At 58.0% G+C, this 57671-nt stretch carries 54 protein-coding genes (1 of these 54 running past the window's edge); 24 read left to right on the top strand and 30 right to left on the bottom strand.

Annotated elements, in window-relative coordinates:
• The 15 genes from mcrA to CUJ86_RS00190 all read right to left on the bottom strand — a co-directional run.
• Positions 1–1270 carry the 5' portion of a coenzyme-B sulfoethylthiotransferase subunit alpha gene (mcrA, locus tag CUJ86_RS00260; RefSeq protein ID WP_130645565.1) on the bottom strand. 437 nt of this gene lie to the left of the window's left edge, so only the first 1270 of its 1707 coding nucleotides appear in the window; its start codon is at positions 1268–1270; its stop codon lies beyond the left edge, outside the window.
• A 5-nt stretch (positions 1271–1275) separates the two neighbouring features.
• On the bottom strand, positions 1276–2040 hold the full coding sequence (gene mcrG / locus CUJ86_RS00255) for a coenzyme-B sulfoethylthiotransferase subunit gamma (protein WP_130645564.1): 765 nt from the start codon (positions 2038–2040) through the stop codon (positions 1276–1278).
• A 22-nt stretch (positions 2041–2062) separates the two neighbouring features.
• The gene (gene mcrC, locus CUJ86_RS00250; RefSeq protein WP_130645563.1) at positions 2063–2683 is read right to left on the bottom strand and encodes a methyl-coenzyme M reductase I operon protein C; all 621 of its coding nucleotides are present in this window, start codon (positions 2681–2683) and stop codon (positions 2063–2065) included.
• Position 2684: 1 nt separating this feature from the next.
• Complete coding sequence (gene mcrD / locus CUJ86_RS00245; protein WP_130645562.1) at positions 2685–3155, bottom strand: methyl-coenzyme M reductase operon protein D; 471 nt, start codon at positions 3153–3155, stop codon at positions 2685–2687.
• A gap of 12 nt (positions 3156–3167) precedes the next feature.
• Complete coding sequence (gene mcrB, locus CUJ86_RS00240) at positions 3168–4475, bottom strand: coenzyme-B sulfoethylthiotransferase subunit beta (protein ID WP_130645561.1); 1308 nt, start codon at positions 4473–4475, stop codon at positions 3168–3170.
• Between the two features lie 506 nt (positions 4476–4981).
• The gene (locus tag CUJ86_RS00235) at positions 4982–5782 is read right to left on the bottom strand and encodes a formylmethanofuran dehydrogenase subunit C (RefSeq protein ID WP_130645560.1); all 801 of its coding nucleotides are present in this window, start codon (positions 5780–5782) and stop codon (positions 4982–4984) included.
• 11 nt (positions 5783–5793) lie between these two features.
• Entirely contained in the window at positions 5794–7503 is a 1710-nt protein-coding gene (locus tag CUJ86_RS00230) for a formylmethanofuran dehydrogenase subunit A (RefSeq protein ID WP_130645559.1), read from the bottom strand.
• Between the two features lies 1 nt (position 7504).
• Positions 7505–8821: a formylmethanofuran dehydrogenase subunit B gene (locus CUJ86_RS00225; protein ID WP_130645558.1), complete on the bottom strand. Its 1317-nt coding sequence runs from the start codon at positions 8819–8821 to the stop codon at positions 7505–7507.
• Positions 8821–9222: a molybdopterin dinucleotide binding domain-containing protein gene (locus CUJ86_RS00220; RefSeq protein ID WP_130645557.1), complete on the bottom strand. Its 402-nt coding sequence runs from the start codon at positions 9220–9222 to the stop codon at positions 8821–8823. Before CUJ86_RS00220 ends, CUJ86_RS00225 begins: the two co-directional genes overlap by 1 nt.
• Before the next feature lie 18 nt (positions 9223–9240).
• The gene (locus CUJ86_RS00215; RefSeq protein WP_130645556.1) at positions 9241–9666 is read right to left on the bottom strand and encodes a hydrogenase iron-sulfur subunit; all 426 of its coding nucleotides are present in this window, start codon (positions 9664–9666) and stop codon (positions 9241–9243) included.
• A complete protein-coding gene (locus CUJ86_RS00210) occupies positions 9667–11682 on the bottom strand; it encodes a CoB--CoM heterodisulfide reductase iron-sulfur subunit A family protein (protein ID WP_130645555.1) in 2016 nt (671 codons plus the stop codon). It lies immediately after the preceding gene.
• Positions 11683–11695: 13 nt separating this feature from the next.
• Complete coding sequence (gene hdrB, locus CUJ86_RS00205) at positions 11696–12598, bottom strand: CoB--CoM heterodisulfide reductase subunit B (RefSeq protein WP_130645554.1); 903 nt, start codon at positions 12596–12598, stop codon at positions 11696–11698.
• Between the two features lie 2 nt (positions 12599–12600).
• A complete protein-coding gene (gene hdrC / locus CUJ86_RS00200; RefSeq protein WP_130645553.1) occupies positions 12601–13176 on the bottom strand; it encodes a CoB--CoM heterodisulfide reductase subunit C in 576 nt (191 codons plus the stop codon).
• Between the two features lie 8 nt (positions 13177–13184).
• Positions 13185–14351: a 4Fe-4S binding protein gene (locus tag CUJ86_RS00195; protein WP_130645552.1), complete on the bottom strand. Its 1167-nt coding sequence runs from the start codon at positions 14349–14351 to the stop codon at positions 13185–13187.
• A gap of 18 nt (positions 14352–14369) precedes the next feature.
• Complete coding sequence (locus CUJ86_RS00190; protein ID WP_130645551.1) at positions 14370–14642, bottom strand: 4Fe-4S binding protein; 273 nt, start codon at positions 14640–14642, stop codon at positions 14370–14372.
• Between the two features lie 417 nt (positions 14643–15059).
• Here CUJ86_RS00190 and fhcD point away from each other — a divergent pair, with 417 nt between their 5' ends.
• The gene (gene fhcD / locus CUJ86_RS00185) at positions 15060–15944 is read left to right on the top strand and encodes a formylmethanofuran--tetrahydromethanopterin N-formyltransferase (protein ID WP_130645550.1); all 885 of its coding nucleotides are present in this window, start codon (positions 15060–15062) and stop codon (positions 15942–15944) included.
• Between the two features lie 62 nt (positions 15945–16006).
• On the opposite strand, the gene CUJ86_RS11710 is transcribed toward fhcD, so the two are convergent.
• Complete coding sequence (locus tag CUJ86_RS11710) at positions 16007–16153, bottom strand: hypothetical protein (protein WP_165394705.1); 147 nt, start codon at positions 16151–16153, stop codon at positions 16007–16009.
• A 21-nt stretch (positions 16154–16174) separates the two neighbouring features.
• On the opposite strand from CUJ86_RS11710, the gene CUJ86_RS00180 reads away from it, so the two are divergent.
• From CUJ86_RS00180 to CUJ86_RS00140, 9 genes are read left to right on the top strand one after another with little or no spacing between them, the layout of a single operon-like run.
• The gene (locus CUJ86_RS00180) at positions 16175–17122 is read left to right on the top strand and encodes a tRNA(Ile2) 2-agmatinylcytidine synthetase (protein WP_130645549.1); all 948 of its coding nucleotides are present in this window, start codon (positions 16175–16177) and stop codon (positions 17120–17122) included.
• A gap of 21 nt (positions 17123–17143) precedes the next feature.
• Complete coding sequence (gene mmp11 / locus CUJ86_RS00175; protein WP_235855530.1) at positions 17144–18058, top strand: methanogenesis marker protein 11; 915 nt, start codon at positions 17144–17146, stop codon at positions 18056–18058.
• Positions 18040–19005 (top strand): radical SAM protein, encoded by a 966-nt coding sequence (locus CUJ86_RS00170; protein WP_130645548.1) that lies wholly within the window; start codon positions 18040–18042, stop codon positions 19003–19005. The genes mmp11 and CUJ86_RS00170 overlap by 19 nt, the downstream gene beginning before the upstream one ends.
• A 2-nt stretch (positions 19006–19007) precedes the next feature.
• Positions 19008–20156: a thiamine pyrophosphate-dependent enzyme gene (locus CUJ86_RS00165; protein ID WP_130645547.1), complete on the top strand. Its 1149-nt coding sequence runs from the start codon at positions 19008–19010 to the stop codon at positions 20154–20156.
• Complete coding sequence (locus tag CUJ86_RS00160) at positions 20137–21279, top strand: homocitrate synthase/isopropylmalate synthase family protein (protein WP_130645546.1); 1143 nt, start codon at positions 20137–20139, stop codon at positions 21277–21279. The genes CUJ86_RS00165 and CUJ86_RS00160 overlap by 20 nt, the downstream gene beginning before the upstream one ends.
• Entirely contained in the window at positions 21276–22490 is a 1215-nt protein-coding gene (locus CUJ86_RS00155) for a 3-isopropylmalate dehydratase/homoaconitate hydratase family large subunit (protein ID WP_130645545.1), read from the top strand. The genes CUJ86_RS00160 and CUJ86_RS00155 overlap by 4 nt, the downstream gene beginning before the upstream one ends.
• Positions 22487–22960: a LeuD/DmdB family oxidoreductase small subunit gene (locus CUJ86_RS00150; protein ID WP_130645544.1), complete on the top strand. Its 474-nt coding sequence runs from the start codon at positions 22487–22489 to the stop codon at positions 22958–22960. The genes CUJ86_RS00155 and CUJ86_RS00150 overlap by 4 nt, the downstream gene beginning before the upstream one ends.
• The gene (locus tag CUJ86_RS00145; RefSeq protein ID WP_130645543.1) at positions 22957–23775 is read left to right on the top strand and encodes a DUF7714 family protein; all 819 of its coding nucleotides are present in this window, start codon (positions 22957–22959) and stop codon (positions 23773–23775) included. The genes CUJ86_RS00150 and CUJ86_RS00145 overlap by 4 nt, the downstream gene beginning before the upstream one ends.
• Positions 23750–24700 (top strand): isocitrate/isopropylmalate dehydrogenase family protein, encoded by a 951-nt coding sequence (locus tag CUJ86_RS00140; protein WP_130645542.1) that lies wholly within the window; start codon positions 23750–23752, stop codon positions 24698–24700. The genes CUJ86_RS00145 and CUJ86_RS00140 overlap by 26 nt, the downstream gene beginning before the upstream one ends.
• Positions 24701–24733: 33 nt before the next feature.
• Here CUJ86_RS00140 and CUJ86_RS00135 read toward each other — a convergent pair whose 3' ends face one another.
• Positions 24734–25105, bottom strand: coding sequence for a VOC family protein (locus tag CUJ86_RS00135; RefSeq protein WP_130645541.1), 372 nt, complete (start codon positions 25103–25105; stop codon positions 24734–24736).
• A 148-nt stretch (positions 25106–25253) separates the two neighbouring features.
• Between CUJ86_RS00135 and CUJ86_RS00130 the strand changes: the two genes are divergently transcribed.
• Together CUJ86_RS00130 and CUJ86_RS00125 are read left to right on the top strand one after the other, a co-directional pair.
• Entirely contained in the window at positions 25254–26096 is an 843-nt protein-coding gene (locus CUJ86_RS00130) for a deoxyribonuclease IV (RefSeq protein ID WP_130645540.1), read from the top strand.
• Between the two features lie 284 nt (positions 26097–26380).
• Positions 26381–27508 carry a CPBP family intramembrane glutamic endopeptidase gene (locus tag CUJ86_RS00125; RefSeq protein ID WP_130645539.1) on the top strand — a complete coding sequence of 376 codons (1128 nt, stop codon included), beginning with the start codon at positions 26381–26383 and terminating at the stop codon, positions 27506–27508.
• A gap of 115 nt (positions 27509–27623) precedes the next feature.
• Here the strand turns inward: CUJ86_RS00125 and CUJ86_RS00120 are convergent, their stop codons facing one another.
• Genes CUJ86_RS00120 through CUJ86_RS00110 form a run of 3 tightly spaced genes read right to left on the bottom strand, consistent with a single transcriptional unit; the run spans position 27624 to position 29347 of the window.
• Positions 27624–28373, bottom strand: coding sequence for a PAS domain-containing protein (locus CUJ86_RS00120; RefSeq protein ID WP_130645538.1), 750 nt, complete (start codon positions 28371–28373; stop codon positions 27624–27626).
• 3 nt (positions 28374–28376) lie between these two features.
• Positions 28377–28979, bottom strand: coding sequence for a chemotaxis protein CheC (locus tag CUJ86_RS00115; RefSeq protein WP_130645537.1), 603 nt, complete (start codon positions 28977–28979; stop codon positions 28377–28379).
• A complete protein-coding gene (locus CUJ86_RS00110; RefSeq protein WP_130645536.1) occupies positions 28976–29347 on the bottom strand; it encodes a response regulator in 372 nt (123 codons plus the stop codon). Before CUJ86_RS00110 ends, CUJ86_RS00115 begins: the two co-directional genes overlap by 4 nt.
• Before the next feature lie 282 nt (positions 29348–29629).
• Here CUJ86_RS00110 and CUJ86_RS00105 point away from each other — a divergent pair, with 282 nt between their 5' ends.
• On the top strand, positions 29630–30325 hold the full coding sequence (locus CUJ86_RS00105; RefSeq protein WP_235855529.1) for a hypothetical protein: 696 nt from the start codon (positions 29630–29632) through the stop codon (positions 30323–30325).
• Here CUJ86_RS00105 and CUJ86_RS00100 read toward each other — a convergent pair.
• Positions 30257–31156, bottom strand: a complete 900-nt coding sequence (locus tag CUJ86_RS00100; protein WP_130645535.1) for a metallophosphoesterase — start codon at positions 31154–31156, stop codon at positions 30257–30259. The genes CUJ86_RS00105 and CUJ86_RS00100 overlap by 69 nt on opposite strands.
• Positions 31157–31376: 220 nt before the next feature.
• Between CUJ86_RS00100 and CUJ86_RS00095 the strand changes: the two genes are divergently transcribed.
• From CUJ86_RS00095 to pheT, 6 genes are read left to right on the top strand one after another with little or no spacing between them, the layout of a single operon-like run.
• On the top strand, positions 31377–33005 hold the full coding sequence (locus CUJ86_RS00095) for an MEDS domain-containing protein (RefSeq protein ID WP_130645534.1): 1629 nt from the start codon (positions 31377–31379) through the stop codon (positions 33003–33005).
• 21 nt (positions 33006–33026) lie between these two features.
• A complete protein-coding gene (locus tag CUJ86_RS00090) occupies positions 33027–33488 on the top strand; it encodes a hypothetical protein (protein WP_130645533.1) in 462 nt (153 codons plus the stop codon).
• A 52-nt stretch (positions 33489–33540) separates the two neighbouring features.
• Positions 33541–34548, top strand: a complete 1008-nt coding sequence (endA, locus tag CUJ86_RS00085) for a tRNA-intron lyase (RefSeq protein WP_130645532.1) — start codon at positions 33541–33543, stop codon at positions 34546–34548.
• Positions 34549–34558: 10 nt separating this feature from the next.
• Positions 34559–35812, top strand: coding sequence for a tryptophan--tRNA ligase (locus CUJ86_RS00080; protein ID WP_130645531.1), 1254 nt, complete (start codon positions 34559–34561; stop codon positions 35810–35812).
• On the top strand, positions 35812–37245 hold the full coding sequence (pheS, locus tag CUJ86_RS00075) for a phenylalanine--tRNA ligase subunit alpha (RefSeq protein WP_130645530.1): 1434 nt from the start codon (positions 35812–35814) through the stop codon (positions 37243–37245). Before CUJ86_RS00080 ends, pheS begins: the two co-directional genes overlap by 1 nt.
• Positions 37246–37249: 4 nt before the next feature.
• Positions 37250–38890, top strand: coding sequence for a phenylalanine--tRNA ligase subunit beta (gene pheT, locus CUJ86_RS00070; protein ID WP_130645529.1), 1641 nt, complete (start codon positions 37250–37252; stop codon positions 38888–38890).
• Here the strand turns inward: pheT and hisF are convergent.
• Entirely contained in the window at positions 38847–39653 is an 807-nt protein-coding gene (gene hisF / locus CUJ86_RS00065) for an imidazole glycerol phosphate synthase subunit HisF (protein ID WP_130645528.1), read from the bottom strand. The two genes, pheT and hisF, sit on opposite strands and share 44 nt — an antisense overlap.
• A gap of 173 nt (positions 39654–39826) precedes the next feature.
• On the opposite strand from hisF, the gene CUJ86_RS00060 reads away from it, so the two are divergent.
• From CUJ86_RS00060 to CUJ86_RS00045, 4 genes are all read left to right on the top strand, one after another.
• Positions 39827–41053, top strand: coding sequence for an adenosylhomocysteinase (locus CUJ86_RS00060; protein WP_130645527.1), 1227 nt, complete (start codon positions 39827–39829; stop codon positions 41051–41053).
• Positions 41054–41221: 168 nt separating this feature from the next.
• Positions 41222–41824, top strand: a complete 603-nt coding sequence (locus tag CUJ86_RS00055) for a serine O-acetyltransferase (protein WP_130645526.1) — start codon at positions 41222–41224, stop codon at positions 41822–41824.
• Between the two features lie 1059 nt (positions 41825–42883).
• Positions 42884–45496, top strand: coding sequence for a golvesin C-terminal-like domain-containing protein (locus CUJ86_RS12230; protein WP_165394704.1), 2613 nt, complete (start codon positions 42884–42886; stop codon positions 45494–45496).
• Positions 45497–45773: 277 nt separating this feature from the next.
• A complete protein-coding gene (locus CUJ86_RS00045) occupies positions 45774–47291 on the top strand; it encodes a glycoside hydrolase family protein (RefSeq protein ID WP_130645524.1) in 1518 nt (505 codons plus the stop codon).
• On the opposite strand, the gene CUJ86_RS00040 is transcribed toward CUJ86_RS00045, so the two are convergent.
• The 7 genes from CUJ86_RS00040 to CUJ86_RS00010 form a co-directional block, all read right to left on the bottom strand.
• Entirely contained in the window at positions 47252–49108 is a 1857-nt protein-coding gene (locus CUJ86_RS00040) for a hypothetical protein (protein WP_130645523.1), read from the bottom strand. The genes CUJ86_RS00045 and CUJ86_RS00040 overlap by 40 nt on opposite strands.
• Positions 49108–50253: a glycosyltransferase family 4 protein gene (locus CUJ86_RS00035; protein ID WP_130645522.1), complete on the bottom strand. Its 1146-nt coding sequence runs from the start codon at positions 50251–50253 to the stop codon at positions 49108–49110. The genes CUJ86_RS00040 and CUJ86_RS00035 overlap by 1 nt, the downstream gene beginning before the upstream one ends.
• A gap of 5 nt (positions 50254–50258) precedes the next feature.
• A complete protein-coding gene (locus CUJ86_RS00030; RefSeq protein ID WP_130645521.1) occupies positions 50259–51770 on the bottom strand; it encodes an alkaline phosphatase family protein in 1512 nt (503 codons plus the stop codon).
• A complete protein-coding gene (locus CUJ86_RS00025) occupies positions 51715–52383 on the bottom strand; it encodes a dTMP kinase (protein WP_130645520.1) in 669 nt (222 codons plus the stop codon). The genes CUJ86_RS00030 and CUJ86_RS00025 overlap by 56 nt, the downstream gene beginning before the upstream one ends.
• Position 52384: 1 nt before the next feature.
• Positions 52385–53293, bottom strand: a complete 909-nt coding sequence (locus tag CUJ86_RS00020; RefSeq protein ID WP_165394702.1) for a glycosyltransferase family 4 protein — start codon at positions 53291–53293, stop codon at positions 52385–52387.
• A gap of 98 nt (positions 53294–53391) precedes the next feature.
• The gene (locus CUJ86_RS00015) at positions 53392–54522 is read right to left on the bottom strand and encodes a glycosyltransferase (protein WP_207231366.1); all 1131 of its coding nucleotides are present in this window, start codon (positions 54520–54522) and stop codon (positions 53392–53394) included.
• A gap of 44 nt (positions 54523–54566) precedes the next feature.
• On the bottom strand, positions 54567–55700 hold the full coding sequence (locus CUJ86_RS00010; RefSeq protein WP_130645517.1) for a glycosyltransferase family 4 protein: 1134 nt from the start codon (positions 55698–55700) through the stop codon (positions 54567–54569).
• Positions 55701–56231: 531 nt separating this feature from the next.
• Between CUJ86_RS00010 and CUJ86_RS00005 the strand changes: the two genes are divergently transcribed.
• Complete coding sequence (locus CUJ86_RS00005) at positions 56232–57398, top strand: glycosyltransferase (protein ID WP_130645516.1); 1167 nt, start codon at positions 56232–56234, stop codon at positions 57396–57398.
• Between the two features lie 129 nt (positions 57399–57527).
• Here CUJ86_RS00005 and CUJ86_RS12385 read toward each other — a convergent pair.
• The coding region (locus CUJ86_RS12385) for a carbohydrate-binding protein (protein ID WP_449405505.1) at positions 57528–57671 on the bottom strand (144 nt) is incomplete at its 5' end.

The following is a 57671-nucleotide window of genomic DNA, read 5'->3' as shown; positions in this document are numbered from 1 at the left end:
CGATGACACCGGCACGCTGGGAACCGCCGAAGTGGTCCTCCATCATGGTCGGGAACTGCTCGTACTGCTCCATGGCGTTGAGGGTGACCTCGGAGGCGATGTCGTTGACGACCTCCTGCGAGGCCTTGACCTTGTCACCGGCGTTCGGGTTCTTCCAGTCGACGTTGTACTTGTCCTTGATGTAGTCCATACCGTAGTAGGTGAACTCGTCAAGGATGTTGTCGGTGTACGCCGCCGTGGCGTACTGGGTGAAGCCGACACCGCCGGACATGTAGGAACCGAGCCAGATCTGGTCGAAGAGCATCGTACCTGCACCGACAACCTCGAGTGATGCCTTGGCGGGGTCGTTGGGGTACTTGCGGTCGGCCTGGATCATGTCGGCGAAGTGGCCGAACTTGATGCCGCCGGGCTCGTTCGGGCCGCGTGCACGGCGGGCCGGAAGGATGTCGGCCATCTGGATGACGCCAGCGTGCTTGGCGGCGAAGGACAGGTCGGCGACTGCGGCCTCACCGGCGCACATGCGGTATGCGGCGATGTAGGACATACCGATCTGCATCGCAGACCAGCGGGAGGTGGTACCGCCATCACAGGTGCGCGAGACGGACGTCGGGATGTGGATCGACTGCCACATCGACTTGCCGACCGCCGCCTTGAGGGCCTCCGCGGACTTGGCCGGGAAGAGCTTCTCGATGTTCAGGAGGAACTGGGGCTCGATGTCGTCGGCGAGTTCGTCGTCGCCGGTAAAGACCTTCACGTAGCAGTCGTCGGTGAGCGCCGGGTGGGTCTCAACCATGTGCTCCTGGACCACGGCTGCGCCGGGCATGGCGTGGTTGAGGATGTGGAGGTACTCGTTGATCGTCTCGGGGGTGACTTCCTTGCCGAGACGCTTCTGCAGGGTGGCGTGGGCAAGGTCCATGCCGACGATGACGGTCCTGCGGATGTCGTCCCAGAACTGCTGCATGGCAGCGTTGTTGACGAAGTGCAGGTCGTCACCCTCAACGAACACGCCGGTGCCGGAGACCTCGTAGGTCATCAGCTGGCGCTGACCCATCGGGATGCCGCCAAGGTGGCAGCGCTCGGGGTCGTACATGGAGATACCGCGCTGCATCTCGATGGCACGGGACTCCTTCAGGAACTCCTGTTTCCTCGGGGACTGCTTGAGGCCGCCGAACTTGTAGAACTCTGCCTTCTCGGACTGGACGTCCTGCCCCTCGAACTTCTCCTTGAGCGCCTTGAGGAACAGCTTCTGTGACCTCTCAATCTTTGCCATGTATATCACTCCTCCTTCGGCATGAAGCCGTATTTGGTCCTCAGCGAGTGGATCCGCTGGACGTACTCAACATACTCCTGGTCGTCGCGGAACGCCGTGCCGGCGAGCGAGTGGAAGATGGTCGTGTTTGCCTTGAGCCATTCTGCGTCCATGGGCTTGCCGACCTCGACCGCACGGTCCAGGGGCTCGCCGATCTGGTTCTTGACGTACTTGACCACGCCGTCTGCGCCGAGCACACAGCGCTGGAGCATGTCGAACATCATGCCGTCCTCTGCGAGACGGAGGGAGTGACCGTGCACGGTCGCACCACGGCAGGAGACGAGCGCCGGGTCGAAGACCTCGGTGTTGATCAGCTCCTTCGAGTAGCTCTCAAGGTCACGCTCGCGGCACTCGACGATCTGACGGCCGGAGAGCGTACCGGGGTCGATGCCGCGGAAGCGGTAGCATTCCATGTAGGTGCGCTGGTAGGGCTGGGACGGTGCGTTGAACATCGAGTCTGCGAACTGGATGTAGCGGACGCGGTCGCCGGCCTTTGCGCCATCGGTCGGGGTGACGAGCTTGCGGACAGGGCAGTCGGGCTCCTGCTGCTCGGCCAGGGGCGGGTGGGCGGTCGGGTAGGCCGCACCGGGGGCCCGGTGTCCGAGGATCAGGACGACGTCCTCGTCGGTCACGTCACGAATTTTGCTCAGCTGGTAGCCCGGGTTCATCTGCTTGCGCCTGTTCTCGGCGACAGCGGAGGTGCCCGGTCCGAACTGCGGTTTGTATGCCATAGACAATTTCACCTCAATAATTCTATTCTTTCATCAGTCTGGTAACGGCTGCAATGACTTCTGCCATCTTCTCCCGTGAAGGGGTCTGGCCTCTGGTAACGCCGGAGACGATCGTCTCCACGCTTCCCTTTGTCCTCACACTCTCAGGGGGCGGCATGACGAGGGCGGTTTTGACGCCCTCCTTTGCGAGATCCTCGTAGTCGATCGGGCACTGGGAGACGACGACGGCCTTGACGTCGACGTGCTCCAGAATGAACCGGATCTTCTGCACCACATGGGACCTGACGTTCCCGTGGTGGAGGATCGCGACCTTATGCTCTTCAATCTGCTCGATCTCTCTTTCGGTAAGCCCGAAGTAGGCGCCAAGGACTGATCCGGCAATCTTCGGAGCGTCGGGAGGGACACCGCTTCCTGCGTTCAATACAAGGGTGCTGACGGAAAATTCAACGCCCTCGCGTCGCAGGGCGGATGTGATGTCACACACCGGCTTTGTTACATGCCGGCGTCCCGGCGACATGCCGACGACGATTACATCCGGATGGCGGCATTCTGAGATGGTGCCGCGCTGGGCCAGGCCCCCGCCTTTGCCCATCCCCATGCTCTCCCTGCAGTCCACTACCTGGGTTACCCGTCCGATCGGCATATTATTTGGTTCCCTGAATGATCAGCGGTCCGCTGCGGCTTTTTGGATCGGTGGTACCGAGAAACATTTTATCCGCATCGGGGCCGTATTTTGCATAATCTGAAACGGTCGCTTCGGTCTTCATGTATTTCCCTTCAGAGAATCCGAATGGGAACTTGACAAAGACCTCTTCGCATGCCTTTTTGATCCCATCGATGTAGGACCTATCTTCGAGTTCGAGGAGGATCGTCCCCACCTGCACCTGGAGTTCCACGTCCTGGTCGCCGACCCGGATCACCCTCCGCATCTGGTGTGGATTCGGTTGACCGCGGGCCGGGCCATAGGGGACGGTGGTGGGGAGGCGCGGTCCGTTGAGGACCAGCTTCCTGATGCCACCGACCTCCAGAAAGCGGTTGAGGAGGTTCTCGACCGTCTCCGGATTGAGGAAACGCGCTGGCACAATCCTGCACTGGGGATATGTGGCTTCTGTCATCAGACGACTACCTTATACAGCGTTTGCAATGTGCTGGAGCGGTTTTGCGAACTCTTCGATCTTGCCGTAGGTCTCGCCGTAGATCTTGGACGTGCCCTCCGGGGCGAACATCTGGGTGCCGGCATCGACACAGCAGGCGGCGACCACACACGGGATGGCGAAACCGGCGGAGTGCCTGGTCACGACGTGGTTGCCGTTGAAGATACCCGGACCGCCGCCACCATAGATCGAGTGGCTGAAGAACGAGAAACCGACGGCAGTACCCATCACACGACCGTAGTCACAGCCCGGCAGGCCGGTCTCGTGCTCGATGAGGTCGTTGAAGTAGAGCAGGGTCGAGGAGACGGCCTGTGCGAACCGGCCGGCACCACAGTTGACCATGGTGGCTGCCAGGGTGCCTGCTGCGGCATAGGCGTTCCAGAGCATCGGGTCCTTGGTGTCGTAGTACTGGAAGTAGCCGCCCTTCTTGCCCGGAGCGATGACGCCGTCCTCGATCGCACGCTCGACCAGGGACTGGACAACGGTACCGATGGTGCCGCTTGCGCCGTTCGCCTTGACGAGGTCATAGACAATGTTGTTGGCGTTCAGGCCCTGGTAGGCGTAGCCGAGGAGCTGGGCACGCTCGAAGGGACCGATGGCGTTGCCCATCTCAAACTGGCCGGCCTGCTCGAAGGTGGATGCAAGGGCAGCGCCCTGCATGGCGTTGCGGGCCGTGATCATCACGGTGTGGTTGGCCGGGATGTTCCTGAGGGCAAAGCCGAGACCTTCGTTGTTCTGCGGGATGGACAGGATGGAAGCGACGTTTGCGCCCTTCATGTCCATGGTCTGCGGGTAGGTACCCCAGACCGCTGCCTTGACGATGCCTGCATCAAAGGCGCCGATGTCATACTGGTCGAGAAGTGCATAGGTGGTTGCGGCGGCGACCGAGGTGATGGCGGCGTCGTAGGTGGCGGCCGCCTCGATACGGGCCTTCGGGACCTCGACGAGATAGAGCTTGCCGCCGAAGTTCTTCAGGTTGGTGTCGTCGCCCTCCTCGACCTGGACCATCTCCTTTACCTTGGCCATGATGGCGTCGGAGTCCTTGACGATGTCAAGGTCAAGGGTCCTGCCCATGATCTTGTCGGCCTTCGTTCCGACGGCGCCAGTCTTGACACCGTTCTCGATGCCGGCGAGGTTGACGGCGATCGTCCTCTTGGTGAGGTCGATCATCTTCTTGATCGCGGGGTTCACAACCGGGCTGACCTTCTCGAGGGTGACGCCGCTCTTGAGCAGCTTGCCCTCGTCGTCGTAAAGGTCAATCGTGTCTGAATATTTTGCCATATAATTCCTCCAGATTACGTTTTTTTACTATACACTACAGGAACTGTGCGATGAACACTAAAGGAGACACTGATAATCGCTGCTGGTACTACTGCACGTCCCTCAGGGGACAATTGCATAATCATCATCTCGCCATATAAGGGTTGTGTTTGACGGGGCAGAATGAGCCTATATACATCTGATTGAATATGGGAGGAGAGAAAGAATCTTCAAATAGTAGTTTCGGACGCCGGGGCTGGCAGGGATAAAGTGTGACAATGGATCCACTGTGTGTTATTCAGTATTAATGTGGTGTGTATATTATGTGAAACATGGCTGCGCTTGGTTATTTTCCTGAAATATTTAGAATGTTGTATTCATTTTGATTTCTGCCCATGTTTTGCTAAAATTTTAAATCTCGATCCCAGTCGGTCCTGCACTGCCCGGCAGTATTCGTGAAGGGTGTGACACAGAGAATGGGAATGGACGGTGCGTAACGCACGAGACCGAAGAAAAAAAAGGGGATATCAGTATTTCTGATAGATGTTGCCGTAAATGACCTGGCCTTTGCGTTTGCCGTGGCGTTCGCCCATGTCGCCCTCATAGTGGGCGAAGGTCGCCTTTGTGCCGTCGACCTCGAGGTCGACGTCCTTCCGGTAGATATAGCCCGGCATCATGACGTCGATGGTGCCGAAGACATAGATGTCCCCCTTCACCATCTGACCGCCGATCTTGGACTTGCCGTTGCCCTTCACGATGATGGTGCCGCCCTCGGCGTGGGTGCCGACATGGACGTCGACATCGCCCTCGATGATGATGGTGCCGCCGTTCATGAAGGTCCCGATATCGGAACCGGCATTGCCCTTCACCCTGATGGTGCCGGACTGCATGCCGCGCCAGTCGCCACGGTAGGCGGCGCCTAGGTAGTTGCCGGCATTGCCGTCGATGATCAGGTCGCCGCCCTTCATGCCGGTGCCGGCGAAGGCATCGACACTGCCGGTGACATGGATCTTGCCGCCTTCCATCCAGGCGCCGACATACATGTCTGCACTGCCCTTGATCTCGATCTCGCCGGCCGTCATCCGCATGCCGAGGTACTTGACCCGGACGACGTCGCCGTTGATTACGATCCGCGTCTCTGCGGCAGTCGCACCGCCCTTACCGGATACGGTGAAGTAATCGCCGAGCATCTGGGTCTGGTTGCCCTCATGGACATGGATCGCCTCGATCTCCGCAGCGCTCTTTCCGGCAAATGCATCAGGGGTGACGTTCTCCGCGTCGATGTAGAGTTCAGGCTGGGCCCTGGGTGTGAGTGTTACTGTCTCCATTTGCCATCACCTTACTGGGTTGCATCCACCTCGATGCGGTAGGGATTCCTGATGTAGCCTTCCTCGTGAACCTCGTAGTTCGCCTGCGTGACCGTGTAGTACTTGAGGAACTTCTCGGTGACATCACGCATGACCTGCGGGTTCTCCTTGACCTTGACGTCCACCCACAGGGTGCGCTTCCGCCCGTTGCTGAGAATCTCGCCGTCCTTGACAACCATCTCGCCTGCCTTGAAGAGGTAGGCGGCATTGCCGAAGGCACGCTCGATCTGCTCGGGATCGTCGGCGGTCTCGGGGTTGTAGTCGTAGACGGCCACATCGCCCTCGAGACCGGGCTTGAGGCTGCCGTACATGTGAGCAAGACCAAGACACTTGGCCGTACCCGCACGGGTCATCATCGCGATCTCGTAGAGGCTCAGTTCACGGTCGATGCCTGAGATCAGGCTCTGGCCCCTGACCTTGTCGCCCCACTTCATGGCGTCGAGCTGGGCCTCACGGGCCTTCTGGCTCATCAGCCACTTCATGACACGCGGGTACCTGGTGAAGGGTCCGGCGTTCGGGTGGTCGGTGGTCAGGTGGACACGCATGTGGTCCTTGGCAAGCAGCGCCAGTTCAAGGCCGATAGCCCACTGGATACCGCAGACCTTGATGTTGGGCGAGTAGACGTAGGGCACGATCCCTGCACAGGTCTCAAGTTCCACATCACGGTTCGTCCACTTCAGGTGGTTCAGTTCGGTGAGGTGGTGCTCGAACGGACCGTCCGCGGTCATCGTCGTGGTCTCGTCCAGGGTGACCTGCCCGATGTCGATGGTCAGGTTGTCATGGGCGTTGACATAGTCCATGATCGTGTCGGCCTTCGACTCCATGTTGCCCCAGTTGTCGCCACCATAGGAGTGGAACTGGACATGGGTGTGGTGCATCACCTGCTGGCGGCCGAACTCGTCCTTCGGCTTCTCTCCCTCGAAGAGCTTGAAGGTGTCCAGCGTGGTCTCGTAGTTGCCGGGGTTGCCCAGGTTATTGGTGTGGATGTGGATGGAGTGCGGGAGCTTGAGGTACTCGTTTGCCTCCATCAGACCCTTCATGATCTGGGCCGGCGTGATGTCGAAGTACGGGACCGGGTCGTGGACCGAGTTACAGTTCAGACCCCATCCCCATGCCTCGGTGCCGCCGGGGTTGACGATCTTGACGGCATAGCCCTTCGTGGTCCGCAGGAGCCAGGAGATGTAGGCCGCGGTGTTCTCGACCTCGTTGTTCTTGAGGTACTCGAGAACAAACCAGTTGTTCCCGAAGACCGGGTATGCACCCTCGTCGATGATCGGGGTGTCCCGCATCTCCTCATGGGTGTGACGGGCGTAGAGGGGCGGCATTGCCGCTTCCATCACGGTCGTGTATCCCATGCGGGCGTACGAGTAGCCCGTCTTGAAGGTGGTCGGGACAGAGAACCCGCCCGCCATCCTCCTGACGCCCTTCCCTGACTCATAGGTGAAGAGCTTGTCCTCTGGACGGAAATTGCGGCCGGCGTTGACTTTCGGACCCGCCACATGGGCGTGAACGTCAACACCGCCTGCCATCACGGTCTTGCCGGCTGCGTCGATGACCGTAGCGCTCGAGAGCGCGGTCGACTCGACGATCTTGCCGTCCTTGATGGCGATGTCGGTCTTATCGCCGTTGATCCCGAGGACCGGGTCAAAGACGAATCCGTTTTTGATGAGGTATTCTGCCATGTTATGCTACCCCCTTGATCTCCTTGACACGTGCGAGCACGAGCTTGAGGAACTCCTCGTCGGTGAGCACACCCTCGGGCGGTTCGGCGACCTTCCGACAGTGGATCGGGACGGCATCCATGCGATAGGCGCATCCTCCGACCTCGACGCCGACAAAGGCGACCGGGACATGGAGTTTGCTGACCGCCGTTGTCGGCGTGTAATGCGGTTCGACGCAGACCGACGGGAGGTCCCAGATCTTCTTCACCGAGGAGAACGGGAAGTGCGCACCCGGATCTGATCCGAGGACAAACACTGCATCCACCTCGCCGCGGCGCAGGAGGTCATTCGAACTCGAGTCGCCGGGGTTGTAGCGGGCAAAGCCGCGGGAGAGATCGATCGAGAACGGGTAGCCGAACTGCCACCCCATGACCTCGCCGGATCCCGTGACATTGTAGTGCCCGCGCATCGGCATGATGGCTGCCTTGGTGTGCTCATTGAGGTCCTTGGTGAGCATGATGGCCATGTCGATGTTGTGGTTCTTCGAGAGCGACTGGGTCACACCCATGCCGAAGAAAATCACCACAAAACGGCCGCTCTTCAGGGTATCGGCTGCATCCTGGATGATCTCTCTCGGGATGCCTGCCACCGTCTCGGGCAGCGGGGCGCCGCGGACTGCCACACGCAGGGCGCTCAGGAGTTCGTAGTCCCTTCCCTGCTCGATCTGCATGTGGATGTCGGCCATCCCTGCGGTATCGGTCTTCCGCGGGTCGACGACGATCATCTTCCGTGCCTTGTGACCCTTCCCGGTGAAGAATCCCCTCGGGAAGATCGAGTAGCGGCTCATGTGCCGCGGGTGGGCGTGGGCCGGGTTGCAGCCCCAGAAGATGATCCGGTCGGCGCGGTTCTTCACCTCACCGAGGGTGCAGCTCGGCACACCGACATCCTGCACGGCGATAAGGGTGGTGCCGTGGCAGACGGTGGCGGTGTTGTCGACGACTGCGCCGCAGAGCTCTGCGATCTCGTGACCGATGCTCTGCGCCTCACAGGAGGTTGAGGACCAGCCGTACATGAGTGGCTTCTTGGCGTTGGCGAGCATCTGGGCCGTGTACTCCACGGCGTCGTTCATGCTCGTCTCATGCCACTCACCGGCATCGTCCTTCTTCATCGGGACCGTCAGGCGGTCCGTGGCCTGTGAATGCAGGAACTTCTCCGTGCCGATGACGCAGGCGTTGTAGACCTCCTCGATCTTTGAGCCGTCGTCAGAGACCTTGACCTCAAGGTCGTCACAGAGGGTACCGCAGAACGGACAGACCACATCGGTGATAATTTTCGACATCAGATCTCACCCCTGCAGGCTTTGCGAACGAGTTCGAGAGCGTCGAACACTGGTTGATCATTGGCGACCTCGACCGTCACCGGCACGCCCTTGAAGGTCGGCATGCCCGTGGAGTAGGTGTTCGGGCTGATGACCTGGTTTGCCCACGGTCCCATCGGGATAAACGCGAGTCCCGGGTGGGGCCCCTGGGTCGCCTGCACTGCCTTGACGACGACGCTGCCGTACTCGCTGGTGACACGGACGTTGGTGTTTCTCCAGGCGCCCAGGCGCTTGAAGTCGGCATCATCCATCTCGATGATGCCGCAGGCCTTGGTGTAGGCGGGTTTTTCTTTCCCGCCCTCCATTGAGACGCCCTGCTGGATCGTCCGGCCTGATATCAGATTCAATTCAATTACTGGCACCGTAACATCCTCCGTCGCTTACGCCTTCAGCTCGTTGAGGGGGCTCGGACCAAGTTCTTTGATGGTGTCGACAACGTCCTCCATGACCTTTGCCCACTTTGCACCCTCGGATGCGGAAACAAACGTCATGCGCAGACGGGTGTCCTCGATGCCGAGGTCCTTGAGGACACTCTTCATGAGGAACATCCTCTTGGCGCACTTGAAGTTCCCTGCAAGGTAGTGGCAGTCGCCGAAGTGGCAGCCCGAGATGAGCACGCCGTCTGCTCCGTCGGCAAATGCCTTCATGACGAAGAGCGGGTCAACACGGCCGGTGCACATCACACGGATGGCACGGACGTCGGGCGGGTACTGGGTACGGGCTGAACCCGCAAGGTCTGCACCGGCGTACGAACACCAGTTGCAGATGATGGCGATGATCTTCGGTTGCCATTCCTGTTCTGCCATTTACTCCTCACCTCCGAGGAGGAATGCGTCAATCTGCGCTACAATCTGTGGGGTCGTGAAGTGCTGCATGTAAATCGCACCGCCGGGGCAGAAACCGCCGCAGGTGCCGCAGCCCTTGCACTTCGCCTCGGTGACCTGCATGACCTTGCGCCCGTCCTTCTCGACGAGGTCGAGAGCGGAGTAGGGGCACTGGCTGATGCACATTCCGCATCCCGCACACTTCTCCTCGATGCACTGTGCGAAGTAGGGCTCGAGCTCCACCTTGCCCATGTGGATCGGGATGGATGCCGCAGATGCTGCACCCTCGGCCTGGGCGACCGTGTCGGGGATGTCCTTGGGGCCCTGGCAGACGCCGGCCAGGAAGATACCGGCGGTCGTGGTGCCGCAGGGGTTCAGCTTCGGGTGAGCCTCAAGCATCCAGCCGTCCATCGACTTGGAGACACCGAAGAGTTTCCTGACGGTGGCCTCATCATCGTTGGGCTGGATGGCGGCGGCGAGAACGACCATGTCGACCTCGAGGTCAATGGGGCGTGCAAGCAGGGTGTCCTCGGCATAGACGTGAAGGTTCTTGGTCTTTGCATCTTCGAGGACGTTTGCTACACGGCCGCGGATGAACTTCGCACCCTCGTCCTGGATGCGGTAGTAGAACTCCTCGTACATCTTGCCGAAGGACCGGATGTCCATGTAGAAGATGTAGGGCGTGCATCCAGGGATCTTCTCCATGATCTGGTGGGCGTGCTTGAGCGAGTACATGCAGCAGAAGCGGCTGCAGTAGGGCTTGCCGACGCCGGTGTTGTCACGGGAGCCCGCACAGAGGACGAATGCGACCTTCTTCGGGGTCACGCCGTCGGACGGACGGATCAGGTGACCGCCGGTCGGACCGGACGCACAGATCAGGCGCTCGAACTCAAGCGAGGTGATGACGTTGTCGAACTGCTTGTAGCCCCATTCGCGCTTCTTCTCGATCGGGAAGATGTCGTAGCCGGTGGCCAGGACAACGGTGCCGACCTTGACGGTCTCGAAGGAGTCCTCCATTTCCAGGTCGATGGCCTTCTTCTCGCCGCATGCCTCGACACACAGCCCGCACTTCACACAGGAGTCGAAGTCGATGGTGTAGACCAGGGGGACGACCTGCGGGTGGTAGATGTAGATCGCCTTTCTGGGCTTCATGCCGAACTCGAACGGGTTCGGCTTGATGACCGGACAGACGGCGTCACAGTCGCCACAACCGTTGCAGCCGCCGCCCTCGATTCCCTTTGCCGCCGCTTCGGTCGGGCTCATGACGCCGCGGGCCTTCTTGCGGAGGGTGATGTCGAAGTTGCCGATGTAGCCGTTGACCTCCTCGACCTCGGTGTAAGTGTAGAGCTCGATGTTCGGGTGACGTCCGACGTCCACCATCTTCGGGGTGAGGATACACTGCGAACAGTCGAGCGTCGGGAAGGTCTTGTCGAGCTGGGACATGCGTCCGCCGACGGTCGGCGACTTCTCGATCAGGTAGGTCTTGATCCCGGCGTTTGCCAGGTCGAGTGCGGCCTGGATACCGCCGACACCGGCGCCGACGACCATGGCTGCATGCTCGACGGGCACGCTCTTCGGGTAAAGGTCCTCGAGCAGGGACGCCTTCGCGACGGCGATGCGGACCTGGTCCTTCGCCTTCTCGGTGGCGCCCTCGCGGTCATGCATGTGCACCCACGAGTTCTGGTCACGGATGTTCGCCATCTCAAAGCGGAACGGATTGAGTCCGCCCTCTTTTGTGGCCGTCCGGAAGGTCGGCTCGTGGAGACGGGGCGTGCATGCTGCAACGACGACACCGGTGAGGTCGGCCTCATGGATCGCATCGATGATCTTGCTCTGACCCGGCGTTGAACACATATACTGGTAGTCGTCTGCGACGATGACGTTCGGGAGGCTCATCGCGTAGTCCTTCACCGCCTCGATGTCAACAGAGCCTGCGATGTTGGTACCGCAGTGGCACACAAACACACCAATTCTGGGTTGTTTCTTCTCTTCTGCCATTGATATTCCTCCCTTACAGGATCTTGTCCAGGAACGGCTTGCAGTCGATGCCGTGGAGGTCAAGCGCAAGCTCCTGGGGGCTCATCCCCTGGGCAAGGCCCAGCAGTTCGTTGTAGTGAAGCACCGGAATGCCCCATTCGATACCGAACTTATCCTTGATCTCGATCTGACCGCGGTCGTACTGGAGCTGGCAGAACGGACAGACTTCGGTGATGGCGTCCGCGCCTGCTTCGGTGACGTTAATCAGCTTCTCGTTGGTGATGTCCAGCGAGTGGGCGATATCAAAGCCGCGGACACCGCCGCCTGCGCCGCAGCACTGCATCTTGTTGCGGTACTGGACGGTCTCGGCGCCGAGCGCCTCGACGAGCTCCTCGATCCACATCGGGTTCTCCGCATCGGTGAACCGGCGCTCCTTGATCGGCTTGAGAAGGTGGCATCCATAGTGGACGGCGATCTTCGTGCCTTCGAGCGGACGGACAACCGACTCGCGGATCTTCTCGACACCACAGATCTTGGGGTCGTAGTAGAGTTCGGCCAGGTGGTAGACATCGATGCTCCCCTTGAACTCCATGTCGATCTCGGCGAGAACCTCGTTGACGCCGTCGCGAAGGTCGTCGTGCTCCTTCAGGCGCTCGTTGACCTCGTAGATCGACTTGTAGCAGCCGTTGCAGATCAGGGTGATGTCCTTGCCCATCTCCTCGGCGAGGACGATGTTGCGTGCGGCCATCGCATACCAGACATAGAGGTCGGCGGCGCCAAATGCGCCCGGTGCCGGGCAGCAGCTCGCACCCTTCAGGGGAAGGAGTTCGATGCCGAGTGCCCTGCTCGTCTTGATGGCGGCGGCCTCACAGCCCGGGTAGCGGTTCGGTGCGATGCATCCCAGGAAGAATGCATACTCGTGCATGCCGTTGTGCATTCTCACTCACCCTCCGAGAGGATTCTGTCTGCATTCTCTTTCATCTTGTAGTGGTCCATGATCTTCTGGATGCCCGGCAGGTATTCGGGATACTTGTGGGTCGTCTCCGGTTCGGCCTCAAGACCGAGCTTCACACGAGCTGCCCGGTTCACGTCGTTGTTGGGCACACCGTGACCGGTGGTGTAGATGAGCTGGATCGTCTTGAGGAAGTTCCTCGGGATGATGTCCCTCTGGAAGGCCAGGTTGCGCATCGCCATGATGATGTCGGTCGGGGCGATGTCACGCGGACAGCGGTCGGTGCAGCTGTAGCAGGTGGTGCAGAGCCAGAGGTCCGGGTCGGTGAGTGATTCGTTCTCAAGACCCATCACGGCACGGCGGACGAACCGCCGGATACGGTAGCTCGAACGGGGTGCCGAGGGGCAGGAACCTGTGCAGGTACCGCACTGGTAGCACATGTGTGCAATGGTGCGGGAGATCTCCTCGACCTTCTTGGTAAATTCGGGGTTGCTGTCTTCAGAATGGAAGTACCTGTCCTGGAACTTCTCTTCCATTGCAGGGTCGTTATATCCTTTTGCCATGGTGCACCTCACGCCTTCTCCAGGGCCTTCAGTTCCACTGAGCCGGGGGCTACGCCTTCCTTGACCTTCGAGGTCCTCGGCGTCAGGAGTTTGTCCTTGATCCTGTTGTACAGGTCGGTCTCCTTGCCCTTCACCCTGATGCCGGTCCGCTTCAGGACGATGATGTCCTCACCCGGGCAGGCGTTCACACAGGCGCCGCAGAGGATGCAGAGATCCTTGTTGACGGCGATGTTTGCCTCCTTCTCCCCCTTCATCTGGGCTGCAGGGGACGGGGACGGGAGATAGATCGCATTGGCCGGGCAGATCTCGGCGCAGGTCGAGCATCCGCCGGGGCACTTCTCAGCGTGGAACTCGATCTCGCCCTCGAAGATCTTCTCGACGGTGATCGCCTCGGTCGGACAGTTGATTGCACACCAGCGGCAGGTGCAGCACTCATCCTCGATGATGTTGACCTTGCCGGGGAGCACCTTTGATTCGACCTCGCGGGTGACCGTGATTGCCTCCTCGGGGCAGGCTTCGACACAGACCGTACAACCGTCGCAGAGGCTCTCCTCCCAGAGGACGTCGCCCTCGACGTCGCCAGTCTCGGCGGTGAAGGGTTTGCGCTTGACGGTGATCGCCGGGCAGAGTGCTCCGCAGACACCACAGACCGTACACTTCTCGGTGTCGACCGTGAAGGTGGTCTTCGATGTCAGGGCGCTCTGGCGGTCGCGGCCATCATCGCTCGCTCCCTCGAACTCGGGGACGTCGCGGTCGATGGCATCGCGGGGGCAGACGTCTTCACAGACGGTGCACCTGACGCACTTCTCTTCGTCAACTTTCGTGACCATGTCGTACTGCGGGAAGCCCTCCTTCTCAACGATGGGGAGTCGTTCTTCGCCGTCGATCTTCAGGGTCAGGGCGTTGAAGGGGCACATGATGACGCAGACGCCACAGTAGGAACACTTGACTTCGTCAATGTTCACCGGGGTAGCGTAGTCGACTGCATTCTTCCTCTTGGTCGCTCCGACCATACTGATCGCAATTGCATCCTCGGGGCAGGACTCCGAACAGATACCGCAGCCTGTGCACCGCTGGGTATCAAGAATCAGGTGGTTTGCCTGCTGCAGAAGTCTCTGCTCGTTGATGATGTTTACACCATCTCTCTTCTTGGAGAATTTTGGAAATATCGGCATGAATTACCCTCACTCCTATTATCCTTGTGTCTGGGCACCCGGCCCGGACTGAATCGGTCCAAAGACCAGCCGTATCACATTGTACGGACACGCCTCGACACATACGCCACAACCGGCGCAGAGCTCGTGATCAACGTCAAGGACGATTGCCTTGCCGTTCATCACCTTGTAGATCTTGTCGGTTGTGACAGGATCCACGGTGTTGAGCTCCAGTGCATCCACTGGGCACGCGACCACACAATTGTTACAACCGGTACACCGTTCCATGTTTACATGCACTGCAAATGCCATGGTTTCACGCACCAGCTATCTCGATATAAAATCGATTAAGAAAGAGTTGGAAAATAATATACATAAACCTTCTGAATGAGAGGGCAGGGAAAAAACCTGTTTTTGGAAGTCGATCAATTGAAATGTGTTGATTCACGGCGAAGATTAAATGCATCGGGGCTCTGACGACTGAAAAATTGTGCGTTGGGGTTTTCAGCGGAAATATTCTCCAGTTCCCCGCCGGATGGCTGCCTGCCCGGTGCCCATGCTCATCTGTCAGGGTAATCGGGTGTTGCCGGTCGGGTCCAGTGCCCGCCCGGGACCGGTCCGAATGGTCTGTTCTGCATATAGAAATCTTCATCTGTTCCCCTGTTGCATTCTCTATTCAGTGTACGGGGTGTCGGGCAGGGCCCGCCCCTCAGCACATGAGGTGTATATATGGAGTATAATGGTGTGACCATCGACGACACGTATGCTGAGGCATTTCCGACGTGGGTGTGCCGGGTAATCATCACCGCCGTCACCGAGGAGTGGGCCTACAAGGCGGCAACCGAGGCGACCGGTTTCGCAACCTCCGCCATCGGATGCCCCTGTGAGGCAGGCATCGAGGGATTCGTCTCTGCAGACGAGACCCCGGACGGAAGGCCCGGATATGCGATTCTCATCTGTGCCGGCAAGAAGAAGCTGAAGGAGCAGGTCGTTGAGCGGCTTGCCGAGTGTGTGCTCACCGCCCCGACCACCGCCGTATTCGACGGTCTGCCCGAGGCCGAGGAGCGTATCCCGGTGAAGCTCCACTTCTTCGGCGACGGCTTTGAGTACAAGAAGGAAGTCGGCGGCCGGCAGTGCTGGGCGATCCCGATCATGAACGGCGAATATGTCGGTGAGGAGGACTTCGGCATCGTCAAGGGCGTTGCCGGCGGCAACTTCTTTGTGATGGGCGAGAACCAGATGGCGGCCCTCACCGGCGCCCAGGCAGCAGTCGATGCGATCAGCGCCGTCTGCGGTGTTGTCACTCCCTTCCCGGGCGGCATCGTCGCCTCGGGCTCAAAGGTCGGCAGCAACAAATACAAGTTCATGCCCGCAAGCACGAACGAGAAATACTGCCCGACCCTGCGTGAGAAGGTCGAGGGCTCCATGGTCCCCGAAGGTGTGAAGGCGCTCTACGAGATCGTCATCGACGGTCTGGACGAGGAGGCCGTGAAGGAGGCGATGGCCGAGGGCATCAGAGCGGCATGCATGGTGCCGGGTGTTGTCTTCATCAGCGCCGGCAACTTCGGCGGCAGCCTCGGACCCTTCAAGATCGACCTGAAGGATCTCTTCTAACTTTTTTTCATGTGTGCGGTGATCCGGGGGTCCGGATCATGCACCGGATAAGATACCAATTGTCACTTCTCCGTCCTGATCCTGTCATCCAGAACGCCGGTGTACTCCATCGGATGGTGCCCGGTCCTGACCTTCACCGGCGAGCGGGGAGTTCTGCCCCGCCGCAGCGCCGATCCCTTTATCCGTAATGGTGCCGATAATTTCGTCAACGAAATTTTCGGTGTATAATCATGATCACACTCACACCCGACGAGGTCAGGGCCCGCTTCGGACCCCTGTTTGCACAGAAATTCATTGTCATGGTGGATGAACAGGCCGGAACGGCGGAGATCCTGGAGTCCTGCCGCCACCGCGGCACCATCGAGTGGGACATGATGAACCGACGGCGTGCCGGCGGGGCGCTGTCCTCTGCCGAGGCGCAGGGGTCATCGATGACGATGAAGGCCCGCCTCGGCAGATATGAGGCTCATTTCGGCGCTGCCGGAAAGGAGATCGGCGGTCAGGCCCTCGAAGGTGTCGAGGTGCAGGGGGAGGAAGTCGTGACCACCTGGGCGGGGATCGCCGGTGCCGGTGTGGGTGTGGCCGCATGCCTGCCGCAGGCGCCCGGCGTGATCCGGGCCGAGTACCCGACCGAGGAGGACCTGCAGATCGGCGGTGCCCGTGTCTGCCGGGTGCGGATCGTTTCCCCGAAATACGAGAAGGTGACGATCGGCATCGACGACACAGACACCAAACAGGAGGGTGCCACCTGGGTGCTCGCCCTGAAGTGCGCCGAGGCGTGCATGATCCCCGGAGTTGAGTACCTTAATATGCGGCTGGTGCAGCTCAACCCGGCCGTACCAAAGAAGACGACGAACTGTGTCGGATCGGTGCTGAACTTCGCCGTGCGTTCGGGTTCGGTGGAGCCCCTCCTGGCGTTCGTGAAGGAGTATGTGGAGAGCAACGCCGTCTCCGGCGACACCGGGATCGCCTATTATCGGGGGATCGAAATTCCGGTATCAGATTACTCTCGCCGGATCAAGACCGATATCCTCACCCGCGAGGAGGTCGAGGCCGAGGCAGAGCGTCTTGGCATCACCTTCATCGACTCGGCACGGAGCAAGGGGCGGATCGGTGCCCTGGGCGCCGTGCTCTGGGGCAACCGCGGTGTCGAGGCGGCAGGGCTCTACGGAGAGTGAGGGGAGATCAGGGGGTGCGGGATGGACGGTATGAAGATGGAGGGTTCCGGGGCTCTCTCTGACCCCTATGTGGTCAGGTACCCACTCATCGTCGGGATCGCCGAGAGGAGCGGTGACCGGATCGAGGTGGTGGAGTTCTACGACTGCCTGGGCGGGGCCCACTGGGTGCGGCACCACTATGCGCAGAGTCCAGTGGTTCTCTCGGCCCGCACTGTCGGGCCGACGACCAGATACGTGCTTCGGGCCGGGACGGTCGATCTCCCCCTCGAGGGGTCGCGGTTTCCGGCCGGTATTGCCGGGGCGGCGGTAGAGGGTGACGAGGTCTCGGTCACCTATCTCGGGATGGGTGGCGGCGGTGTCGGGGCGGCGGCGTGCCGGGCACTGGCCGGAGGTGTCATCGGGGCGGAATGTGACGAGTCAGGCGGTGGAAAACTGGCGGGCTCCACGCTCCGTCTGCCGCGGCGGGAGCGGGTGATCATCGGGGTGGACGACACCGATACCCCGGACGCCGGTGCGACATGGACGCTGGTGCACAACATCGCCCGCGCCGTGGCCGACGATGCCTCGGTCTACCTCTCCCACACCATCGTCCAGCTCTACCCGGTCGCATTCAGGACAAAGAACTGCGTCGCCTGTGCGGTGGAGTTTGCATCCACCGATCCGGACGGGCTTGTCCAACGCTTTGCGGCTCTTCTTCGCCGCCACACCCTCTCTGAGGAGACCGGTATGGCGGTGTTCACCGGCTTCGATCCATCGCCTCTCAGGGGATACGGCGAGGCGGTGAAGCGGGGCGAGGTGACCTCTGCCGATCTCGACGCCGTGCTGGAGGGGGTGCAGGTGGTGATGGACGGCCGCGGGCTGATCGGTGCGGTGGCGGCGATCCCCTTCTATACCGATTATGAGGAGGCGCTGGCGCTATGGACTGGATCGCAGTGAAGGCGGCCCTTCTGGCCGAAGGGCGGGTGCGGATCGTCGGGGCCCCGGCGAAGGAGTATATTGCCTCTTCCAGCGCCGGGCCCGGTGCGGGGGGGGCGGGATCGGTGTTTTTCTCGGTCGGCGGTCGGCGAGTGCGCCTTGCCGTCGATCCGGATGCCCCGCTCACCCTGGTCCATGAGGGGAAGGGGAATGCCGCAATCCCGTTCAGGGGCGAGATGGTCCGGGGTGTGCTGGAGGCGCCGGCCCTCCACTGCCCCCGCCAGGCCTTCATCACCCTCACTCCGGGGTGCATCTTCTCCTGCCGTTACTGTGCGGTGCCTGCGTGTTCGGGAGGGAGCAGGACGACGGCGGAGGTAGTGGCGATGGTGCGCTCGGTGCTCGAACGCATCGACGCCATCTCGATCACGAGCGGGGTTGCCGGGAGCGTGGAGGAGGAGGAACGGCGGACGGTCGAGGTGGTGCGGGCGCTCGTCCGCTTCGGCCTCCCGATCGGCGTCTCGATCTATCCGACGGCGGACACCCCCCGCCTGCTCCGGGAAGCAGGTGCCGACGAGGTGAAGTTCAACCTGGAGGCGGCCACTCCCGGCATCTTTGCCGAGATGTGTCCGGGGCTCGACTGGAACCTGATCTGGGAGGTGCTTGTCGAATCGGTCCGCCTCTTCGGGAAAAACCATGTCCAGAGCAACATCATCGTCGGCCTCGGGGAGAGTGACGATGAGATCGAAGCGGCGGTGCATCGCCTCTGCTCGATCGGGGTGATCCCGATCCTCCGGCCGCTCACACCCTCGGCCGGGTGCGCCCATCTCCGCCGTCCCGATGCCGGGCGGCTGATGCGGCTGAACGAGATTGCCACCCGGGAGATCCGGGAGGGCGGCCTCGATCCGGCGGAGGCGCAGACGATGTGCGTTGCCTGTGCCGGATGCGACCTGATGCCGGGGAGGGAATGAGGATGGACGGCGAGGCGGTGCTGGCGAAGGCCCTGCGAAGGGCGGCACCCGGACGCATCTTCACCGTGCCCGGGTATCCGGTCACCGGGTGCGGAGTGCTGGCCGGCGCCGAGATCTGCACCAATGAGAAGGTGGCGCTGGAGTACGCCCTCGGATCCTCCCTCGCAGCCCGACCTGCCGCAGTGCTCGTCAAAAATGTGGGGATGAACCTCCTCGCTGATCCCCTGGTCCAGGCAACGGCGCAGGGGCTCAGGGCGCCGGTGGTGGTGGTGGTCGGTGATGACCCGCATGCCCGCGCCTCGCAGGCGGCCCAGGACTCGCGCCCATTCGGCCCCCTTGCGATGGTGCCGGTGGTGGAGGCCGAATCCGCCGAAGATCTCCCGTCCGCCCTTGTCGAAGCCTTCGCCCTCTCGGCGGCGCTCTCCCGGGTCGCCCTGCTGCGGGTGACGCCCGATATCCTCCAGGCTGAGGCCGGAGAGGTGAAAGATGTCGGGGTGCCGACCGGGCAGGGGGAGGTTGCGGATCCCGCCCTGACGATGCGGGGGCGGTGGGCGCATGCCCTGCAGACGGCGGCGGCACATGCGGATCATCGTCCGCCTGAGGGGGTGCGGGTCGCCATGCCGCCGGCCGATGCCCCACAGGACCGCCCGGAAACCTTTCATGATCGGGGATATTTCCGGACGTTCTGCAGGGGTTGTCCGTTTCGCCCCCTCTTTGCCCTGCTCGAACGGCGGGGCATGCGGGCGGCGGTGGATGCAGGATGCTCTCTCCTCGCCCTGAACCCGCCCGGTTCAGTCGGCATCGCCAGTTATGGGCTGGGATCGGCGGTGGCAGTGGGGGCGAGGGCGACGGGTGTCGCTCTGATCGGCGACTATGCCATCCTGCACTCGGGGATCAACGCCCTCATCGATGTCCACGAGAAAGGGGTGCCCCTGCTGTGCATCGTCATCGAGAACAGGCGGATGGGTATGGTCGGGGGATCGGCGGTGGCCGATATCTCCCGCTACCTGGAGTGGGCGCGGCCCTCGGTTGTCGAGGCCGCTGATATGAACGCCCTGGACCGGCTGATTCGGCCTTCAGATGGGCCGAAAACGGTGATCGTCAGGGGAAACTGTCCGGGAGGTGAGAGTCATGAACAGGTGGAATGTTGAGATCTGCGATGTCACACTGCGTGACGGTGAACAGACGCCCGGCGTCACGTTCACCTGCGAGGAGAAGATGGAAATCGCCGGTATGCTCGACGGCACCGGCATCGAGGTGATCGAGGCCGGATTCCCGGCGGTATCGGCGAGTGAAAAGGCAGCCGTCAGGGCCATATGTGAGATGGGGCTTGATGCCCGGATCTGTGCCCTATCGAGGGCGAAACAGGAGGACATCGACGCCGCCCTGGACTGTGGTGTGGACATGATCGGGGTGTTCATGCCCACCTCCGACCTGCATATCAGTCTGAAGTACGGCCGTCCCAGGGAGGAGGTGCTCGCCCGCACGATGGAAATGGTCGCCTATGCCCATGATCATGGTGTGCAGGTGCGTTTCGGCGCCGAGGACGCCTCCCGTTCTGATCCCGGGTTTCTGTTCGAGTCCTACCGGCAGGCAGTTGCGCATGGCGCCGACCTGGTCACCTTTGCCGACACCGTCGGGTGCATGACGCCGATCGAGATGGTGGCCGTTGTGCAGGAATATGCACCCTCCGTGGGCGTCCCGCTCTGCATCCACTGCCATGACGACATGGGGTGCGCCACCGCGAATACGGTGACGGCGGCGGCGTCCGGCGCCTTCCAGCTCCATACGACGGTGAACGGGATCGGGGAGCGTGCGGGAAACGCCGCCCTCGAGGAGGTGCTCGTCCTGCTTGCCCTGAAGGGTGGGATCAACCGTTACGACCTCTCCGGGCTCCATGCCCTCTCTGAGCTGGTGACACAGGCCTCCGGGCTGTCGATCGCACGGAACAAGGCGATCGTCGGGGACCATGCATTTGCGCATGAGAGCGGGATCCATATCGCGGCGATCCTCCGGGACCCCGAGGCCTATGAATATGTCAGGCCCGCCCTTGTCGGGTGCGATCGCACCTTTATCCTGGGAAAACACACCGGGCGGCATGCCGTGCGGCATGTGGCCTCAAGTCTCGGCTATGACCTGGAGGAGGATGAGATCACCTGGGTGCTCCACCAGGTGAAGGCCCGGAGCGAGGCGAAATGCGCCGTCACCCCGGAGGTGCTCCAGGAGATTCTCTGCAAGGCCATCTGTGCCGACCGGACGGGAGGGGGGGCGTGAACACCCTCTCCGAGGAGATCCTGGGTGCTCCTGCCGGATCCTATGTGGACCGCCCTGTCGACCGCGCCTATGTGCACGACGGCACCGGAGTGCTGGCCCGTGCGGCATGGGAGGAGATCGGCACCGGCAGGTTCACCGACCCGGATCGGAAGTACCTTATATTCGATCATATCGTGCCGGCGAACACCTCGGTCACCGCCGACCTGCAGCATGAGCTCCGGGCGTTTGCACGCCGGACCGGCATGCAGTTCCATGACGTGGGTTCGGGCGTCTGCCACCAGGTGATGGCCGAGGGGCGCGCCCTGCCCGGCGAGGTGATCGTGGGCGCCGACTCTCACACCTGCACGCTCGGAGCGTTCGGAGCGTTTGCGACCGGGGTCGGTGCGACCGATATGGCGGGCATCTGGGCCACCGGGGAGACCTGGTTCCTGGTGCCCGAGACCACGGGAGTGCTCTTCGAGGGTGAACTCTCGGGCGGTGCCGAGGCGAAGGATGTCGCCCTCGCCGTCGTGGGCGCCCTGGGCATGGACGGCGCCACCTACCGCGCCCTGGAGTTTGCCGGAGAGGGTGCCGCCTCCCTCTCGATCGCCGACCGCCTCACCCTCTGCAATATGGCAGTGGAGACCGGGGCGAAGACCGGCATGTTCCGTTCTGATGCGGTGACGCGTGCATATCTTGCCTCCTTCGGCCTCGACACCCCCCTCCAGCCGGGGGGGACGCAAAGGTATTCCGCGGAGATCAGCATCGACCTCTCTGCCCAGGAACCGCTCCTTGCCCTGCCGCCCCGCGTGGACACGGTCTGTCCGGTTGCAGAAAAGGAGGGGCTTTCTGTGGATCAGGTATTCCTCGGCACCTGCACAGGCGGGCGCTACCAGGACCTCGAACGGTTTGCGGCGATCGTCCGGGGAAAGACGGTGGCGGTGCGTACCGTCGTCGTCCCGGCCTCCCGCGCCGTGCTCCTGCGTGCGGCGGCGACAGGCGTGCTCTCCGATCTGGTGGAGGCCGGGTGCGCCGTTGCCACGCCGGGGTGCGGTCCGTGCCTGGGGGCGCACATGGGGGTGATCGGCGAGGGCGAGGTCTGCCTCTCGACGGCGAACCGGAATTTCCGGAACCGGATGGGCGTCGGCGGGGAGATCTATCTCGCCTCCCCCTCGACAGCGGCGGCGACGGCGCTCGCCGGTGCAATCTGCTCCCCGGAGGGGTGCCAGTGAGGGGGGAGGGGCATGCGGTCTGTCTGGGGACCGATATCGACACCGACCTCATCATCGCAGGACGCTATCTCCGCACAAAGGACCGTTCGGTCTGGGCCGGGCATGTATTCGAGGACCTCGACCCCGGCCTTGCGCCCCGCCTGCGGGGTGCGGTGATCATGGCAGGGAAGAACTTCGGTTGCGGGTCGTCGCGGGAGCAGGCGGTGGTGGCGCTGAAGGAGGCGGGCGTCGTCGCCGTGGCCGCACCCTCCTTTGCCAGAATCTTTTATCGCAATGCCGTCAATATTGGTCTGCCGGTGCTGGTCTGCGAGGCAGGATGCAAGGAGGATGAAATGGTCAGATTTGACCTGGAGGAGGGCTGGATCAAGGCCGGTGGCGAACGCCGCCCGGTGGCCCCTCTCTCGGCCCGGATGCGGGCGATCCTTGCTGCCGGCGGCCTCGTTGCCTACCTGAGCGGAGGACGTGAATGATCTTTCCTGAGGAGTGCAAGTATGTGGGGATCGCCGCCGGGCATCCCCTCGGTGACCGTATCTATTTCCTCTCCAGGTGGCTGATCCGGGAGACCCCGGAGGGGTCGGAGATCCGTGCCGTCCGCCTGTCAGACGGAAACGGACTGATGCGCAAGGTCCTGGACGAGGAGGTGCTCGCCACCCCGGACGAGACCCTTGTCTGGCCAGATCCGGTGAATTTCGGCGACCGTGCATTGTTGATCCGGCTGGCACGCGAGGGAGGGCACCGGTGCACTATCTTCCGGAGCCCTGATGACTCAAAGACGTTTGTGATCGACCCCGAACCCGGGGATCTCCTGACCGTGCACGTCTATGACATCGTACCGCCCCGTCCGCACCTGGCGGCGATCCTGGAGGAGCTCGAATCGGTCGGGCTCTTCGGCGACCTTGGCGTCCGTTTCGAGTACCATCTCAGGGATATCAGGGATACGGCGGCAGAAGTCTACCCGTGCAGGGCGGGTGGGTTTGAGCGTACCCTCGATTCCGATCCCCTTGATGGCACTGAGCGGGTGGCCGGATGCCTCACCGCCCGCCAGTTCTGTTCTGAGAACTACGGGGGGTCGATCGTGGTTGATGAGATCTGCCCCCTGACGCAGGTGGCGGAGGAACCCTTCATCGCCCGCTGCTGCCGCGCCGACCGGGAGGGTGTGGGTGTCTGGAACGGGAAACTGGGGGGAGTGGTCCACTGGGGCGCCTCCCCGCACACGATCGACACGGTGCTGCGGGCGGCGGTGTCGGCATGGAGGGAGCATGAAGATCGCCGTCGTTCCGGGTGACGGCATCGGGCGGGAGGTGGTGCCGGTCGCCGAGTCCGTGCTCCGCCACCTCCACCCTGACTGGGACTATTACCCTGTCGAGGTGGGGTTCGGCCGCTGGGAGCGCTGTGGCGCCGCCATCGGATCCGGGGAGATGGACGCCCTCCGTGAGGCGGATGCCATCCTCTTCGGGGCGGTGACCACCCCGCCTGACCCCGACTACCGGAGCGTGCTCCTGCAGATCAGAAAAGATCTCGACCTCTATGCAAACGTGAGACCGGTCCGCGGACCGGGATTCTCGGTCACCATCGTGCGGGAGAACACCGAGGGGCTCTACTCCGGGATCGAGTGGGCGCTGCCCGGGAGCGCCTGCACCCTGCGGGTGGTCACCGATGGGGGAAGCCGACGGATCGCCCGATATGCCGCGGCCCTGGCAGAAAACGGGCTGATGACGATCGGCACCAAGGCGAATGTGATCAAGTCCGACGTCCTCTTCCGCCGGTGTGCGATCGAGGAGGCAGAATCCGCCGGTGTGCGCTGGGAAGAGAAATATATCGACGCCCTCTGTCTCGACCTCCTCATGCACCCGTCCCGCTATAATGTGGTGGTGACCACGAACATCTTCGGCGACATCATCTCCGACGCCGCCGCCTATCTGGTCGGCGGACTCGGCCTCCTCCCCTCGGCAAACGTCGGCGATTCCCATGCCTTTTTTGAACCGGTCCACGGGAGCGCCCCTGACATCGCCGGGCGGGGAATTGCGAATCCGGTGGCGGCGATCCGCTCTGCCGCCATGCTCCTCGCCCATGTCGGACATGCGGACGAGGCGGCGGCGGTGGATGCGGCGGTGGATGCCGCCTGTGCCGCGGGGGTGCGGACGCCCGATCTCGGCGGCGCCGCCTCGACCGTGCAGGTGGGTGAGGCGGTGCTCAGTCGGATGCGCTGAGGAGCGCCTCCTCCGTTTTTCTCTCCCTGTGTATCACTCCGCTTCTGGATCCTCTTCCCAGAGCCCGAATGTGTTCCCCTCGGTATCCTGGCAAACGGCCAGATATCCGAATTTTTGCACGGCGGTTTTCGGGAGGAGCACCTTTCCGCCGAGGCGGTCCACGTCGACCAGGGTGGCGTCGATGGACGGTACCCCGACATAGTTGGTGATCTGTTGATCCGGCGCTCCCCGCGTGCCCATGCCGCCGCCGATGCCGGGGGAACCGTCTTCGGCGGTGGTGGAGATCAGGTAATAGTCCGTCCAGCCCGGGGGCAGTTCGAACTTCCACCCGAAAAGGGTGGAGTAGAAGGTCTTCGCACGTTCGAGGTCTTCTGCAGGCAGGTCAAAATGCACGATCGTCGCCATGATATTCACCGGAGGAGAACAGGTGCGGCCGGTCGTTTAATGGTTTGGATGACCGGGAGGATAGGGGTCTGGAGTTCCTGCCGATCAACTCCTCCATCTTCACGCCATCTCCGTCACCCTGATGCGTGCTGCCGCCCTATGCTCATCCATGATCCGTGCCGGGTGCCATGTCTCGATCGCCGGTTCGCTCGCGAACGCCGTGGTGAGGGCGGAGGAGCGGGGATGCGACTGCTTCCAGATCTTCTCCAGAAATCCCCGCGGCTGGGGGTTCAAGGACCTCACCGACGCCGATATCGAGGGGTTCAGAGGACGCCTTGCGGCATCGGGCCTCTATCCGGTGGTGGACCACATGCCCTATCTCCCGAACCTCGCCTCGCCAAAAGAGGAGGTCTATGAGAAATCGGTCGCCACCCTCATCGCAGAACTGGAGCGGTGCTCTGCCCTGGGCATCCCCCATCTGGTGATGCACCTCGGGAGCCATCTCGGCACCGGGATCGAGGGGGGAAGGAGGCGCCTGATCGACGGGATTCTGCGGGCGTTCGACGACACACCGGGCGAAGTCTGCCTCCTCCTGGAGAACACCGCCGGCACAAAGAACAGTCTCGGGGGCACATTTGAGGAGATTGCCCTGATTCTGGACGCCCTGCCCGAAGAACGCACGGCAGTCTGTTTTGACACCTGCCATGCCTTCGCCGCCGGATATGACCTCAGGGACGAAGGGGCAGTCGGAGAGAGTCTCGAACTCTTCGACGGAGCGATCGGTCTCGATCGTCTCCGTGTCATCCACTGCAACGACTGCAGGGGGACGCTCGGGTCGCACCTCGACCGTCACCAGCACATCGGCCTCGGCGAGATCGGCGAGGAGGGGTTTGCGGCGTTTCTCGCCGTTCCAACGATCCGGCGCCTCCCCCTGATCTGCGAGACGCCGGTGGATGAAATCCGAAACGACGCCGGAAACATCTGTCGCCTCAGGGAACTGGCCGGGGAGTGAACGCCACCTGATTTTGATCCCTTTTATCCCTCTTATCCCTCTTTCTGCTGATATCGCACGATTGCAATCTCTTCCCTTCCTATCCTCCGTGTTCTGGGGCTGGTCCTATGCTCCGGCTGTGTGGAAGATCCTTTCAGGGAGGGGAACCCCCCTCCCCGCACCTGGATACGTGCCGGACGGAAAAACTGTTCTCAATGATGTCTGATTCCCCGTTTTTCAGAGTCCGCCCCCTCCCCTCTTGTTTTTATCGCCTCCCGACAAACCACCCCCCATAGGCCGAAATCATGGACCGGACCTCCTATCACCCCCTGCTGATCCTTGGCGCCATACTTGCCGGGGCGGCGGCGATCGCCGTCGCCTTCTCCGGTGACCCGCAGAGTGAAATCGGGCTGTTTTTCTCGACCGGGGCGGAGGTTGCCCCGATTGTCCTGCTCGCCCTGCTCGCCCACCTGGCAATTCTGCGACCGCGCCTGAAGCCGTTGGTTGTCACCCTTGCCGTCGTCCTGATCCTCTCTCTTGCCGCCCTCTCGTGGATGCTCTCGCTGGCGCCATGGTTTTTCACCACCGATCTGGATAATCCTCCCGCCCGGATGGTGGTGACGTTCTTCGTATCTATGCTCCTCTGTTCTGGAGCGTTCCTCATCTGCTGCCTCGGCTTTTCCCGGCGTGTTCGCTCCCGTCTCGCCCGGCATATCCCGATCGATCCCGACAATTTTGTTCACACTATCGGGCTCGTGGTCATCGGCGCCCTGACCCTCTTTCCGCTCATCCCGCTTACCGTCCTGGGTCACGCCCCACTCGTTGACCTGATGGCGAACCCGGACTTTGTCCTCGCTCCAATCACCCCGGCAGAGGCTGCAAAAACGGACTTTTATGGGTTATTATGGACAGTTGCCGGTGTCTTTCTTGCCGCCGGCCTCCTGGTGCGCCGGACGCTTTCTGAGGTGCTCGATCGCCTCGGTGTGGTGGTGCCGGACCGGAGGGAGGTGCTGTTCGCCCTTGGTGCGGGGGTGGCGCTCGTCGGCATCTTCTGGGTGGTCGATCATGCCATCATCGGTCTCTGGATGCATCTCGGATGGGGCGTCACCGATCAGGACTACATGCGCTCTCTCTTCGCCGCCTATCTCACCCCCGCCGCCGCCGTGGTAGCGGCGATCGTCGCGGGCGTGGGGGAAGAACTGGCGATCCGGGGACTGTTGCAACCAAGGTTCGGGATCGCCTTCTCGGTCGCCGTCTTTGCATCGCTCCATGCCTACCAGTATGCATGGGACGGCGTGCTCTCGGTGCTGCTTGCAGGATGCGTGTTTGCCGTGCTCAGATTGAGGACCAATACCACGGTGTGCGCCATTACCCATGCCACCTATGACCTCGTCCTCTTCGCCCTCCTGATGACCGGAATCGGATGGGTCTGATATATTTTCTCTCCCGGTCCCCCTCCGCCCGGGATTCTCCATTCCATGATGATGAAGAGAAGAGAGAAGGCGCCTGTTCAGGACAGATCTCGATCCTGCAGGTGGATGGGCGCCTTCAACTGGTGTAGCCGCGCTCGATAAGGGATTTCTTAAAAACGTCCGGAATCTCTTTTTTTCTTTCTGCGACGGCAACAGCGAGATCTGAGAGTGTCCTCTCGAGTGAAGTGCTGGTGTCCATCACCCTGAGCAGGCAGGTCCTGATGTCCTGATCTTCCGCTGTACCCGCCTCAATGCTCTTCACAACCGCATCCAGGTCGTCACTGGCATTGCGGGCGCCTTCTGAGAGTTCGGAGAGGTACTCAAGGAGGAAGGACAGGAGATCCTCGTAGGCGTCCTTCATCTCCATCTCCGCTTTTTTCCGCTCTTCGAGTTCGTAGAGGGTGTTGTTCCTCATCTCCCTGAATGCCTTCACCTGCTCTGTCAGGGCGCTCACATCCTCGCAGATGAACATGGCATGATACAGCCCCTCCATATCGGTCGCAAGGGGGATGAGGCTGGTGCGCTGAGCGCGCGCACTGCCGTCCTGCAGATAGGAGGGTATGACAAAGGTGTGGATCTGGGAAGAAAAAACGCTGGGCGCCCCTCCCCTGAGCGTCTGGTCGATTCGTGAGATGACCGTCGTCCGGTCAAGTGCAGGGAAGCGCTCGGTGATCCGCTGCCCGATGACCTCTTCGGCCGTGATCCCGGTCCATTCCTCCAGACAGGCATTCCAGTACCTCACCACGTAGCCTGCATCGATGATGCAGATGCCCGCCGGCAGGAAATCCATTCCCTGCCATGGTCCAGTTGAGGTCTTCCCTGTCATTGTTCATTCTCCCCTGACGGCGGCGATCTTCTCCAGCAGGGTTTCCAGGGATCCGATCTCAAGGATCATGGCGATAATGCCCTCGACATTGATGTCCTCGACAAAAAACCGTGTATTGGCCAGGAGCACCCGCTCATCGGCATGAAAGCGGGCGTTCCAGACAATCTGTGCGATCGAATCCTCCACATAGAGGGGGGGGGTGTAGGTGATCTGCTGACCGAGCACATTTCCGATCGATCCCATCACCCCGTTGATGAAGATGTTGCCGACCTCGGTGAGGGTCTCGATCCGTATCGCATCCAGTTCTGGCTGATCTCCGTTCTCCCCGGTGATCGCCATCACCAGGGCGGCGGCGCTCTCAGGCGGGAAGATGAGGGCGGTGGTGCCGGTAAAAAACCCCTTGAAATCGATCTTGACCGTTGCGGCGGTCCCCTCCACCGGGAGACCGCAGGCGGCATCGAGTTCGTCGATCCTGATCACCTGGAGCGTGGGGACATGGAGAATTATGTGGGAGCAGGTGATCTCGTTCAGCATGGCGGCAGCACGACCGACGCCGATATTCACCAGCTCCCTGATGGCATCGAGATCTTCGTTGTTCAGGCTCATTGCTCCTTTCCCTCGGCAAGAACCTCTCTGACAGCACTCAGCAGTTCATCCCGTTTTACCGGTTTATTGATGAATGCTCTCGCTCCCAGTGCGCTGCACTGCTCTCGGGTCGAATCCTGGATGTCGGCGGTGAGCACGATTACCGGTGTGCAGATGCTGTCCTGCCGCATCAGGCGAAGCACCTCGAGTCCGTCCACCCCGGGCATCAGGAGGTCGAGCACAAGGAGATCGGGCGCTGCATCGACAAGCAGACGGAGCCCTTCGGTCCCGTCAGGGGCAAAAATCGTCTCATGACCATCGCCAGAAAGGATTGTCGAGATGATCTTTCTCTGAAACGATGAGTCATCGATAATGAGGATCCGTGTCAAAGCTGTCATCTCCGGTATGTGTCAATAATTTTGTTTCTCTGGTAATATTCGTTGTGAAGATGATCTCTGCCGACCCCCTTCTCATCGGTGTAGCGCCCCGGTGAATGCCGTGGATCTACGGTTCAGTTCGAGGTGCCGGCAGTGCCGGGCGCCTGCTGGGGCGCTTCCCCGCGGCGCCCAGGATCATAAGGAATTTTCGCAGACCCCGGTTCATTCCATCTGGCCTCTTCTGCCATTCCGCCCGGTGAAGTATTAATAATCCATCGCGACAACCGGCATCTGGTGAAGAACGTTCGCATCCCATCTCCCGGAAACCTCGTCGCCTACTTTGTGCAGGGGCTGATCCTCCTGAGTGTTGGCTATAGCGCCTGTATCGGCGACTGGTTCCTTGCCTTTGTGGGTCTTTTTGCCTTTTTCCTCACCACCGTCCCCTACATCGTCTCGCGGCGGGGGGACATCTGCATGCCGTGGGAGGTGAACCTGCTCATCGCCCTCTCCATCTATCTTCATGTCGCCGGGCATATCTCCGATTTTTATATGGTGTTTTCACCGTATTATGATAAAATCGCTCATTTTGTCTCCTCGATCACGATCTCGGTCCTCGGATTTGCCCTGGTCCTCCTTATGGACAGGTATTCCGGTCTTCGCCTCACCCGCCCGATGATCATCGGGTTTATCGTGATATTCACGATGGCCCTGGGTGCGTTCTGGGAGATCTATGAGTATCTGTTCGATACCCTGTTTCAGATGAACCTCCAGCACGGTCTGGACGATACGATGACCGATCTCATCTTCGACCTCTTCGGTGCCCTGATAATCGCTGCGGTCGGGAACTTCTATCTCCGCCGCCTGACAAAAGAGGAGGTCGCACTGCTGTTTCTGAAACCGGGGTCGATGAAAAATACGGCCTCAGCCCGCGGGCCCGATCAGGACGATCTCGGGCGGGGCATTGAGGCGGAGTTCGGCCGGAAGGTTTGAGGTGCCAAGTCCCCTGCTGATATAGACCGGTGTATCGTCTTTTGTCACCAGTCCGGAGAGCTCGAGGACGCCGTTGTCATTGAGCGTCTGGATGCCGGGGAGCATGAACTGTCCGCCGTGGGTGTGGCCGCAGAGGATCAGGTCGGCCTCCCATGGTGCCCGGCATTCGGGTTCGTGGATCAGGTAGATTGTAAAGGCATCGGTGCGGGGGACGGTCGGGGGATCGGCCATGCCGGCCCATCCGTCATCCACACCGACCAGCAGGAGGGGCGTGCCGTTCAGGTCAAGGGTGACATACTCGTTCCTGAGCACATGCACACCGGCCGATTCCAGTTGTGCCGTCAGGGCATCGGCAAAAACCGGGTCGGTGTCCGTCTCTCCGAGTGGGGACATATCATAGTGTTCGACGCTCCGCTCCGTCTCCTGGATTGCGATCACCTTCTCAAGTCCGGTGACTGCATCAATACCGGCCTTATAGTCATGGTTCCCGAGCACTGCATAGGTGGGTGCGTCGATCTCCCGCCAGATCTCCTGCAGGGAGAGGTCGGGCTCCTCTCCATACACAAAATCGCCGCCGATCAGCACGACCGATGGATTGAGGGCGTTTACCTCCTCGATCACCCGTCTGATATGGTCGATGTTGTCCTCCCGCAGGTGGGGATCGGCAATGAACACAATCCCTTCGGGTGCGCCGGCAAATGAGAGTGTGGTGACCGATGTGTTCTGCCCCTCCCACGCCATGTAACCCAAGGTCGGCGGTGCGGTGAGAAGGAGGACGGCGGCAATTGCAAAATAAGTGGATCCGTTCAGGTGCGGCAGTTTCAACCCCATGTGGCTCGCAGATCCGGTTGATCCGGATATTATAAAATGGCCTGTATGTGGGCATTCTCTCTCACGCCAATGTGGTCTGAATGGGGCAATTTTGCTGAATGGTCGGGTTATGGGCCCTTTTTCCTGCTCCTGAATGAGCAGGGGCGAACACCATCCCATCCGCCCCTCCGGAGATCTGGATCGAGCATCATATATTGCCATCCCGCCAAGTTGTGCATGAATGGCGCGTGATCTGATGCGGGCGTCGATGTTCTCTCGCCGGGATATATATGATCTCAGCCCCGGCAGCCATGTCTGCTGTATCTATGATGTCGATGAAGAGTGGTGGTCCGTCGTCGAATCGGCCATCAGGTGCGGACTCGAACGGGGCGAACGTATCGTCTGCTTCATCGACCGCATACCTCCTGAAGCGATGATCGGAGGACTCTCGGAGGGGGGGCTGCCCCTGGACGACCTCATCGGATCCGGTCAGGTGATGGTCGGAACGGCGGAATCGCTCTATCTTTCGGGAGGTCAGTTTGATCCGATCCGGATGAGCGATTATATCTGCCGTACCGTTTCCGGAGCAATTGAAGACGGTTTTCCTGCTCTCAGGATGATCGGGGATGCATCCTGGGCACTCCGGCACTTTCCTGGATCTGATCGATTATTTGAGTATGAGGCGGCGATAAACACCCTTCTGGGGACGCTTCCCTGCACGGCCTTCTGCCTCTATGACCGCCGAATTTTTCCAGCATCTGCCCTCCTCGATGCCCTCATGGCGCATCCAAAAGCGATGATCGGGGAAGAACTCTATGATAATCATTATTTCTGCGATGATCATGCATCTGCATCCGACACGCAGGACCAGACCCGCCTCTCCCGATGGATCAGTCATCTTGTCGAAAAGAAACGGTATGAGGCGGAGATCGTCCACCAGCGGGACGAGGCCGAGGCCTATTTCACGACGTCCGCCGTCGCCATGGTGGTGATTGACGGGGACGGTCTCATCAGGCGGGTGAACCCCTCGGCCTCGACGGTCTTCGGTCTGAACGAACACCTCCTGATGGGGCGGACCCTCCTCTCCTTTGTCCCCCCTGAATGGCACGGGGATGCCCGGAAATGCATCGGCAGCGACGCCGAGGCTGCGAAAAATGTTGTCATTCCGGTGACTCCCCCCGGCGGGGAGGTGCGGTATGTTCGCTGGAACGCTTCGCCGCTCCCCCACGACGGCATGGAGGGATGGACACTCCTTTCTGGTGAGGACATCACCGAACGGCGTCGTATAGAAGAGAATCTCCGGAAAAACGAGCGGATTTTCTCGGCCATATTTCATAACTCCTCGGTCCCGAAGGCGCTGGTGGACGCCAGCGGCACGGTGATCGATGCGAACGGCGCTACTTCACGCTTCCTTGGCGTTGACGAACTTATTGGCAGGCAGATCCCTGGTTTTATAACCGCTCCCGGCGGTGTCGGTGAGGAAGAACGCTCATTCCTCCGTCCTGACGCTGAGACGGTCTGGGGTCTGGTGAGCATCTCAGATATCGGACCCGGTGTCGATGGGGAGGGGCCGTTCATCGTGGTCTGTCAGGACATCACGGAGAGGAAACGGTTCGAGGAGGAGCGGTTCAGGGCGCTCGAGCAGATCGAGCGGAACATGACACAGCTTGCAAGCCTCAACGACCGCATCAGAAATCCGCTTGCCGTGATCGTCGCTGTCTCTGATATGGACGTGGAAGAATCGGAAAAAAGTCGAATTCTCGAACAGGCGGAGATCATCAACGGCATTGTCGACGAGATCGATCGCGGCTGGTGCGTCTCTGAATCGGTCCGCGATTTTCTCAGAAAACATAATGAGTTTTCGGCCTGATCAGGGGACGGGGGGAAGGATATGGGGAAGGCGGATTCACTCGCCCGTTTTTTCAGCCGTCCGTTCTTTCTGAGCCTCACCATAGGTCTCCCCTTCTGTATATTCAAACTCCTCTTCGGCCTCTCCGCCATCCGCGCTGGCGGGGGTGACCGACCCCTTCTGGCCCTCTTCGGGGCCGGTGTCCTCCTCTGGGCGGGGGTGGATATGATGATGAATGCGGGTCGCGCCCTCCTCGATCTCCTGGGGCGTGGGGCACCATTTGAATACTGTTCCATCGCTCAGATGGGCCGCCTTGTCGGTATGCCGACCGTTTTCCTTGCGTTCGACACCCTCCTCTCCTTCTCGATCATCTGCATCATGCTCTGGTCCGGATGGATTGCCGCCCTCACACCATGGGAATCGGTGGTATGGTCCGGGGCCACCACCCTCAATCTGATCAGCCTCTCGATCGTCATGCTCCTCACCGAGATCAGGCGAGTGTGAGGCGGTCCATTCACCACCATATATATTCAGGCGGCGCCCACCCGTACCCCACGTGAAGGCGACAATCGACGGCAATGCTCTCCACCTCGGGCAGGAGGGTCTTTCGCTCTATGAGAGCGGCGGGTATGGCCGACCCGTGAAGGGCGGTCTCCGCCTCGCCCCTGAGGAGGGGCTCTACCTCCTCTGGCGGAATCGGATCACGGTGACGGGCCATGATGCACCCTCGCTCCTGCGTGAGTACTCCAGGACACCGGGATTTTTTCGGCGCTACCTGGTCTACCGCGACCTGCGCGAGCGCGGCTATGCCCTCCAGACCGGCCCCCATGATTTCCGGGTCTTTCGGCGGGGTGAACGTCCGGGGAAGGGGCACTCGCAGTATCTTGTAAGGGTGCTCGCCGAGCGTGACCTTGTGGACTTTGATAGGGTGACCGCCGAGGTGGCGACGGCCGGAAACATGCGCAAGCAGTATGTGGTCGCCGCCGTGGACGACGAGGGTGAACTCACCTACTATGAGGTGAAGGTCGATCATCTTCCGGCACCCGATGAGGCAGAGACGGGAGGGCAGGCGGAGGGCGAAGCGGTTGGCGCCGTCGCCCTCGTCCCGGTCGCCGGTGCCGAATGGCTTTCTGAGGCTGGATTTGGCAAACTGCTCGATTCGGATCGGATCATGCTCTCCCCCGTGGAGGCACTTGCCCTGATGGACGATCGTCGCCTTTCTCTGGTCCGGGACGACGTCCCTCTCTCACGGGAGGAATACTTTGCCGCCGCCGCCGAATACGACGCCGAACTCCTGGAGAAGGCGGCGGTCTATGCAGACCTGCGCCGCCGCGGCCATGCCCCGAAGACGGGTTACAAGTTCGGCCATCATTTCCGGGTCTACATCGGCGGCATCCAGCACTCGCCGATGCTCGCTCAGGCCATCCCTGCGGGAACCGCCCTCACCATGGTGGCGATCTCCCGTTCAGTCCGCCTTGCGCACAGTGTCAAAAAGAAGATGTTGTTTGCCTGTGTACATACAGACGGCATTCAGTACATCGAATTTGCACGAATCAAACTGTGAGATACGACCTATGCAGCAGGGGATCAATCCATGGGCAAGCAGCCAGACGGTCGATGTCGGGAAACTCTTCACCGAATTCGGCATCGAACCGATGGAAACCGTCATTGACCGCCTCCCCGACGTCCCGCCATTCATGCGCCGGGGGATCGTCGTCGGCCATCGTGACTACGGTCCGATCGCCGACGCCGTCAGGAACAGAACACCCTTTAACGTGATGACCGGTTTCATGCCCTCCGGCCACCCGCACCTCGGTCACCTGATGGTGATGAAGGAGGTGGTCTGGCATGTGGAGCAGGGCGGACGCGGTTATGTGGCGGTCGCCGACCGCGAGGCGCATGCCGTCCGGGGCATCCCGTGGGAGCAGTGCCGGGAGTTCGGGCGGGAGTACCTCACCTGCCTGTATGCCCTCGGCTACCAGGGGACGACCTATGCCCAGAGCAGCAACGACCCCCTCAAGGATCTGGCCTTCGAGGCGGCGATCAAGATCAATTTCTCCGATCTCTCGGCGATATACGGCTTCACGCAGGAGACCTCCCTCGCCCACGGGATGAGCGTGGCCACACAGGTGGCGGACATCCTCTACCCACAGACTGACTGCGGACCGGCGCCGACGGTGGTGCCGGTCGGCATCGACCAGGACCCGCATATCAGGCTGACCCGGGACGTCGCATACAAGCTCAGGATGTTCCTGGTGGAGCAGCGGGACGGGCACGTGAGCGTCCGGTCGAAGAACGCCCCTGATGCGGCGATCGATGCCGTCCACGCAGCGTTCCCCGGTTCAAAACGCTATGGCGGGCATGTGGATGTCAGGGGAGGGGACCTGCAGGCAATCGAGGCGGCGGTGCGGGAGATCGAGATCGACCACGGCGGGTATGGCTTCATCGCCCCGTCCGCCACTTATCACACCTTCATGCAGGGGCTGCAGGGCGGAAAGATGTCCTCATCGGTCCCCGAGAGTTTCATCTCCTTCCATGAGTCGGAGAAGGACCTGAAGAAGAAGGTGATGGGGGCGCTCACCGGCGGACGCATGACCCTAGAGGAGCAGAAACGCCTGGGCGGCGAACCTGAACGGTGTTCGGTCTATCTCCTCAACCTTTTCCACATGGAGGAGGACGATGCCGAACTTGCCGAGATCTGCAGGAAATGCCGGTCCGGCGAGATGATGTGCGGAACATGCAAGAAAGAAACGCTTGAACGGACTAAGGCGTTCCTGAAGGATTTCAGAGAGCGGATGGATGAAGTGGAACATCTGGTGGATGAATAATGGCAGATCTCACCCTGAATGAAAAACGCCTCCTCGTGGCCCTTGCCCCTCTCGGCGAGGCCGGGACCGGCGCCCTTGCCGGTGCTCTCGGGACGACGGAGGCGGCGGTCGTGCAGTATGCCCATCTCTGTGCTGATAGCGGGCTTGCAGAGGTCGTGCGGACGACCACGACGACCTATGCCCTCACCCCCGAGGGCGAGGACTACCGGAAGAACGGACTTCCCGAACGGCAGATGCTGGAGAATGTCGGTGATTCGGCCCCGATGCGGGACCTGCAGGCCCACCCCCTTTCAAGAATCGGGATCGGCTGGCTCAGGAAGAAGGGCTGGATCACGATCCGCGCCGGCGTCGCAGAGCGGGTCGGCGAGGTGCCCCCCGGCGATGACGAGATCGCCCTGCAGGACCCGAAGGAGGGCATGCCCGGCATCGCCGATCTCCTCAAGCGCAACCTGATCACCGCCTCCGAGGAGACGGCGTGGCAGATCCGGATCACGGCCGCGGGCCGGGCGCTCGTCGATGCCGGACTCGACCTCACCGAGGAAACCGGCACCCTGACGCGCGAGCAGATCATCAGCGGCTCCTGGCGGACCGCAAACCTCCGCCGCTACAGCCTCGCCACCCCGCCGAAACGTATCTGGCCGGGCAAGACCCACCCCTATGGCGGTGTGCTTGATGATGTCCGCCGGATCCTGCTGGAGATGGGCTTTGAGGAGATGCGGGGCGAGATCGTCCAGAGCGCCTTCTGGGACTTCGACGCCCTCTTTCAGCCGCAGGACCACCCGGCACGCGAGATGCAGGACACCTTCTACCTCGACCTCGCCGAACCCTGTCCGCCGGGATGGGAGGGGGTCAGGGATATCCACGAGCATGGCGGGGACACCTCCTCCACCGGATGGGGCGGGCGATGGGACCCGGCAAAGGCCGAGCAGTGCGTGCTCCGCACCCACACTACCCCCCTCTCCATCCGCCACCTGGTGGCCACCCGCCGCCCGCCGGTGAAGGCCTTTGCCCTCGGGCGGGTCTACCGGCGCGAGGCGATCGATCCCACCCATCTGCCGGAGTTTGAGCAGCTCGAGGGGATCGTAATGGACGAGGACGTCACCTTCCGCGACCTCCTCGGGTATCTGAAGGAGTTTTACGCCGCCATGGGCTTTGACGCCGTCAGGTTCAGGCCGGGCTACTTCCCCTACACCGAACCCTCGGTGGAGCCCGAGGTCCGGGTGGACGGGCTTGGCTGGGTGGAGCTCGGCGGTGCCGGCGTCTTCAGGGAGGAGGTCACCGCCCCCTGGGGGATCGAGGCGCCCGTGCTTGCCTGGGGGCTCGGGATCAGCAGGCTTGCGATGCTGCGCCTGGGGCTCCGGGACCTCCGCCAGCTCTACCGCAGCGACATCGACTGGATACGCGACCACCCCGTGATCGGGAGGGAGGAGTGATCAGATGGCAATCATCAGTCTCAATTACGAATATCTCGAGCGCCTGACCGGCGCCGACCGGGAGACGATCCTGGAGCGGCTGCCGATGATCGGATCTGATATCGAGCGCACCCTTGAGGACGGCGTGGACGTGGAGTTCTTCCCGAGCAGGGTGGACCTCTACTCCACCGAGGGGGTCGCCCGGGCGATGCGGGGGTTCCTGGGGATCGAGGGGGGTCTTCCCTCCTATCCGGTCACCGCTTCAGGGATCACCTTCAGTGTCGATCCCGGACTTGCGGAGATCCGGCCCCACCTCGCATCGGCCGTGATCAGGAACGTCCGCATGGACGAGGCGGGTATCGAGAGCCTGATGGGGCTGCAGGAGGCCCTGCACTGGGCCCTCGGGCGGGGGCGGCGGAAGGTGGCGATCGGTGTCCATGACATGGATGCCGTGCGCCCCCCCTTCCGCTATCTCGCCGCCCCGCGGGACCACCGGTTTGTCCCCCTGGACTTCGAGGAAGAACTCAGCCTCGAGGAGATCCTGGAGCAGCACCCCAAGGGCCGCGACTATGCCCATATTGTGGATGCCTTCGACCGTTTCCCCCTGATTGTGGATGCAGAGGGCCGGGTGCTCTCCTTCCCGCCGATCATCAACGGCGAGCTGACGCGGGTGACGACGGAGACGACGACCATCCTCCTGGACTGCACCGGCACCGACGAGCGTGCTGTCAGAATGGCCGCCGCCATCATCTGCACCGCCCTGGCCGAAGCAGGGGCGACGATCGAGAGCGTGGAGATCGACGGGACCGCCTGCCCCGACCTCTCGCCGACAGAGCGGATCGTCACGGTGGACGCCTGCCGCCGCCTCATCGGCCTCGATCTCTCGGCCGACGAGATGGCCGCGCTCCTGCAGAAGATGCGTTTCGGCGCTGAACCCCTCGACGACGGAGGGGTCCGCGTGCTTGTCCCGCCCTATCGGGCCGATATCATCCATGACGCCGATCTCTTCGAGGACCTCGCCATCGCCTATGGCTATGACCGTTTCGAGACCTCCCGGCCGCGGACCTACACCACCGGGCGGGAGCACCCGATCGCCGTCCTCGAGCGCACCGTCCGCTCGGTCTTCACCGGCATGGGGCACCTGGAGGTGCTCCCCTTCACCCTCACCTCGGAGCGGATCCTCTATGAGCGGATGGGGCGCGAACCGTCCACCGACCTCCTGCGGGTCTCAAAACCGATCTCCGAGGACCAGAGCGTGGTGCGCACCGATATCCTCCCCCTGATCATGGAGATCCTGGAGATCAACTGCCACCGTGAACTGCCGCAGCGGATCTTTGCCGTCGGAGACGTGATCCGGGCGACAACCACGCTCCAGAGCGTGGCCGCCGCCTCGATCCATCCGGGCGCCGATTTCTCGGAGGCCTACGCCGCCATGGACGCCCTCTGCCGCGAGTGCGGGGTCGGGGCGACCTTTGTCGAATCGGCCGATCCGGCATTCATCGACGGGCGCAGGGGCGATGTGATCGTGGACGGAAAAAGGGTGGGGGTGTTTGGCGAGATCCACCCGGAGGTGCTCACCGCCTTCTCGCTCGAGCACCCGGTGGCGGCGCTCGAACTGGACCTCACAGCCGTACCGGGATACCCCGTCCGGCCAGATACTCCTTGACCTGCCGGATGGTGAACTCCCCGTAGTGGAAGACGCTTGCCGCAAGGCAGGCGTCCGCTTTTCCGAGGGTGAACCCCTCATAAAAATGCTCCAGCGTTCCGACACCGCCGCTGGCGATCACCGGGATGCCGACGTTCTCCGAGATCGTGCGGGTGATCGGCAGGTCGAAGCCCGCTTTTGTGCCGTCGGTCTCCATGCTTGTCAGCAGGATCTCGCCTGCACCCCGTTCTTCGACCTCCTGCGCCCATCCGACAGCGTCGATGCCGGTCGGGTGCGACCCGCCCATCGTCACCACCTCGTACCAGACCTCCCGCCCGTTGTCAAGGGCGATCGGCGTCTTCCCCTCCTCCATCGCCGGGTTCGCCCGCACGTCGATCGCCACCACGATGCACTGGGTGCCGAAGCGCTCGGCGCCGCGGCTGATCAGTGAGGGATCGTTCACGGCACTCGTATTGATCGAGACCTTGTCCGCCCCGGCCCTGAGGATCTGGGTGATGTCATCGATGGTCCTGATCCCCCCGCCGACCGTGAGCGGCAGGAAGAGCTCGTCGGCCGCCCGCTCGATCACCGGGATGAGGGTGCCCCTCCCCTCCTTTGAGGCGGTGATGTCCAGAAAGATCACCTCGTCCGCCCCCTGGGTGTTGTAGCGCGCCGCCAGCTCCACGGGGTCGCCCGCATCACGCAGGCCAAGGAAGTGCGTCCCCTTCACGACACGCCCGTCCTTGAGGTCCAGGCAGGGGATGATCCGCTTGGTGAGTGCCATACAGAGCTTCTCTGACTCCGGGGATAATCAGTATTTGGGCTGCGGGGAACCGGACCGGCGACTCGCTCCATTTGACGGGAAGGGGTCTTTCCTCCCGGTGCGGGCATCCGCCCCTGCAAACCCTTGAAGTGCCGTCACGTCCAACCTTCCCGGAGAAATGTTGTGGTGATGCAATGAAGAGCGGTCAGCAGAAGATGGACTGGGCCAGGCAGTATATGCCGGTCCTCGGGAGCATCAGGCGAGAATTTGAGGAAAAGCGGCCCCTTGAGGGCGTAACGATCGGCATGGCCCTCCATGTGGAGGCAAAAACTGCCGTTCTCGTCGAGACCCTCGCCGCGGGCGGGGCGGAGGTGTACATCACCGGGTGCAACCCCCTCTCCACGCAGGACGACGTGGCGGAGGCGCTGAATGAGGTCGCCGGCGTCCACTGCTATGCGAAGAGGGCATGCTCCAATGAGGAGTATTATGCGGCGATCAACCGTGTCCTGGACGCCCGCCCCTCGATCACTATCGACGACGGCATGGACCTGATCTTCGAGCTCCACACCCGGCGGCAGGACCTCCTCCCCGGCATCATCGGCGGGTGCGAGGAGACGACCACCGGCATCCACCGCCTCCGTTCGATGGCGGACGAGGGTGCCCTCAAGTTCCCGGTGATCGCGGTGAACGACACCCCGATGAAACGCCACTTTGACAACGTCCACGGCACCGGCGAGAGTTCGCTCTCGGCGATCATGGCGACCACGAACTGCCTGCTTGCCGGCAAGTATCTTGTCGTGGCCGGATACGGGTATTGCGGGCGTGGCGTCGCCAGGAAGGCCCGCGGGCTCGGTGCGCGGGTGATCGTCACCGAAGTCGATACCCGGCGGGCACTCGAGGCCCATATGGAGGGCTTTGCCGTGATGCCGATGGAGGCGGCGTCGGCGCTCGGCGAGATCTTCATCACCACCACCGGCAACACCTCGATCCTCACCGAACGTCACTTCCCCCTGCTCAGAGACGGTGCCATCCTCTCCAATGCCGGGCACTTCAATGTCGAGATCGATGTCGAGTGGCTTGAGAAGAACGCCGGTGACATCGAACGCCGGGACGGGATCGACACCTATGTGCTGGACGGGCATAAGATCCACGTGCTCGCGGAGGGGCGCCTGGTGAACCTCGCCACGCCGAAGGGTATGGGCCACCCGATCGAGGTGATGGATCTCTCATTTGCCCTTCAGGCACTTTCGGCGAAATATATCCTTGAAAATGGGAAGAGTCTTGTCGCCGGTGTCTATGATGTCCCCAACGCCATCGACGAGGAGGTGGCGGGCAGAAAACTCACCTCCCTTGGCATCACGATCGACGCCCTCTCTGAGGAGCAGGAGCACTATATGTCGGCGTGGGATATCGGGACATAATTCCTCTTTTTTTCAGAACCATGGACACTCGTTTTATGGGTGTTCTATCTGTCCGGGGTCGTCATCCTCTCCTCCTGTATGGGGTCTTGAAGCAATCCTGTCCGGTCTGTCTATCCATAAGGGTCACCGGCACCTATAAAATGCTGAAAAGATATGTGAAGATGATTCATGAAGCCCCCCTCCCCTGAACGCATATTTGCAGCCGATATTGGGAGATATTTCTATTCACGTCCCGGTAGGCCTGATCTATCGAGAAAGATCAGATATTATGCGCATGTAACGCGGTATTTCGTCCTGGAGCCCGGCTTTCGTGCAATATATTTTTACCGGGTGAACAACCGGATCGTCAGAAATAAAATACGATTTATTGGGCCATTTTTCCGGTTCATGGGTTCTGCCCTGACCGGCATCCGCATATCGCCATATGCGGATATCGGATCGGGCCTGTTCATCCCGAATGCGCAGTGTATTGTGATCGGATATGGTGTGGAGATCGGTAAAAACGTCACCATCTACCAGGGTGTGACGATAGGGATTGTTCCGGGGAAGAAACGGGACGAACGCACAACCCCTATTATTGGAGATAATGTGATGCTGGGGGCAGGATCGAAGATCCTCGGTCCTGTATCCATTGGAGATAATTCTATCATCGGGGCAAATGCCGTGGTGGTCAGGGACGTTCCTGCCAATTCTGTGGCCACGGGTGTCCCGGCAGAGGTTTCAGGAACGGTGAAAGTCCCATACCCTCAGCAGTTGGAAGATAGCGGTTGAAACAGTCCTCACCTCTGATGGCGAGTTCTGTTTCATTTAATACTCTATAAGGGGGGGATGGCCCCATGGATCTATTCGCGGGGGGGCCCGTCATGGTCGGGAATGTATGCGGCAATGTTCTGCTCCTCATTCCGGGCATTCGATCAAAACGGGATTCCTGGGATTTTTTTGCATAATGTGGCTATTGGGTTATTTTTTTCGTCTGAAAGGTCACGGGAATGATGGCGTGGTTGTCTGTGATCAAAAGGGGAGTAATGAGGATATTTTTTCATAATGATGATTTTATTTAAGCGCATTGTTATTTTGTTTCTTTTTTAATAATATTCTTAGATTATGTGATATTATCGGGGTAAAATTCTACAATGTCGTATTTCATGTAGCGTAATGTTGCCTTGAGGGGGAAATTTCAAAAATTTTGAAACTATTATGTGTTCAAAAATATATTTGCCGTCCCCTGTTCTGTAGGGCGTGTCCGGGAGTCTCCGTATCGGACCTATCCTGGGACGATATTTTCTCTCTATTTTGAGCAAAAAATGTGCTTGATTGTCTCATTATTTCCCGTTAATTGAATTTTTTGTAGTATGGGTTGTAAATCAAAAACAAATTTCTATGGTTGTCTTTTTTTGTGCCTTTAATGCTTATTTGATGCAATTGTGTCAGATTTTCTAAAATTGATACTTGTCAGTCTCAATTTATTTAATCTGCTATTCTGGCGTGTGGATTTAAATTTCTGCGGCTTTTCTTTTGGATTTGTCGTGTGAGTGGTCTGATATAATCTTTTTTGTTTGTGATGTGGCTGATTGATCATTAATTTTAAAACTTCATGGGCTTACATTATTTGTACGCGGTGAATATCTGTTAAACGGCAATGTATTGATGTGTAGAAATTCTCTTTTCTGCGGCCGATTTTCCCAACCAATTTTGATCTGTGTCTCTTTAATGGTTTGTTGCTCTCATTATTTTCAAAAATACCTCGAATAATTCTGTAATTCATTTCGGCAACTTTAAATGTTATTGTGTAAAAATTATCATGTGCCCAGAGGGGGACCAGTGATAAAAATGTCAAAAACAAGTATTCTACTTGGCGCTGCTCTTCTGCTCTGTCTCTTTCAGGCAGTCAGTGCAGCTACTCTGGTTGTGGCGGCAAGTGATAGTTCAGCAACGTCCCAACTTCATGCCGACTACATCTGTGACGGTATCAGTGATCAACAGGAAATTCAGGCTGCCATTAATGCTGTCTCCTCGTCCGGTGGCGGCACAATCAGCCTGAGTGAAGGCACCTTTGCGCTTTCTTCCTCGCTTTCCCTGCAGAACGACTGTGTGCTGGAAGGTCAGGGAGTAGAAAAAACGTTATTTAAACTGAGCAACAAGGCGACGATATATATTTCCTCCTCTGTTCAGAGGGTAACACTCGGAAATTTCAAGGCCGTGGGGGAGGGATGCATCCTCATCCAGGGTGACCATGTCAGCCTCCATGACATCACGATGACCACCGGCGACACCGTTGATGGTGCGTTCAGGATCATGTGCTCGAGTGGAAAACCGGTTGTCAGTGATGTCGAATTTGTGAACTGCTCGGCAATCGACTGTGGGTGTATCGGGTTTATCAACTCCGCTTCCCGGTCGGTCGCCTTCAACTCATGGGTGAAAGACATCCGGTACATAGACTGTGTGGCCATCAACTGCGGTCTTGCAAGCCAGTTTAATCCCTGGGTCTGTGGCTTTGACTTCGCAGAACTCAATAATGTTGACGGCATGGTCATTGAGGGATGTTATGCCGAAGGAAACTGGGAATCCGGATTCCACTTCGAACCGACGACGATCAAGAACGTGGTAATGAAGGACTGTTTCAGCAAAGACAACGCGAAGAAGACTGCAGTCACCGGAGAAACCTGTCTGTTTGGTGCTGGTTATTTCACCAACGGTGATGTGACCCTTGAAAACTGCGTGTCGATCGGCGACCACCGCCGCGGCTACATGATCCGGGGCGGGGACATCATTGCGACACTGGTAAACTGCAGTGACCGTGGTGCACTCAACTCATTTGATCTCTCCAATGTCAACGGCGTTGTGCTGAAGAACTGTGTGAGCGAGAGCCCGAAATCGGCAGGTCTCGCGATTTACGGCTCTTCTAATGTCAGGACGGTCGACTGCACCATCTACAGCACTCTGTCGAGTCCGATTAAGACTACATCCTCGAGCGGATTGGACCTTTCGGGTGTCACTGTTGTGAAATCGAACACGGCACCCGACCCTGTAACCCCGATCCCGACTCCGACCCCAACTCCGACCCCAACTCCGACCCCGGTTCCGACTCCGGCTGACGAGGGGATCACCATCGACAACACCGATTCAGCCCATGTCACCGTTACAGGGGCGTGGACATCCAGCACCTTTGCGGGGATCAACCCTCCTTATGGTGCAAATTACTTCCATGATGGAAACAGCGGAAAGGGAAGCAAGAGTGTGACCTTTACCGCCGACCTCCCTGAGGGCGGGATGTATGAGGTCTACCTCTACTACACCGAGTACAACAACCGTGCGAGCAACACTCCCGTCGACATCGTCCATGGCGGTCAGACCGAAACGGTCACGGTCAACCAGCGTATCAACGGCGGTTCATTCAACCTTCTTGGTGAATATGCCTTTGATGCCGGGACCGACGGTTCCATAACGGTTCGTACAGACGGCACGGACGGGTATGTGATCGCCGATGCGGTCCGGTTCGTGTATGTCGGGCCGGCACCCATTCCGACCCCTACCCCGACCCCTACTCCCACTCCGACCCCGGTGCCTCCGGCTGACGAGGGGATCACCCTTGACAATACCGACACTGCCCATGTCACCGTTACCGGTGCATGGGCCTCAAGCACCTATGAACTGATCAACTCACCATACGGCGCAAACTATCTCCATGACCAGAATAGCGGGAAGGGGGATAAGAGTGTGACCTATACACCTGACCTTCCAGAATCCGGGACGTATGCGGTCTACCTCTACTACACCGAGTACAACAACCGTGCGAGCAACACTCCTGTCGACATCGCCCATCGTGGACAGACCGAAACGGTCACGGTCAACCAGCGTATCAACGGCGGTTCATTCAACCTCCTTGGTGAATACGCCTTTGATGCCGGGACTGACGGTTCCATAACGGTTCGTACAGACGGCACAGACGGGTATGTGGTCGCTGATGCGGTCCGGTTCGTATACGTCGGGCCGGCACCCACCCCGACACCGATCCCTCCAGCAGATGAGGAGATCACCCTTGACAACACCGACACAGCCCATGTCACCGTTACCGGTGCATGGGCCTCAAGCACCTATGAACTGATCAACTCACCATACGGCACAAACTATCTCCATGACCAGAATAGTGGGAAAGGAGGTAAGAGTGTGACCTTTACGCCTGACCTTCCAGAATCCGGGACGTATGCGGTCTACCTCTACTACACCGAGTATAACAACCGTGCGAGCAACACTCCTGTCGACATCGCCCATCGTGGACAGACCGAAACGGTCACGGTCAACCAGCGTATCAACGGCGGTTCATTCAACCTTCTTGGTGAATATGCCTTTGATGCCGGGACCGACGGTTCCATAACGGTTCGTACAGATGGCACGGACGGATATGTGATCGCTGATGCGGTCCGGTTCGTGCGTGTGGCATAATAGGCACTGGTATGGTGCCTTCATCTGCCCCTCTTTTTTTCGCACAATGGACCCATGAATTGTGAACTCTTCCGTCCTCCCCCAAGAATCATGGGGCGTGTCAATATATTATTCTGGCGATAGGTGCAATTCGTTTTCATCCGCCCTGATTCTATTATAATTACACTTCATGTTGGGTTATATCTCGACAATCACATGCAGGGTTTTTCTCGTATCATAATTATAATACCGAAAGAGTTTTCTTAGTCCATATCCGGGAAGAAATGACTGAGAGATAATGTGGATCGTCATTCCTGCATGGTCTGTTCCAGACAGTGTCTGTTCTGTACGACCGTTCGGGATAATGGGGCTGGTTCAACTCAGGATTTTTTACCTGCGTGGGATTCAAGGAATGCCGCTAGCTGGATTCAGGGGGTTTGGGTTGACGTTCAGAAATCATCTCATATATGAATATGAAGGGCTATCTTCAGGATCAGACTGTCCTGCTGAGGCATCCACACTATCTGTCCCGGGTCTGCTGTCCTGTGTGATTCTCCTGCTCTGTCTCTTTCAGGCGGTCAATGCAGCCACTCTGGTTGTAGCGGCAGGTGACAGTTCAGCTACGTCCAAACTTCATGCCGACTACATCTGTGACGGTATCAGTGACCAGCAGGAAATTCAGGCTGCCATTAATGCTGTCTCCTCGTCCGGTGGCGGCACGATCGTTCTGAGTGAAGGCACCTTTGCGCTCTCTTCCTCACTTTCCCTGCAGAATGACTGCGTACTGGAGGGTCGGGGCGTGGAAAATACGCTCATTACACTGAGCAAAAAGGCAGCAATATTCATTTCCCCATCCGTTCAGGGAGTGACGCTTGAAAATTTCAAGGCTGTGGGGGAGGGATGCATCCTCATCGAGGGTGACCATGTCCGTCTCCACGACATTACAATGACCACCGGTGACACCATCGACGGTGCGTTCAGGATCATGTGCACAAAGGACAAACCTGTCATCCAGGATATTGAATTTATCAACTGCTCTGCAATCGACTGTGGGTGTATCGGGTTTATCAACTCCGCCTCACAGTCGGTCGCCAGCAGTGCATGGGTGAAAGACATCCGCTACACGGATTGTGTGGTTGTCAACTACGGTCTTTCCAGTCGATATAACCCCTGGGTCTGTGGTTTTGATCTGGCAGAACTCTGCAGTGTCGATGGCATGATTGTCGATGGATGTTATGCCGAAGGCAACTGGGAATCCGGGTTCCATTTTGAGCCGACAACAATCAGGAATGTGGTATTAAAAGATTGTATCAGTAAAAACAACGCTCAGAAGACTGCAATCACCGGAGAAACCTGTCATTTTGGTGCTGGTTTTTTCACGAACGGCGATGTGACACTTCTGAACTGCACATCTTCGGGCACCCATCGTCGTGGTTTTATGATCCGCGGGGGTGTTGTCAATGCGACACTGGTCGATTGCCGGGACATTGGTGCTGTCAATTCATTTGATCTCTCCAATGTGGATGGGGTAGTGCTTGAAAACTGTGTGAGCGAGAACCCGACTTCAACAGGTTTCTTCATCTATGCGTCCACGAACATTACGCAGATCAACTGTAGCGTCAACCCTGCTTCTTCTGCTCAGAGTCCGGTATCCAATGTGTTCGCTATAGAATTCCCGAAAAAATTAGAGATATTCCCGCTTCTTCGCAGCCTGTGCCGGATATTCTCTTTCGGCAATCTGCCGATCTATCTCTGCCATGGAGTCTGTCTGATAGACTATACCCCAAGATATCCACTCACGGACCCGCAATTATAGATCTGAGAAATCCCATGTTCTGACAACTTTTCTCCAGGATCAAAGTCAAACCGATAGACCGATGAGTAAAACCTGAATGGTTCGTACATGGTGGCAGTCCTGATAAGGGAGAGATATCGACCCAGTGATGAATAATCGCCCCTGTCAAGTTCTTCATCGAAGGTGGACATCGTATACCCCCCCCACGCCTGGTTAAAGACATAATAACTGTCCGCCTTTATTATCCCGCTCCACATCTCTGAGACCGAACGAACGGCCTGTATTTCAGATTCTGTAAGTGCCTGTCTGATACCGGTATTTTTCGAAAATGCATGGTTGTCTTCGTTTGCGATAGGATTCAGGATCATCAAGAATGTAAGTCCTGCGATGGATATCAGGACGATGAATGAAATAATTGTTGTACTGCGTTGTCTCCATGTCGAGAGCAGCAGGATGGTGACGGCAAGCGGCAGACTCAGAAGCAACTGTGAAAAATACCACCACCGATGTTCAATAATTGAATGGCCGGTCATATAGCTTGAATATCCCAGAAAAAGAGGAGTGACGCCAACAACTGCCATTATCCACAGGTAATGGTTTTCTTTATGAGCGATCATGTAGAGAACGCCGATAAATGAGAGAGAAAAGAAGATGAACGTGGGCATATTCGAAAAGATCTGTTCCCAGAAGGGGACCGAATATGAGGAGGCAATGACCGGAACATCAACAAAGTAGTCGATCCTGAACCCCCACTCAAAAAGACGTACGAGTGCCTGAAAGCTCCTTGAGGCATATATCCACCAAGCAAACATCATGAAAAAAAATCCCACGGCTAGGTTGAGCGAAACTGGACTCACCTTCTGTGAATGGAGCAAGGAATACACAAAGACAGTAATCCAGGATACGAATAGCAGAATCGCCATACACATGGCCGTAAGTGTATGGGTGAATATGAGGGTGATAAGAACAATGATCGCCAGCATTTTGGTATAATGCCTTTTATCCTGCTTTTTTATAAATAAGAGATACAGTGAGACCAGAATAAATATTGCGGCATATGAATTGGGGACCGATATGAAACTCATCGAAATCTGGTGGTGGGAAACCGCAAGGAGAAGACCGGCCATCAGGCCGATTTTTTTGTTTTCAAATAAAAACGAACCGATGAGATAGATGAAGACGACATTGCAGATTATCTGTGCCAGACTCACCGTAAGCATGGTTGCATGTTTATATGATATTTCGGCAAAGAGCATCTGTGCGCCCACGGTCAGATGGAACAATGGAAAACTTGCATAATCTTCGGATCCCGGAAGGGTGCCTGCTTCCAGTATTCGATAGGTGAATACTTCATGGTATGAGGGATCGATACCAAGTACACTTGTTGGGAATATCAGCATCTGTGACCAGGCAACGCTGATGCCGATGATCATTGCCTGAGAGAGAATGATCCAGTGATATCGTTGCTGTGAGAACAGGATTTCCAGCGCAACAATGCCTGCCATCAGGGCGGTTGCGATAAAATAGACCATCGGTCGTTCATAAATTTCCGGTCTCAACCTGACAGTGAGTATGCTGAAGAAGAGCAGAATAAAGAAAACCGACACAAGAAGCCTGAACCTGAAGGCATCACCCATGACTTTGCATGATAAATCTGCTGATTTCCTCATGAAAAGCCAGAAGAGACAGGAAATAAATGTAAATATGCCCGTCAGCGCATACAGGTTGTTGCCTGCCCTGAGGATAAAATAGGCTGTCAGGGCACATGAGAGAATCAGACCGGTCAGTGCAAGGTATTTATCCAGGTCAACAACAAGTCTCGATTCTTTCAGATTCATCATGAACTCCGCATGATCTCGAATATCTGCCGGTAGCGTTGTGTTGCACGCTCATAGGTATACTCCTGTTCGATGGCATTCCGGGCGTTTTCTGATATCGTGTTGAGCAGGGGATGATTCAGTGCACTCTTCAGGTTATTTGCGATACATTCCGGAGTGGTATTTTCCAGAATAAACCCTGTTTTTCCGTCACTCACGACATCCCCGATCCCTCCAACCGCTGGTGCAAGGACAGGTGTTCCACAGGCCATGGCCTCCAGAATAATGGTTGGAAGGCCCTCTGAATGTCTCGTCGGCAGCACCAGAACCCTGAGTTGACTCATGTAGTCCGGGAGATCGCTCTCAGGAATCCATCCTGGCTGGAGGATGCTGCATCCGGGTGTCCCGTTCAGATTTCTGACCTCGTCGGCAAGCTCCCCCTCCCCGCCGATCAGTATTCGGGGGACATTCGTGCCCTCATCGAGGAGTGGTACGGCTTTTACAAAATCCAGAAGCCCTTTCTCTTCGCAGAGGCGACCGATATATCCGATACAGTCTCTTTCCAGAATCGGTTTTTTTGGCCTGAAAAAATTGGTATCTATATATCTGGCGCCCATCGGCACGATCTTTTCCTGATATCGCTCAAGGTCCAGTTCATGGATGAGATTCGGTGATTCTGGCGATATGAAATCGATCAATGTCAGCAGAAGCCTGTCCTGGAGGGCGTACGCCCTGTTCAGGGCGCTCGAAGTGTTCAGTTTAGATCGAGTGATCACCTCGAGCGTTCTTTTTCCGGATAACTTTGAGGCAATGAGTGGAATCAGGTAAAATGGCCAGGATACATAGAAGACGACCAGATCGACATCCCGTGGCAGTCGAAGGATCTCCCTTGAGATCAACATCTGGATCCAGACCACATTGAGTCCGTTTTGAAGTTTTTTCAGGAATGAACAATTGTCTTCAGGTTTTTCCATGGACCGGTTGATGTCGTGGACATGGACCTTACCGGTGTCGGGATAGGTGATCCTCTCAGTGTTTCCGGTGATCACATGCACGGATGATGTAATCGGTTCGCATATCTCCAGCATGGTGGACAAAAATTTATACGGGACCTTCGGGGCACGCGGCAGCATCACCAGGCACACTTTTGACGGTTCTTCTGGCATTGGCTTCACTCTCCAGGAACGTTCAGCAGGTCCAGTATAATGGGGGAGATGTCTGTGAGGTCCAGAATCTGTTTGTGTATCGGGATTTTTTCTCCATATGCCAGAAACACTGCAGATTCCAGCCTGTGGTTTCCAGAATGAAGTTTGTGCGATGGGCTGCTGCTATAGAGTGAACCATTGATGTCCCATCCAACGCCCCAGTCATCCCTCAGTTTAAAGAGGACATCCGGATACTTTTCGAGGTATGGGCCGGTGTAGACGTTCTCTCTGCTTTTTACCCACTCAACAATACGCTCTCCTGTATCCGGATCCCTGATCTCAGGCAGTTCTGTGAAGATCTGTCTGCGTATCTCTTCATACTGGTCCGCTGGAAGAAACTCTCTGTCGATCCTGATGCCTGCATAGGAATATGCCTTCAGCCCCCCCGAGGGATCGGAAAGATAGGCTTTTGTTCCCTGCTTTTCAATCGGTGTTATCCTGGTAAAGGCGCCCAGTCCTCCCGGGAAATGGCTCAATATTTTTGAGGCCGCTTTTCCGACAATGCGGTATTCGCTGACGGCATTGACCACCGAAGATTTGAGCCTTCGTGCAATATCCGCACTGCTGATCCCTGGATTTTGCCCGTTCTGCTTTGTTTTCAGTAGTCCGTTCCGTTTCAGCATCTCATTGATGTTGACAACCTTTGTCGGTCGCATGCCATGCCCGTGATCGCTGATGACGATGAGTGTCATATCCTCCTCGAGAAGGGAGAGGAATGGACCGATCACATGTTCGTCATAATAGTGGTAAAAATCAGGAATGACTGATTCATATGGGTTATTGTCGGAGTATTCCGGGTCGTCGGGATCATAATACATCCAGAACAGGTGTTCGATATTGTCGATCGAGGAGTAATAAATAAAAAAGAGGTCCCAGTCATTTTCTTGAAAGAGTTTGAGTCCGAGGTCTGTCTCCCGACGGATCAAGTCCTGTGTCGGTTGGATGATGTCTCCAATCCTGAGTGGATAAGAGGTCATGGGAGAGAGATCAGAGAGATCATAACGATCCTGCAGGTGTTCCGGGAAGATCTGGATGTCAAACTCACGTATGTCGGTTTCGGTTGTCCGTCCGACCATCACCCCGTTCACCTCCCATACCGGATAGCCGAGGTGAGGAAACACGACACACACCTTTTTTCCGGCATTCCCTGCTCTGTCCCAGAAGGTCTTTCCGGATATGTCGGTTCCGAGATACTCGCAGAGTCGAGCGGGTGAAAACGGGTCTTTGAATGAGATAACGCCATGCTCTGCAGGGTTCTGACCGGTGTATATTGAGGTCCAGGCAGTCGGGGAATCTGGAGGGAACACCGAGTGCATGCCGACATCCGGCGATCCCTCTTTTATCTTCTGAAAATTCGGCAAAATATGCTCATACTTCTGTATAAGTCCTGAATCAAGCCCGTCTATACCTATGACGACAACCCTAGACATTTGCAACCCCCCGAGCAATACTCTCCACTTCGAGTCGGATCCTTTCAAGCGGTAGTGATCCGTCTATCAGATCCATTCCGCATTCTGAAGCAAGTATGTGGTATGATGCCCTTCTGTCACGGAGATAGTCGACAGAAGGAACATCGTCTTTTCTGCTGAAGGCGATCTCTTCGGGCACATCAACGAGAAACACTCTGTCAGGCCGTGGAAAAAAATCGAAGGAGTGTAGTGAACTCCTGATTTCTTCATCTGTAAAATTGAAGTCAACAGAAAAATCCGTGATTATTGTGTCGTAGATATAGCGGTCGCAGACAATATTCTGGCCGAAATACACTGGAATTTTTATTCTGACCAGGGTCTGAAGTGCATAATCGAAGATGAGCAAAGATCTGTATGCCGTTGCCAGAACTGGGTGCCGTTTTGAGGTTTTCTTTTTTGCCTTGGAATATCCTGAATAGTCCGAGAAAAAATCTTCTTTCCTGAAAAATAATAATTTTCCCAGAGTGAGGGCCGGTTTGAGCAGCAGCGGGACATATCTGTTGTAACGGTACTTTACAGGAACCCCTTTCTCGTTCAGGGTACTGACCAGCATGTTTACAATGGTGCTCTTTCCTGAACCGTCAATCCCGGTAAAACAGATAAAAAAGCCTTTTTTGCCCATTTTAGCACTCCTGGGCGACTTTATGATACTCGCCCTCCAGTCGCCTGCCAATGACGCTCCAGTCGATCGGCAGTACCTTTTCTCTGATCCCGGTATCTCGAACCCCCTGCTGATATTCCTCGATGTGCCGGATCAGATCGACGGGTTCTGTGAAAAATCTCAATCCTTCTCCCTCTGAAAAGTGATCCGTCAATCCCTGGAAGGGGGTAGAAACAACGGGAATGTTGCAGGACATGGCTTCAAGAACAGAGAGAGGCATGAATATGCTGTTTGCCGGCGGTGTCGGGAAGACATAGCAGTCTGCCAGACCATAAATCTCCTCAATATGTCTGAAATAGGTATTGAGTATGAGGCATCCGCTCTGTTTCAGGTCGTTCCATAGTGTGTGGTCTGGTTTGAAATATGAACTCCCGACGATGACCACCTGATGGTCTCTGTCTGCGTTCTGCAGATCCCGTAAGATGCCTATCCCCCTTGCCCTTGTAATATGCCCGACATGAAGAATGACATATTTTTCTTCATCGATCCCGAGTGATTCTCTCATTCTGATCCGATCTTCCTGGTTGCGGGGCGTGAAACGCAAGGTATCCACACCATTTGGAAGTCGGGAGGTTTTGCATCCTGCAGAGGTAAAATTGTTCTCGATCTCTCTGCACTGCGTCAAAATCAGGTCGGGTTTGAGACTTTGTACATACCGGCGGGTGAACGAATTGCTGAACAGGTCATGTGAACGGGGATGAAGAGCAGAGATGACGGTTTTCACATCGCCCCCACAGATTTTTTGTGCTGTTTTGAGCACAAAAAAACTCGATTGGGTGGGAGCCGTGATATAATGAATGATATCCGGTGAAAACGTTTTCATCTCCTTCCAGATACCGGCAGAGATCAGGTGCCTGTTCTCCACCTCCATCAGTTCATGATCTCTGGAGAGGTAATCGGCAAGGTGTCGTGCAATATTTTTATAACCCTCATCCGGGTTGCCGGAAAATGCTCCAATAAGGCACACCCTCATCTGCCGGCCCCCTCACATGCAACGCTGAAAAAGTCACTGGTGCTCTTCTGCCAGCTGAATTTTTCCCGCACCCAGCGGTAGCCTGAGAGGCCCATCTGTTCAGAGCAGGATGAGTCCTGTAAAATTTCCTGAATGGCCCCTGCGATTTTTTTCGGTTCTCTGGGGGGGACCAGCAGGCCGGTCTCATGATCCCTGACTGCTGCTCTGATCCCTCCCATCGTCGTTCCGATCACAGGGGTGCCACAGGCCTGTGCTTCGATCAGGACCATTCCAAAGCCTTCCGCTCTGTTGTAACTTGGAAGCACCATTACATCGCTTCCGCAGAAATAGTGGACTATCTCTTCGTCGGCAACATATCCGGCAAATATGACGTATTTATCGACCCCTTCCCGTTCTGCATGTCGCCTGTAATGCTCGAGATAGTCGCCTTTTCCAACGACGACAAGTCTGGCGTCAAAAGACCGGTTCACATGACTGATAGCGGTGATCAGATCTTCCAGTCCCTTGTGCTGGCTTTCCCTGTTCAGCTGTCCGACGAACAGGATTATTTTCTCGTCACCGAGGCCGAATGTGCGTCTGATATGGTCGGTTTGAAGCATCCGGTACTTTTCAATATCCACCCCTGGTGAGACGATACGGATTTTATCGAGATGAGGGCTGAGGTATGGGGATGTCTGTGCATAATACTCGGATGTGGCAATGATAAGCCGTGAGAGTTCCTGTGTTCTGTTCCATTCTGTGAGATAGTAGAGTCTGGACAATGCTCTCACTGCAGGGTTGTATCCTGTCAGGTCGTTATGATAGGTCAGGATATATGGAACCTTCTCCTTATGGGCTGCTCGTACAGCCCCGTCGGCAATCTGCGGTACTGGTATGTGCCCGTTGACCACGTCTGGTTGAATCCGCCGGATCAGGTCTCTCAGCATCGCCGTCCATCCAGGATGGACCGGTGTGCTCGAGACTTTCAGGAGGTACGGCAGTCTATAGACGCTGATACCGCCGAGTGTCTCTTCCCTGTAGGTGTTGTCGTGTGCATCCCAGTTCGTGCATACGACCGATACCTCCACGCTGTAGTGATCGACAAGGCGTGAGCAGATCTCATAGACGTATTTTTCAACACCACCCATTTTGGGATAAAAATAGGGTGTCACCATCATCAACTTCAGGTCAGTCATGTATAGTCCAGTTTGGCTGCGTAAATCTGTTCGTAGTTGGCTGCTACCCTGTCCCAGGTGTACTGGCTTTTAACCCTGCTCATCCCCTTAATCGCCAGGTCATCCCTCAATTCACAATTATCTGCGAGGCACAGTATCGCATCGGCGAGTGATACTTCGTTTTGTGGTGGGACCAGAAGTGAAACCCCATTGAAATGGTCCCTGATGCCCGGAATGTCTGTCGTGATCACCGGCAGACCGAAATACATCGCTTCGAGAACGACCGTGGGGCAGACCTCGGAGAGCGATGGGAGCACAAAAATGTCCGAATTTTTATACAGGGAGATGAGTTCCTCCTCGTGAACTGCACCGAGGAAGATGACATCGTCCTTCAGACCATAATCTCCGGCAAGTTTTCTAAAATAGAGTTCATCTTCTCCTTCTCCAACAAGAATGCACTTGATTTTGCCTGCTCTCCGCTCTTTTTTTAAGATTTTCATCGATTTAATAAGCCACTCTATGCCCTTTCTCCGGATCAACCTCCCGACAAAGAGGATGGTGAGGGTATCGTCGTCCGTGCACCGGTCGAAGGAATCGGAAAATGATGAGAAATACTCCGGGTCGATGGCATTATGCAGAACGACGATTTTTTCCTGGAAATGTGGATTGATCGAAAGGATATAGTTACGATCGTCAACTCCATTGACGACGATGGTGTCGCAGATGCCGAGGATTTTTTTCCCCAGTGTTCTGCTATAGACCTTTTCGATCAGGTTCATATAGGGTGTTCCAAAGATAAGGCGCCCGTGGCATGTCAAAAAAAGGGGCGAAGCGTAATATTTACGATAATGGGCCGCTGCAATCGCAGCAGAACTGTGCTCATTATGTGTATGAACGATATCATAATCTCCGATCTTCTTCCCGAGTGTCAGGAATTCAGGTGATATCGGGTTTCGCAACGGTCTGCAGATGCAACTGCAGCGATGTACCTGAACGGCGGCATTATCCCCCTTCTCGCACTTCGGATAGTCTGATGTGATAATGTCGACTTCATGTCCCCGTTTGATCAGATGCATCGTAAGGTTGTGGATATAGCGTTCCTGTCCCCCCAGATATGGAAGATAATATGGTGCAAACTGAAGGATCCTCATATGACCACCTGTTTCCCTGAAACTGTCGGGATTTCTGGGAAAGCCGGCCAGATTCCCATTTGAATGGGGCAGGTCGGATCTCACAGGCGGGGATACAGAACAATTGCATCCACTGCACGGTCGGATACCTGAGATGCAGACATCTAACGATATATCCAGAGATATGTCGATTGCCGTGCATCTGCCTCTTTATGACGTGTTGATAAAGAGTGTACTGCCTGATTGTTGTCTGGAAACGTCTCCCCCGAAACATCCCGATGTGATGAGCGTCCACTATGCCGGACCTAATATAAAAAACTTATGCAGGTGTTGGATGGTTGTCGGTCAGTCTTTCTCTCAATCCTGCTGAATTGCTTTCTTTTCAAGATTAGATGGGACCGTGGAGCAATTTCCTTTGATAGATAAAGTGTTTGGGATATCTATAAATATTGGTTTGTCGCAGTCGGGCTGGTTGAACCCGGGGTCGTGTCCACCGACGAGAGATCCGGTGGAGGGTTGACGCTCTGCACGAAATGTCCTCAAAGGTGTTTAATGGTGAAAATATCTCTGCTTGCCTCTGATTTCTCGAAAAATGGGATCACACGGGTATTGTTTCTCGGGAAGATGTTGCGGAAGCGCTACCGTGTTGAGGTGGTGGGTCCTGCGTCTGATGGCAGTATCTGGGGGCCTCTCGCCTCTGAAAAGGATCTGGAATGCACAATTCTACCTGTGAAAGGGCATTTCAGGTCTTCCACCCATATGCGGGAGCTCGCCGGCATGATCGATGGAGATGTCGTCTATCCGGTCAAACCGCTGTCGTCGAGTTTTGGTGTGGGCCTTTTCAGGAAGCTGGCTGCACGGAATCCTCTCATCCTTGATATCGATGACTGGGATCGTGGTCTCTATCTTGAAGATTTAAAGGCCAAATCACGTTCAGCCCTGATGATGTCTCTGGCGCACTCAACTCTCCATCCATTTGATCCCTGTTCGTTCTGGGGGACCCTGTTCTTCGAGCGCCTCATCCCGTACACCGATGAGATCACGGTGTCAAGCCACTTTTTACAGAACCGTTTTGGGGGTACGATTGTCTGGCATGCCCGCTCTGCAGAGATGTTTGATCCGGGTGTTTATGATCGCTCTCTTCTGCGGGGGAAGTATGCGATTGATGATGGAAAACGTGTCGTGATGTTTATGGGGACACCCCGCCCCCATAAGGGGCTTGAAGATCTCATAGAGGCTGTTCGTCTGAATGGCTCCGATGATATCATCTGTATGGTTGTGGGGATGGATGACTCCGAATACTGCAGAGACCTGGTGGCATGCGGGAAAAAACATCTGGGCTCCTGTTTTCAGAGTTACGGACTTCAACCTTTTTCAAATGTTCCTGAGTTTCTGGCACTGTCCGATCTAGTTGTCATTCCACAGCGGCGGGGTCCAGCAACCGTTGGTCAGGTGCCGGCAAAATTGTTCGATGCGATGGCGATGGCACGACCGATAATCGCGACCGATGTGTCCGATCTCTCCAGAATCCTTGATGGGTGCGGCTGGATCGTTGAACCTGATGCACCGGACCAGATCGCTGAAAAAATTGCCTCTATTCTCCATCACCCTGAAGAGGCAGAGGCTATTGGACGCCATGCCCGCCAGAGATTCCTTTCCTCTTATTCTGAGGGTGCTGTCGAAAAAACTCTATTTAAAGTATTTCGGCAATTTGAATGATCCTAAAAAATCTATTTTCGGTGAGGTTCTGGCATTCGGCACAATTCTGATGATGGGGGATTCAAGAGATTGTTTCATGGACATCTGTTCAGAAGTGGAAGAACCGAAAAAAGGGGTTGGGCCGATACTTCAGACTCGAGTCAGCATGACTGCGTCTGCGATGACATATCCATCGGTGGCGTCGTTTCGTATCCTGATTGCCCCTCCTGAATCTGCATAGAATGTATAGGTTCCAAGAAGGTAGAACTGCCCTCCGTTGACCCTCTGGTTGAC

Source organism: Methanofollis fontis (genome assembly GCF_004297185.1).
In the GTDB taxonomy this organism is placed as follows: domain Archaea; phylum Halobacteriota; class Methanomicrobia; order Methanomicrobiales; family Methanofollaceae; genus Methanofollis; species Methanofollis fontis.
The sequence above is the reverse complement of the archived record's forward strand: the minus strand, read 5'-3'. Positions and strand labels throughout refer to the sequence as shown.

Coding starts and splice junctions, on each gene's coding strand:
- mcrG (WP_130645564.1), bottom strand. CDS start 2,040: ATGGCATACAAACCGCAGTTCGGACCGGGCACCTCCGCTGTCGCCGAG.
- mcrC (WP_130645563.1), bottom strand. CDS start 2,683: ATGCCGATCGGACGGGTAACCCAGGTAGTGGACTGCAGGGAGAGCATG.
- mcrD (WP_130645562.1), bottom strand. CDS start 3,155: ATGACAGAAGCCACATATCCCCAGTGCAGGATTGTGCCAGCGCGTTTC.
- mcrB (WP_130645561.1), bottom strand. CDS start 4,475: ATGGCAAAATATTCAGACACGATTGACCTTTACGACGACGAGGGCAAG.
- CUJ86_RS00235 (WP_130645560.1), bottom strand. CDS start 5,782: ATGGAGACAGTAACACTCACACCCAGGGCCCAGCCTGAACTCTACATC.
- CUJ86_RS00230 (WP_130645559.1), bottom strand. CDS start 7,503: ATGGCAGAATACCTCATCAAAAACGGATTCGTCTTTGACCCGGTCCTC.
- CUJ86_RS00225 (WP_130645558.1), bottom strand. CDS start 8,821: ATGTCGAAAATTATCACCGATGTGGTCTGTCCGTTCTGCGGTACCCTC.
- CUJ86_RS00215 (WP_130645556.1), bottom strand. CDS start 9,666: ATGGCAGAACAGGAATGGCAACCGAAGATCATCGCCATCATCTGCAAC.
- CUJ86_RS00210 (WP_130645555.1), bottom strand. CDS start 11,682: ATGGCAGAAGAGAAGAAACAACCCAGAATTGGTGTGTTTGTGTGCCAC.
- hdrB (WP_130645554.1), bottom strand. CDS start 12,598: ATGCACAACGGCATGCACGAGTATGCATTCTTCCTGGGATGCATCGCA.
- hdrC (WP_130645553.1), bottom strand. CDS start 13,176: ATGGCAAAAGGATATAACGACCCTGCAATGGAAGAGAAGTTCCAGGAC.
- CUJ86_RS00195 (WP_130645552.1), bottom strand. CDS start 14,351: ATGCCGATATTTCCAAAATTCTCCAAGAAGAGAGATGGTGTAAACATC.
- CUJ86_RS00190 (WP_130645551.1), bottom strand. CDS start 14,642: ATGGCATTTGCAGTGCATGTAAACATGGAACGGTGTACCGGTTGTAAC.
- fhcD (WP_130645550.1), top strand. CDS start 15,060: ATGGAGTATAATGGTGTGACCATCGACGACACGTATGCTGAGGCATTT.
- CUJ86_RS00180 (WP_130645549.1), top strand. CDS start 16,175: ATGATCACACTCACACCCGACGAGGTCAGGGCCCGCTTCGGACCCCTG.
- mmp11 (WP_235855530.1), top strand. CDS start 17,144: ATGGACGGTATGAAGATGGAGGGTTCCGGGGCTCTCTCTGACCCCTAT.
- CUJ86_RS00170 (WP_130645548.1), top strand. CDS start 18,040: ATGGACTGGATCGCAGTGAAGGCGGCCCTTCTGGCCGAAGGGCGGGTG.
- CUJ86_RS00165 (WP_130645547.1), top strand. CDS start 19,008: ATGGACGGCGAGGCGGTGCTGGCGAAGGCCCTGCGAAGGGCGGCACCC.
- CUJ86_RS00160 (WP_130645546.1), top strand. CDS start 20,137: ATGAACAGGTGGAATGTTGAGATCTGCGATGTCACACTGCGTGACGGT.
- CUJ86_RS00145 (WP_130645543.1), top strand. CDS start 22,957: ATGATCTTTCCTGAGGAGTGCAAGTATGTGGGGATCGCCGCCGGGCAT.
- CUJ86_RS00140 (WP_130645542.1), top strand. CDS start 23,750: ATGAAGATCGCCGTCGTTCCGGGTGACGGCATCGGGCGGGAGGTGGTG.
- CUJ86_RS00135 (WP_130645541.1), bottom strand. CDS start 25,105: ATGGCGACGATCGTGCATTTTGACCTGCCTGCAGAAGACCTCGAACGT.
- CUJ86_RS00130 (WP_130645540.1), top strand. CDS start 25,254: ATGATCCGTGCCGGGTGCCATGTCTCGATCGCCGGTTCGCTCGCGAAC.
- CUJ86_RS00125 (WP_130645539.1), top strand. CDS start 26,381: ATGGACCGGACCTCCTATCACCCCCTGCTGATCCTTGGCGCCATACTT.
- CUJ86_RS00120 (WP_130645538.1), bottom strand. CDS start 28,373: ATGACAGGGAAGACCTCAACTGGACCATGGCAGGGAATGGATTTCCTG.
- CUJ86_RS00115 (WP_130645537.1), bottom strand. CDS start 28,979: ATGAGCCTGAACAACGAAGATCTCGATGCCATCAGGGAGCTGGTGAAT.
- CUJ86_RS00100 (WP_130645535.1), bottom strand. CDS start 31,156: ATGGGGTTGAAACTGCCGCACCTGAACGGATCCACTTATTTTGCAATT.
- CUJ86_RS00095 (WP_130645534.1), top strand. CDS start 31,377: ATGGCGCGTGATCTGATGCGGGCGTCGATGTTCTCTCGCCGGGATATA.
- CUJ86_RS00090 (WP_130645533.1), top strand. CDS start 33,027: ATGGGGAAGGCGGATTCACTCGCCCGTTTTTTCAGCCGTCCGTTCTTT.
- CUJ86_RS00080 (WP_130645531.1), top strand. CDS start 34,559: ATGCAGCAGGGGATCAATCCATGGGCAAGCAGCCAGACGGTCGATGTC.
- pheS (WP_130645530.1), top strand. CDS start 35,812: ATGGCAGATCTCACCCTGAATGAAAAACGCCTCCTCGTGGCCCTTGCC.
- pheT (WP_130645529.1), top strand. CDS start 37,250: ATGGCAATCATCAGTCTCAATTACGAATATCTCGAGCGCCTGACCGGC.
- hisF (WP_130645528.1), bottom strand. CDS start 39,653: ATGGCACTCACCAAGCGGATCATCCCCTGCCTGGACCTCAAGGACGGG.
- CUJ86_RS00060 (WP_130645527.1), top strand. CDS start 39,827: ATGAAGAGCGGTCAGCAGAAGATGGACTGGGCCAGGCAGTATATGCCG.
- CUJ86_RS00055 (WP_130645526.1), top strand. CDS start 41,222: ATGAAGCCCCCCTCCCCTGAACGCATATTTGCAGCCGATATTGGGAGA.
- CUJ86_RS12230 (WP_165394704.1), top strand. CDS start 42,884: ATGTCAAAAACAAGTATTCTACTTGGCGCTGCTCTTCTGCTCTGTCTC.
- CUJ86_RS00045 (WP_130645524.1), top strand. CDS start 45,774: ATGTGGATCGTCATTCCTGCATGGTCTGTTCCAGACAGTGTCTGTTCT.
- CUJ86_RS00040 (WP_130645523.1), bottom strand. CDS start 49,108: ATGAATCTGAAAGAATCGAGACTTGTTGTTGACCTGGATAAATACCTT.
- CUJ86_RS00035 (WP_130645522.1), bottom strand. CDS start 50,253: ATGCCAGAAGAACCGTCAAAAGTGTGCCTGGTGATGCTGCCGCGTGCC.
- CUJ86_RS00025 (WP_130645520.1), bottom strand. CDS start 52,383: ATGGGCAAAAAAGGCTTTTTTATCTGTTTTACCGGGATTGACGGTTCA.
- CUJ86_RS00020 (WP_165394702.1), bottom strand. CDS start 53,293: ATGGAGGTGGAGAACAGGCACCTGATCTCTGCCGGTATCTGGAAGGAG.
- CUJ86_RS00015 (WP_207231366.1), bottom strand. CDS start 54,522: ATGGGTGGTGTTGAAAAATACGTCTATGAGATCTGCTCACGCCTTGTC.
- CUJ86_RS00010 (WP_130645517.1), bottom strand. CDS start 55,700: ATGAGGATCCTTCAGTTTGCACCATATTATCTTCCATATCTGGGGGGA.
- CUJ86_RS00005 (WP_130645516.1), top strand. CDS start 56,232: ATGGTGAAAATATCTCTGCTTGCCTCTGATTTCTCGAAAAATGGGATC.